The organism is Azospirillum sp. B21, assembly GCF_008364825.1.
Lineage (GTDB): Bacteria > Pseudomonadota > Alphaproteobacteria > Azospirillales > Azospirillaceae > Azospirillum.
Genome location: NZ_VTTO01000021.1, coordinates 57,672 through 106,021, shown reverse-complemented (window position 1 = coordinate 106,021; position 48,350 = coordinate 57,672). Strand labels below are relative to the sequence as shown.

The window sequence follows — 48,350 nt, the reverse complement described above, 5'->3', positions numbered from 1 at the left end:
ACCAGGGCAACGGCATCTCGACCATCGAGAAGAAGGTCGACCTGCAGATCCAGGTGACCAACTCCAACGGCGCCCAGATCACCCGCGACGGCATGAACGAGCAGGGCGACGGCAAGCTGGCCGGCGGCGACCAGGCGTTCGCCTTCGACAGCGGCACCGTTCGCGTGAACGTCGATGCTGCGACGATCCAGCAGGCGGCGACGGCCAACTGCTCGGCCAACATCGTCACCAAGCAGATCTCGGATGCCAACTCGTCGAACGACATCACGGTCCAGCTGAACGAGACGAACACCAACTCGATCACCGTGAACGCCGTGAACCTGACCACAGGCGGCCAGGGACTGAAGCTCGACGAGGCGCAGAACGACTGGACCGACCGCGCGGACATCGACAAGGCGGTTGCCGGCCTGGACAACGCCAAGTCGACGATCCGTTCCGCGTCGCAGTCGCTGTCGACCAACCTGAACATCATCACGACCCGCGAGAACTTCACCAAGGAGTTCAGCGACGTGCTGTCGGAAGGCGCCAGCAAGCTGACGCTGGCCGACCAGAACGAGGAAGGCGCCGGCCTGCTGATGCTGCAGACCCGTCAGCAGCTCGGCACCATCGCCCTCTCGCTGGCCAACCAGTCGCAGCAGTCGATCCTGCGTCTGTTCTAAGGCGTAGAGTTCGGGTAGGGAGTTCGGGTAGGATCACGCCCGGCGGGCGGCGGCATCAGGCCGCCGCCCGTTTCTTTTTTGGGCCCGACCGGGTCGGCAAAGGCCGGACGGCAAGGGTCCGCAAGCCCCGGGTTCCGCACTCATGCCGCTCAAGTTCGTTCTTCGTCCCAATGAGAAGGTCATCATCAACGGCGCCGTCATCGGTGCCGGCGACCGTCCGGGCTCATTCTTTCTCTACAACACCGCGAATTTCCTGAGAGGGCGCGAAGTCCTGAAGGAAGAGCAGATCGACTGCATCGAGAAGAAGCTCTATTTTGTCATCCAGCTCGTCTACATCTTTCCGGAAGATGCGACGCTAAACCTCCAGCGCTTCGCATCGATCCTTGACGAAACGCGCCAGGCACGGCCCGATGCCGCCAAGACGCTGGACGAGATCGAACGCCTCGTAGAAGCCCGCAACTACTACCGGGCGCTGAAACTCTGCCGCAAGATGTTCAAGTCCGGCGACGGCGGAACCGCTGACGGCGGGGCGAGCGACGACGACGATGCACCGGCGAACGATCGGATGCCGTGACCACCGCCGAACTTCTCGACGCCGCATTGCCGCTTCATCGGGCCGGCCGGCTTGCCGAGGCGCTGGCCTTCTATCGCCGGATCCTGGTCGGCGATCCGGCGAACGCCGATGCGTTGCACCTGTCGGCTTTGATCATCCACCAGGCCGGGCTGCCTGCCGCGGCGTTGAAGCGCTTGCGGGCTGCGCTGACGGCGCAGCCCAATTTCCCGGTGGCCTGGAACAGTCTCGGCAATATCCTGGCGGATATGGACCGGTTGAGCGATTCGCTGGACGCCTATGCGCAGGCGATCGGGCAGGACGACCATTATGTCGAAGCCTACAACAATCGCGGATCGGTTCTCCGGCGGCTCGGCCGCCGGGAGGAGGCTGCCGAGGACTATGTCCGCGCCCTGACCCACGGGCCGGACAACATCACGGCCCGCTTCAGTTACGGCATCCTGCAACGGGAACTGGGCCGGATCGCGCCGGCGGCCAATGCATTCTACGCAGTGGTGCAGGCCAACTCATCCTATCCCGATGCATGGCGTCATCTGGCGATCTGCCTGCGCGGGCTGGGCCATCCGGACGCCGAGGATTGCCTGCGGCGCGCGCTTGTCGATGCGCCGGCGGACGAGGAACTGTCGGTCGAACTGGGCGTGATGCTGAATGCCCAGGGGCGCTATGGGGAAGCCCGCGATGTTCTGGCGCCTGCGGCGGAGGCCCATGGCGGCAACGCGCTGCTGCATTTCACGCTCGGCACCGCGTTGCAGGGCTTGGGCCGCCTGCCGGAGGCCGTCGCCCGGCTCCGCCATGCACTGGGGCGCGAGCCGACGATGCAGGGCGCCTGCAACAACCTGGGCGTGGCGCTGCTCGACCTGGGGGATCCCGATGCGGCGGCGCCGGTCCTGCGCCGGGCGATGGCGCTCAGCCCGGACGACGCGATGGTGGTCAACAACCACGGCACCGCGCTGGAGAACCGGTACGACCCCGACGCCGATCCGGAGCCGTCGGCGCGATGGTACCGCCGCGCCCTTCGGCTGCGTCCCGATTATGGGAAGGCCTTGATCAATCTTGCCGGCGTCCACGGCGCCATGCGGCAGGCCGACGCGGCCGAGGACCTCTATCGCCGTGCGGTGGCGGCCGAACCGAGGAATGCAGAGGCCTATGCCAATATGGCCGGCCGGCGGTTGGACCGCGATGATCTGGTCGAGGCAGAGCGGCTGTACCGGCGTGCGCTGGCGATCAACCCCAGGCGACCGGAGACGCTGACCGGTTATGGTCTGGCACTGCAGATGCGCGGCCGTATCGAAGAGGCGGAGTCGGCCCACCGACGGGCGTTGGCGATCGACGCCCGCAGTGCGGATGCCGCCGGCAATCTCGGCATGCTGATCTGGCAGTACCGCCAGGATGCGGATGCCGCCGAACCCTGGATGTCGCTGGCCCTCTCGATCAATCCGGCACTGGGCAGCGCGCATCTGAACCGCGGCCTGCTGCGGCTCGCCGGTGGGGATCTTGCCGGCGGCTGGGATGACTACCGCTGGCGCTTCCGGGCGAAAGGGTATGTGAGCCGGCGGATCGCCGTTCCGCCCTGGCGCGGCGAGGCGCCGGCCGGCCGGCGCCTGCTGGTCTGGCGGGAGCAGGGGGTGGGTGACGAAATCCTGTTCGCTTCCTGCTTTCCGTCGCTCATCGCGCGTGCCGGCCATGTGGTGATCGAGTGCGATCGCCGTCTGGTGCCGCTTTTCGCGCGTTCCTTTCCAACGGCGACGGTGCGGGAGCAGTCGGTCGACGCGGCTGGCCGGGAACTGATCGAGCCGCCGGACGTCGATGCCCATGTGGCGGCTGGCGACCTGCCGGGACTGCTGCGCAACAGCCTGTCCGCCTTCGGACCGCAAGGCCACTGGCTGGTCCCCGACCCGGCGCTGGCGGAACGCTGGCGCGCGCGGCTGGCGGCGCTGGGACCGGGGCTGCGGGTCGGTATCGGCTGGCGCAGTCAGGTGATGACGACCGACCGCAAGGTCTCCTACGTGATGCTGGAGCATTGGGGACCGCTGTTCGCCGTTCCCGGCGTGGTGTTCGTCAACCTGCAATATGGCGACTGCGAAGCCGAGCTTGCGGCGGCCGAGGAGCGGTTCGGCGTGCGCATCCACCGCTGGGACGACCTGAACCTGCGGGACGACTTCGACGGTGCGGCGGCGCTGACGGCGAATTTGGATCTGGTGATCTCGCCGGCCATGTCGGCGGGGGAACTGGCTGGGGCGCTGGGGGTGCCGGTCTGGCGCTTTGGCCACCGCGATTGGACGCAGCTCGGCACCGGCGTCCGTCCCTGGTTCCCGGCCATGCGCCTGTTCCAGCCCAACCCCGGCGAAGGGCTGGAGGCGGCGCTCGGGCGGATCGCCAAGGCTCTGCGCGATTGCGCTTCGCCACAGGACAAGGTTGGTCCGGACGGGGGCGGGCCGTCGGCCGGCGTGGAGGCAGGAGACGGCGAAGCCGCCGACACTGCCCCGGTTCTCGATGGCGACACCGACCATCTGTTGGAGCAGGCGGTCGCCGCCCACCGCGGCGGTGACGCGGCCGGGGCCGCCGCCCTCTATGGGCGTGTGCTCGCCCGCCGACCACGGGACCCGGTGGCCTTGCACCTGTCCGGCCTGCTCGACCACCAGTTGGGTGCATCGGAAAGGGCCGAGCCGCGCATCGCCGCCGCAGTGGCCGCCGTTCCCGGATATGCGACGGCGCATATCAGCCTCGGCAATGTCCGTCTGGCGCTCGGCCGGGCCGCGGAGGCGTCGTCGAGCTTCCGGGCGGCACTCGCCCTCCAGCCGGCCGATGCTGTGGCGTTGACCAATCTCGGCAACGCCCTGGACGGGCAGGGGCGGAGCAGGGACGCTCTGCGGGTGCAGGGTTGGGCGGTCGCCGCCGACCCTGAACTGGCGGAGGCGTATGACAATCTTGGCGCTATGCTGGCCCGGCTCGGCCGCTGGGGCGAAGCGGAGCAGGCGCATGTCCAGGCGTTGCGCCGGGCGCCGCAATTGGTGGCCGGCTGGATCAACCTGTCGGTGGCTCTGCGGCGCCTCGGGCGTGGGGGTGCGGCGGACCGCGCCGGGCGTCTGGCGCTGACGCTGCAGCCGGCTTTGGCCGACGGGCTGGCGAACCGCGGCAGGCTTCTGCGTGAACTGGGGGAGGATGCGGCGGCCGGCCTCTCCTGCGCCCGCGCCCTGGCGGTGGAGCCCGGCCACGCTTCCGCCGCCTTCAACGGCGGGGTGCTGCATCTGGCCGCGGGGCGGCTGGCGCAGGGGTGGGGCGGCTACGACCGCCGCTTCGACACGCGCGATCTCGTGACGGCGGCCCGCCGCCCCGGCGTGCCGGCCTGGGGCGGAGAGGATTTGGCGGGCAAGCGGATCCTGGTCTGGCGCGAGCAGGGCATCGGCGACGAGTTGATGTTCGCGCAGCGCCTGCCGGAGTTGATCGCCCGTGCCGGGCATGTGGTGGTGGAATGCGATCCGCGCTTCGTCCCGCTGTTCGCCCGGTCCTTTCCGCAGACGACGGTCCGTCCCCGTCCGGCATCGTCGAACGAACCCGCCGCGGATGTCGATTGCCATGCTGCGATCGGCTCGTTGTCGCGCCACCTCGGGGGCACGCTGGCCGATTTCGCCGAAGTCGGACCGGTTCTGCGGGCGGATCCGGCGGCGGTGCGGGAATGGCGGCGGCGGCTGGCCGCGCTGGACGACGGCTTGCGGGTCGGCATCGCCTGGCGCAGCGGTCAGCTGGATCCGGACCGCATGCCCGATTACACGCGGATCGAGGATTGGGGGCCGGTGCTGACCCTGCCCGGCCTCGTGGCGATCACCCTGCAATATGGCGACTGCGGGGTGGAACTGGCGGTGGCGGCCAAGGCCTTCGGCCAAGCGCCGCGGCTGCTCCCCGACCTAGACCTGCGCAACGATTTGGACGGTACCGCCGCGCTGATGTCGGCGCTGGATTTGGTGATCGCGCCTGCCACCTCGACAGGCGAACTGGCGGCGGCGCTGGGCGTCCCGGTCTGGCGGCTGGCGCGGGCGGGAGACTGGACGGCATTGGGAACGGCCGTGCGGCCCTGGTTCCCGTCGATGCGGCTGTTCCGGACCCGTCCGGGGCAGCAGGTTGCCGATCTGCTGCCTGCGGTGGCGTCGGAGCTGTCGCGCCTCAAAAACCCGGCTGGCTGAACGGAGCCCCGTAAAAGCCGCCGTTGAAAAGTCGCCATTTAAAAAGCCGGGTGAGGGCAATCGCCTCAACCCGGCTTTCGTAACCCCGTTCAGGGGCGATGCTGTGATTGGGGGGATTAATTTATCGTGCCGGAGCGCGTCAGGCGATCGATCTCTTCCTTGACGTGCAGCTTTTCGAGCTTGAGGCGCTTTACCGCGCTGTCATCCGGCCAGGACCGCTTTTCCTCGTCGAGGATCGCGCGATCAAGGCGCATGTGCTTTTCTTGCAGAGACGAAAGGCGAGCTTCAGTGTGCATGAGTCGCTCTCCATAGGATCAGTCCGTGTCCCGCCGCAATGTGACGGGGCGGTGACATGAGTGTTCACCCATCCGAACCGCAGAACAACCCTAATCTTGCGTTTTATGCGGCCAAACCATGCGAAAAAGTGCCTCAACCGTTCGGGTGTATGACAGTGGGTCGCAGGGGTGGGATCTTGAAATCACTTTGCGCAACACCAACCGGAGGCCATCACACCCTTTGACCCGAAGGGTTATGCCCGCGTTGGTCCAACGCCGTGGCCGACGACACGGCCGGCGATGACGTCCAGTGCGCGCCGGGCATCCGCATGGCCGGGCTGAAGGACCAGCATGCGGCGATACCACCATGCGGCCTCGTCATTGCAGCCCAGCCGGTACAGGATCGCAGCCAGTCGCGCGGCGACCGATGGAACGGTCGGGTCGAGGAGGGCCGACCGGCGCAGCGCCGTCACCGCGTCCTGAGGGCGGCCGAGACCGTCGAGAGAGATTCCCCATTGATGCAGCAGCGCCGCCCCGGCGCCGAGCAGTGCTGCCCGGGCATAGGCGCCTGCCGCCGCCGGGGCGTCCCCGCGATCCCGCTCCGCATGGCCGAGCCCCTCCTGTGCGGCAAGCAGGGCGGGGGAGAGGACCAGGGCATGGCGGAAACGACGAGCCGCCCTGTCGGGGCGCCGCAGCGCGCGCAGGATCTTGGCATGGTTGACCGCAGCCTCCGCATCGGCGGGCTCCAGCACCAGGGTGCGGGCGAGCAGCGCATCGGAGTCTTCCAGCCGGCCGAGTTGGGCAATCAGAAGTCCGTAGCGGTGCAGCGCTTCCGTGCTGGCCGGATCGCTCTCCAGAACATGGCGGTAAAGCGATTCGGCCTGCTCGAAGCCGCCGGTCTGGTGGTGGTCGAAGGCGCGCGCCAGCAGCGTGCCGATGGCGGGCATCAGGCCGGCGCCAGCGCAGTCAGCGTGCGCACCGCCTGCACGGCTGCGGCGGCCAGCCCTTCGCCCGGAGCGGGCTGGATCAGTCGCATCGACGGGTACCAGGGCCGCACGTCGGAGCCCAGCTGCGTCCAGTCGCGGGTGCCCAGCCGCCAGACCGGAACGCCCAGCGCACCGGCCAGTTCGCCCACCGCGGTCGCCGGCGCGATCACCAGGTCCAGATTGGCGATGAGGGCGGAAACCCCTTCGAAATCGTCCTTCAGGTTCAGGTCGTCCCAGCGATGCAGCCGGCGCGTCGCCGTTTCCACCCGTGCCAGTTCGGCAGCGCAGTCGCCATATTGCAGCGTGACGACGCTGACATTGGACAGGTCGAGCAGAGGCAGCCAATCGGCCAGGCCCGTATAAGCGGCGGCGCGCTGTGCCGTGACGATCTGGCTGCGCCAGGCCAGTCCCACCCTCAGGCCGGGCAGGGCGGCGACCCGGTCCCGCCACAGGGCGACGAGTTCCGGATCGGGGCGCAGATAAGCGGTGCGGGGCGGGAAGCGGTCCAGCCGGTCGCGGATCAGGGCGGGCAGGCTGCCGGCCGGCATCTGCAGGTCGCAATCGGGTGGATCCACCGTCTCCCGTCCGGCCGCGTCGGCAGTTATGGCCCGCACCGAGACTCCGGGGAAGGAGCGGGCGAACAGGCCGACCAGCCGCCTGTCGCATTCGACCGTCACCGGCCCGTCCAGTCCCTGCAGCGCGTCGAAGCAAGAGGCGAACAGGATCTCGTCGCCCACCCCCTGTTCCGACCAGACCAGCAGCCGGCGTCCGTGCAAGCTCTCCCCACTCCACACTGGACGGTCGATCCTGCGGGCGCGCTGCAATTGCCGGGCGGAGAAGCGGCGGGCATAGCCTTCCCAGCCGCGGGCGAGGTTGCCGTCGGTCAGGTCGACCAGCCCCAGATTCCAGGCGGCGAGCGCGAAGCCAGGGTCGATCCGCAAGGCGTGTTGCAGATGGTGCCTCGTCTCCTGCTGTCGCCCGGCGTACATCGCCAGGGTGGCAAGGTTGTTGTGCGCATCGGCGGAGTCCGGCTGGAGGGTCAGCGCGCGCCGGTAATGGGCGGTCGCCTCGTCGCTCCGTCCCTCCAACTCGCAGGCATGGCCGAGATTGGCGAAGGCGGGTGGATTCTCCGGCTGGAGCGCGATGGAGCGGCGGTGCAGCCGCATGGCCTCCGCCACCCGTCCGCCTGTCCGATGGCCTTCGGTCTGATGGACAAGCCCCAGATGGGTCAGCGCTTCGGGGAAGGCGGGGTGCAGCGCAAGCGCGCGGGCGAAGGCGCGGGAGGATTCGGCATGCCGCTTTTCGGCTTCGTGGATCAGGCCCAGATGGTTCCAGGCATGGGGGAAGACGGGATCGAGGCGCAACGCCTCGGCGATGAGGCGCAATGCGTCGGAGCTGTGCCCCGATTGGTGCAGAAGAAGCCCCAGCAGATGGAGCGCATCGGCATGGCCGGGGTTGGCGTGCCCGGGATCGGCGGCGAGGGCGGCACGATAGGCGGCCTCCGCCTCCGCCGCATGGCCGGCGCGGTGCAGGGCGACAGCGTGGTTCAGCAGGGTGTCGAAGTCGGCCGGCGGGGGCTGGGCGGCATGCGGTGCGGTTGGGGGGAGCGACTGAGCGGGCTGCGGCAAGGCGCCTTCCGGCAAAGCAGCGCGGAGTGCCTTGGCGATGGCGTGCATCGTCATCTCCAGCCCCTCGCCGGGGTTGGGCTGGAACAGGCGCATGGCCGGGAACCAGGGGCGGACGCCGGTGCCGAGCTGCGTCCAATCGCGGTGGCCAAAGCGCCAGACCGGCACCCCCAGCGCCCCAGCCAGTTCCCCCGCCGACATGGCCGGCGAGATCACCAGATCCAAATTCGCCGTCAGCGCCGCCGCACCGTCGAAGTCGTCCCGCAGGTTCAGGTCGTCCCAGCGGTGGATGCGCACGCCGAACCGCTCCTCGGCCGCCGCAAGCTCGGCTTCGCAGTCGCCATATTGCAGGTTGACGAACACCACGCCGGGAACGGCGAACAGCGGTCCCCAATGCTCCAGCATCACGTAGGAGACCTTGCGGTCGGTCGTCATCACCTGACTGCGCCAGCCGATACCGACCCGCAGCCCCGGTCCCAGCTCCGCCAGCCGTGCGCGCCAGCGCTCCACCAGCGCCGGGTCGGGGACCAGCCAGCGGTCTTGCGGCTCGAAGGCGGACAGGCTGTCGCGCAGCCGGTGCGGCAGGTCGCCGGCCGGGGCCTGGAGGTCGCAATCCGCCGGATCGATGGTCTCCCGCGGACCGGCGCCGAAAGCGTCACCGGTGCAGCTTTCGGCCCGGACGGTGGCCTTGGGGAAGGAACGGCGGAAAAGCGGCACCAGACGCGGATCGCATTCGATGGTGACCGGTCCGCCCGCCCAGGCGATGACGTCGGGATAGCAGGAAGCGAACAGAATCTCGTGCCCCACCCCCTGCTCCCGCCAGATCGTCAGGCGCTTGCCGCGCAACACCTCGCCTTTCCAGCGGGGCGCCGCGATCCGGCGGTCCGGCGTCGCCTCCCCGGCGGCGAAACGCCGCTCGTAGCCCGTCCAGCCGCGTGGCAGATCGCCATGGTGAAGAGCCAGCAGGGACAGGCCGTAGGTGGCGGTGGCAAGGTCGGGCTGCTGCGCCAGCGCGTCCTCGAAACAGGCCGCCGCCTCCGCGTAGCGCCCCTGCGCCTGCAGGGCATTGCCCAGATTGTAGCGCGCCTCGACAAAGTCTGGATGGAGGTCCAGCGCCTGCCGATGGCACAGCTCGGCCTGATCCGGGCGGCCCAGCCGCTTCAAAACGCTGCCCAGATTGTTCAGCGCGGCGCTGTGGCGCGGATTGCGCTTCAGCGCCTGCCGATAAGCGATCTCGGCACTCTCATAGGCGCCCTTCTGCTGCAGGACGGCGCCCAGGTTGTAATGCGCGGTGGCGTCGTCGGGTCTGAGCTGCGTCACCAGCCGGTGCTGCGCGACCGCTTCGTCCAGCCGGCCGATCATGGCCAGCGCATCGCCCAGATTGTTGTGCGCCTCCGCCATGCCGGGCGAAAGCCTGACCGCCCGATCCAGCGCGATGGCGGCGTCGGCATGGCGGCGGGCGGCGGCGCGGCCGTTGCCGAGATTGTACCAAGCCTTGGCATAGTCCGGCTTCAGCGCGAGCGCGAGCGTGTACGCCCGTTCCGCCTCATCATGGCGGCCGAGGGCAGCCAGGGCGTTGCCGAGATTGTGCCGCCGCTGCGCCCCGCCGGGATTGAGCGTCGCCGCGGTGCGGTGGGCCTGGATCGCGTCGGCAGCGCGCCCTGATGCGCACAGCGCGCTGCCCAGATTGTCCCAATAGTCGGCAACGCCTTTGGAGCGCTCCAGCGCCTTGCCGATCAGGGTAACCGCCTCATCCGCCCGGCCGGATTGCAGGGACAGCACGCCCAGCAGGTGCAGCGCGTCGGCATGCTGCGGGTCGGCGGACAGCACCGCGCGGTAGCCGCGCTCCGCCTCGGCAAGGCGCCCGGCCTGATGGTGTGCCACCGCCTGCGCAAGCCTGCTGCTGTCCTTCGCCACGGTTCCGCCCCGTCTTAGATGCCTGCCCCTCAAAGGGAGTGCCATCATCGGTGGATCACGGTAAAGATGCCATTGATATCGACGACGTTTTAAGGCGGGGGAAGACGCAATGGCCGGGTCACGCTTGTCCTTGCGCGGCGGTCTGAGGACGAGTCTGCGGGCGGGCGCACTGCCGGCGGCGGTCCGGCTCAGCCGGCAGGCCGATGCGCTGGCCGCCGCCTGCGATCCGGCGGGGGCGGAGCCGCTCTACGCCCGCGCGCTCGCCGCCGACCCGACGCTGGCCGGAACCCACAACAACCACGGCAATGCCCTGCGCGCGCTGGGTCGGCTCGACGAGGCCGCCGCCGCCTACCGCGCCGCCATCGCGCATGGCCTGGACGAGGGGATGGCCCACTACAATCTCGGCTCCGTCCTGCGGCAGGCCGAACGGCGGACGGAGGCGGAGGACGCGTTCAAGCAGGCATTGGCCCTGCGGCCGGACCACGCGGAGGCGTGGAACAACCGCGGCAACCTGTGGCGCGACCTCGACCGCTTCGGCGAGGCGGCGGCGTGCTACCGGCTGGCGCTGGCGCTGCGGCCGGACTGGGCGGACGCCCACGACAATTTCGGCGCGGTGCTCTACCTGCTGCACGAACAGGGCGGTACGGAGGAAGCGGCGGAGCTTGCCCGGCGCTGGCGGCGCGACCACCCCTGCAACCCGCTGGCCCGCCATATCGGCGCCGCCATCGCCGGCGAGGAGGCCGACCAGCGGGCGCCCGACGACTATGTGCGCCAGACCTTCGATCTGTTCGCGGAGGAGTTCGACCGCAAGCTGGCGGAGCTGGACTACCGCGCGCCCGCCCTGCTGGCCGGGCTGCTGGCGGGCGAGAGGGTGGATGGCAGTCTGGACGTGCTGGATGCCGGCTGCGGCACCGGGCTGTGCGCGGCCTCGCTGCGGCCACTCGCCCGGCGGCTGATCGGTGTCGATCTGTCGGACGGCATGCTGGAGCGCGCCCGTGCCCGCGGCCTCTACGACGAGCTGCACGCGGCGGAGCTGGTCGGCTTTCTTGCCGCTGCGCCGGGAGCCTTCGACCTGGTGATGGCGGCCGACGTGTTCTGCTATTTCGGTGTGCTGGACGAGGCATTCGCGGCGGCCCGCGCGGCGCTGCGCCCCGGCGGCCGGCTGGCCTTCACGGTCGAGGAACTGGCGGCGGATGACGGACGTCCGTACCGCGTCGCCACCCACGGGCGCTATGCCCATGCCGAAGCCTATGTGCGCGGCGCGCTGGCGGGGGCGGGGCTGGAGGTGCTGCGCTGCGACCATGAGCGATTGCGTTTCGAAAGCGGGGAGCCGGTGATGGGGCTGGTGGTTCTGGCCATACGGCCGGCCGTGTAGCGTCGCCGCTCAGATCTTCCGCGACCGGCGGGGAGAGGGTCGCTTGCCGGCCGGCCTGGGCATCGGCGCCGGCTCCGCGGTGGGCATCGTCAGGGCGTCGGCCTCTGCGGCGCGTCCAAGCGACCGCAGCGCCAGGGCCAGCGTGTCGCGTGCGGCGGGATGGGCCGGATCGATGCGTACGGCGTGCCGCAACGGCACCAGGGCGTCGTCGGGGCGGTTGGTGGCGGCCAGTGCGATGCCCAGGTTCAACGCCGCCGACAGGAAATCGGGCACCAGCGCCAGGGCGTTGCGGAAGGCGATCACCGAATCCGCCCGGAGCCCCGCCGCGAACAGGGCGTTGCCCAGCAGGAAGGCGATGTCGACGTCCTGCGGTTCCAGGGATGCCGCGCGGATCAGATCGACCAGGGCCGGCATCACCTGTCCGGTCTCCAGCCGCAGCCGTCCGCGAGCGTGCAGCAGGGCGACCAGCTTCTCCCGTGCCGGATCCAGCGACGGCTCGATCCGCAGGGCGCGTTCCAGCAGGTCCGCCGCGACATCGACGGCGCCGGTATCGCCGCGGCCATGGCGGGCGAAAGCGCGGTCGGTCCAGGCCTCCGCAAAGTCCGGGCGCAGCGCCAGCGCGCGGCGATAGCCGGCCTCCGCCTCGTCCAGCCGGTTCAGGCCGCGCAGCAGGTTCGCCCGGTTCGCGCGGATGTCGGCCGCCTCCGGCCGCAGGGCGATGGCCTTGTCGATCAGGGTCAGGCCGAAGTCGCCATGGCCGATCTGCCCGGCCAGGACACCCAGGTAATGCAGCGCGTCGGGCTGATCCGGCTCGGCGTCGAGGATGCGGGCATACAGCTCCTGTGCTTCGCCGAAGCGGCCGGCGAGGTGCAGGTCGAGCGCGAGTGTCAGGGCTTCGAGGATCGTGGCCATGGGGCAACGCTTTAGGACGCCCGACGGCATGGCCGCAAGTCCGCGCAACGGCAGCCCCGGATTCAGGCAGGAATACTCCCGTATCGAGTATTCCCCTTTCGCCATACGGGTTAGTTTCGCAAACTCAAATAAGAGTAAAGAAAGCCTTTACGGCGTGCCGGTATTACGGTAATTTAATGTCCGATTATCACAGATTCGGGTAAGCCGGTCATGAACGTGGCATCCGCCACATCGACGGCCTCACGGCCGATCGCTTTCATGACGCCCCGCGGCAGCGATGCCGTCGATGGTGGGGCAGGCACCCGGATTCCGGCCACCACCACCGGCAGGAACACCGGTGCGGAGGAGGCGGAACCTCTCGTCAACCGTTTCCCGACCATCGCCTACAGCTACGACACCGATGCCTCGCGTCTGGTGATGCTGTACCGCGATCCGGCGAATGGAAAGACCGTCTCGCAGATCCCGACCGAAGCGGCCTTGAAGCAGTACAAGGAAGCCCAGCAGCAGGAAAAGAACGCGGAACGCGCCGCCCTGCTGAAACTGACGGTTGGCGGGGCTCAAGGCGGCGGATCGCAGGGCGGTGGTCCGGAGAATGGCCGGGCCGACGGTGCCGGGTCGGCGGCCTACGGCCGCAATGCGGCGGCCGGGGCGGCTGCTTCCGGCCCTGGGACCGCCGGCAGCTCGATCGGCAGCGGCAGATGGCTCAGCGGTGCTGCCGGTTCGGCGGGCGGTGTTGATGCTTCCGCCGCGGCGGCGTCTGTGTCACAGTCGGCGACGACCACTGCCGTTTCCACCGGCACATCCGCCGCGCGGGTCAATGTGGTGATCTGAGAGCTTCCTCTCCCAAGGGTTCCGTCATGGGCATGGACATCGCCTCCTCGACCGCCGGTGCGGCAATCGCCTTGAAGCAGGCGCAGGGCCAGATCGATTTCGGCGTCAAGGCGCTGAACCAGAATGCCGAGCAGCAGCAGGCGGCAGTCGCGGCACTCGTGGAGGGCGGGAGCGGCGGCGGCAACGTGACGCCGACGCGCGGGCAGAGCCTGAACATCACCGCCTGAACATCACCGTCTGATCGATACGGTCGGGACAGGCGGATTCCGGTCCTCAAACTTTCGCGTTCAGCAGGGACGTCAGCATCTCGTCCTGTGTCCGGACCACGGCGATGTTGGCGCCATAGGCCCGGTTGGCCGCCATCTGATTGACGCGCTCCTTCGCCAGATCGACGTTCGGTGCGGCGACCATGCCGTCGGCATTGGCGGCGCTGTCGTCCGGCGCGTATTCCTGCAGATAGGCCGGAGTGATCGGTGTGAAGGTCGCCCGCGTGCCCGGGTTGGCATCGGTCTGGGCCACCGCCAGCAGCTGGTAGGCCGCGCGCCGGTCTCCCGCCGTGCCGTTCGACGTCATACCGTCCGCCGCCGGCATGGTGCCGGTGGAGCGGACATTGGCCACATTGGAGGCTGATGCGTCGAGCCGGCGCGTCTGTGCGGTCAAGCCGCTGAGCGCGATGCCGATGCTGCCGACCATGGCGGGCCATCCTCCGTACGACGGGTGTCTTGCGTCACACTACCACATCCACCCTTCAAAACCAGACCGGCAAGTCCGGTATGACAAGTCCGGGGAAAACCGGCTGTTCGGCCGCACAAGTTCCACAAGCGGACTATCTCCCGGCGCAATCGTCCACTGCCGGCAATCCCCGCTGTATCTTTTCATAGGCTTGCGCCATTATCGGGCGAAAGACCGAGGCTCCGGTCCCGATGGAGCCGGTCCAAGAAAATCGGTCCAGCCTCCATGGATCCAGACGTTCGCGAGACGGGAGCCGCCGCCTGCATGTCCAACACCGCCTTTGTCCTGACCGCCGCCGGGCTGACCGACGTCGGGCGTACCCGGTCCCGCAACGAGGACGATTTCCACGTCGATACGAACGGTGAATTCGCGATCGTCTGCGACGGGATGGGCGGCCACGCCGGCGGCGACATCGCCAGCCGCAAGGCGGTGGAGGAGATTTCCGGCTTCCTGAAGGATTCCGCGCCGTCGGAGCCGATCACCGTGGTCGACCGCGACGACATCGACCGGACCCAGACCGACCCGTCGGCGACGGAGCCGGCGGTGGGCCGCGCGCTGTCGGTCGCGCGGTCGGCCGTGCAGAAGGCCAACCGGGCGATCCACGACCTGAATCTCGCCCGCGGCTTCGCCCAGGGGCGGGGCATGGGCACGACGGTCGCCGGCCTCTGGCGGGTTCCGGGCACGGCCCAGATGGTGACCTTCCATGCCGGCGACAGCCGGGTCTACCGCCTGCGCGACGGGGACCTGCGCACGCTGACCCGCGACCACAGCCTGTACCAGATCTGGCTCGACAATGGCGGGCGCGGAACGCCGCCGCAGCGGAACATCATCGTGCGGGCGCTCGGCACCGGCGAGGATGTGGAGCCGGAGGTGGCCGTCCACTCCTTGCTTCCCGACGATGTCGTCATGATCTGTTCCGACGGCTTGAACGGCATGGTCACGGACAGCGCCATCGCCCGCATCCTGACGGAGGAGCGCGACCCGGCCCGCGCCGCCGCCGCCCTGGTCGATGCCGCCAACACGGCCGGCGGCCAGGACAATGTGACGGTGGTGGTCGGGCGCTTCACCGCCAGCGCCTGACGGGCATGCTGAGGGGGGAGATCAGGGGCCGGTGGTGATGAAACGGGCGGCGGCCAGCGGAGCCGGCGCGTCGTCCGGCAAGGTCGCCAGCGCTTCCACCAGCGCGGCCAGATAGTCGGCCGCCGATTCCTGCTCCGGCCGCGGGGTTGGGAACAGGGGCTCCGCCGTGGCGATGGTCAGCAGCAGTTCGGTGCCATAGGGCGGGCCGATGGTCCAGTAACGCCCGCCGTCGTCCCGGTCGCCCAGCCGCCGCGATGCCCCCGCCGCCAACGTCGTGCCGCTGTCCGAAGGGTTGGGCAGCAGATGGATGACGATGCCGTCGACCGTAAAGTAATCGGACTGTATCCGTACCGGCCGCGCCGGGGCCCCGATCTCCAGGATCAGCGGATCGCCCGCATTCAGTTGCGGCCCGCTTCCCTCCGCTGTTGCCGCCTCCGCTGTTGCCAAACTGGCCGTCAGCGGTTCCGCCAATCCCCGGTTGGCGTCCAGCGCCGCGGCGACGCTGGCGAGCGGCCCGCAGAACTGTGCATCGGCGGTGGCGAGGTCGAAGCCATGCTCCCAGCCGCCTGCCGCCGCTTCCACCGCCTCGCGCACCGCGGTCTCCGCCTGTGCCCCCATTGCCGTCCCCGAAACGAGCAGCCGTCCGCCGGCTTCCTCCACCGCCACCAGCGCGCAAGGAATCGCCCGCAACGCCTGGGTCACCGCCGCAACCGGAGGTCGTCGCGGCGCAACCGGCACTTCGGGCGCGGAAGCGGGCTCCGGGGGAGACGAGACCGCTGCAGCCGGCGCAGTGGCTGGAGCGGTTGTCGCGGTCGCGGGCTGTGAGGAAAGGGCCGAGGGCATGGTCGGCATCGGCCGGTTCATCAGCACCGCGCCTGCCGCCAGCCCTCCCGCCAGCGTCATTCCGCCAAGCCACAGCGGCCACCGGCGCGCGCGCTGCGGTGTCGCCTCTGAAGCGGGGAGGGGCGTTCCGGTCAGGGCGGCGACCGCATGCCGAAGCGATGCGGCATCCGGGAAGGCGTCGCCACCGCTCACCCGAACCCGCTCCAGCAGCGACGCCACCGCCGGGTGACCGTTATGGCCGGACAGCAGCCGCTCGATCAACCGGGCGGCGGCGGCAAGATCGTCGCTGCGGCTCGCTTGCGCCGCGGTCAGCGCCGTCCGTCCGAACCCGGTGACCATGGCGGTGCTTCCGCTGTGGCGGATGGTCTCCGCCCCAAGCGCACCATGGACGATTCCGGCCCGGTGCGCGGCATCCAGCGCGCCCAGCACGCGGTCGAGCGTTGCGACGCTGTCGTCCAAACTCAAGGCGCCATCGGCGAGCCGGTCGGCCAGCGTCGGCCCCTCGACCAGCGCGGTGGCGACGAAGGCGGTGCCGGCATGCTCGCCGGAGGCCAGGATCGCGGGAATGGCGGGATGGGACAGTTGGGCGGTGGCGCCGGCGGTGCGGCGGAACCGCTCCAGCGACATGGCATCGGCACACAGCCGCGCCAGCGGGATGGTCCACAGCGCCACCGCCTGCCCATTCGCATCCAGCGCGCGGTGCAGCCGGGCCTCGCCGTCCCGGCCGATCAACTCGCGCAGCCGGAAGCGGCCGAGCCGCCGCTCCGAGTCGGCCGTCCCCATCTTGGCCGCCGCCATCCCGCTGCCGCGCTGCATTCCCGCTCCCTCTTGGTGAGCGCTGGTATAGCCGCAGCGTGGCGGAGCGGCCAAGTCTCCAGGCACCCGGCCGCAAGATCCTGTCCATCTAGCCGACCTGTGCGAAAGGGGAAGGCCTGTGACCACGTTCGGCCGCTAACCTTTCGTTAGCCATGGCGGGGGAAGCTTGGGTGGTGAACCGGCAGCGCTGCGCCGGAATCGCCAACCCCGGCGCGGAGCCTGCTGCCTTGACCAACTCCATCACCCTGTCCCAGTCGTCCGGCCCGAACATCTCCTGGCTGAACGGGGCGGCGCTGTACCAGATCTATCCGCTCAGCTTCCGCGACCGCGGCGGCGACGGCTGGGGCGACCTCGACGGCGTGATCGAGGGGCTGGACCATGTGGCGTCGCTGGGTGTGGACGGGGTGTGGATCAGCCCCTTCTACCCGTCGCCGCGCACCGACTTCGGCTATGACGTCGCCGACCATCGCGCGGTCGATCCCCGCATGGGCAACCTTACCGTCTTCGACCGGTTGATCGAGCGCGCCCATGGGCTGGGGCTGAAGGTGCTGGTCGATCTGGTCTGCGGCCACACCTCCAACGCCCATCCCTGGTTCGTGGACAGCCGGCGGTCGCGTGAGGGCGAGATGGCCGACTGGTATGTCTGGGCCGACGCCAAGCCCGACGGCACCGCGCCCAACAACTGGCTGTCGGTGTTCGGCGGAGCGGCCTGGACCTGGGAACCGCGGCGGCGGCAATATTACCTGCACCATTTCCTGTCCAGCCAGCCGGCGCTGAACCTGCACCACCCCGCGGTGATGGACGCCCTGTGCGAGACGGCGGAATTCTGGATGGAGCGCGGCGTCGACGGCTTCCGCATCGATGCCGTCGATTTCTTCGCCCACGACCCGCAGCTGCGCTCGAACCCCGCCGCTCTCTGGCGCGAGCCACAACCGCCGTTGAAGCCCTTCGCCCTGCAGCAGCATGTCCATGACATGATGCATCCGGCCATCGGCGGCATCCTGGCCCGCCTGCGTGAGACGGTGGAGCGCTATCCCGGCCGGGTCCTGCTGGGCGAATTGTCAAGCCAGCCCGGCGCCAGCCAGCGTATCGCGGCCTACTGCTCGCCGCAGGGGCTTCACGCCGCCTACAGCCTGTCGCTGGCCAAGCAGCCCTTCAGCGCCAAGGGCTTCGCCCAGGCCCTGACCGCGGTGCCGCGGCCGGAGTCGATCTGCTGGAGCCTTTCCAACCACGATGTGGAGCGCGCCGCCAGCCGCTGGCTGCCGGCCGGCGCCGACCCGCAATCCTTCAACGCACTGTTGGCGATGCTGGCGGCGTCACTGCCCGGCACCGTCTGCCTGTACCAGGGCGAGGAACTGGGCCTTCCCAACGCGATGTTGGAACAGCATCAGCTGCGCGATCCCTTCGGGATCACCTACTGGCCCGATTTCCAGGGACGCGACGGCAGCCGCACCCCGATGCCCTGGCGCGCCGACGAGCCCAACGCCGCCTTCACCATCGGCGAACCCTGGCTGCCGGTGCCGGACGCCCATCTGGAGCTGGCGGTCGACCGGCAGGAACGGACCGCCGGCAGCCGGCTGGCGGTGTGGCGTGCCGCGCTCTCCCTGCGCCGTGACCTGGAGGCGCTGCGCTCCGGTGCGGTGGCGGCGGTGGAGGAGCATGGCGACGTGCTGTCCTTCGAGCGCGTCTTCGGGGAGGAGCGTCTGCTCGCGGTCTTCAACATGGCCGACCGCCCGGCCGAATTCGCCCTTCGCGGGCGCGGCGAACCGGAAGCCCTGCCGGTGCCGCGTGCGCCGGGCGCCCTGCCGCCGGAGCCGACGGCCGACGGCCGGACGCTGGTGATGCCGCCGCTGTCGGTCTACCTGGGGCGTCTGCGCCTGCCGTCCTGATCCTGCCGTCCTCACTTGGCCGCATACGCGGTTCGGGGGTGTCGCCGATACCCTCGAAAGGCAGGCATGCACATTTATGCGATGCAGGGCGCCGCTTCGGATGATTTGTTACACTCTCGCCTAAGCCGCTGTAATTCCCTGATTCACCGCGGGTCACGGAAATTGTCAGCAATAGCAATAATCTTGCGGAGTAGCGGGAGTGGAAAGAAGAGCGTTTCTCACCAAGGCCGGTGTCGGTGCCGTTTCGACCGTTGCCGCCTCGACCCTCGCGGCCCCGGCCATCGCGCAGACCCAGCCGACCATCCAGTGGCGTCTGGCGTCGAGCTTCCCGAAGAGCACCGACATCCTGCTCGGCACGTCCGAACTGATCTCCAAGCGCGTGTCGGAAGCGACCGACGGCAAGTTCCAGATCCGCGTGCACGCCGCCGGTGAGATCGTGCCCGGCCTGCAGGTGCTGGACGCCGTGCAGAACGGCACCGTCCAGTGTGGCCACACCTGCGGCTATTACTATGTCGGCAAGGATCCGACCTTTGCCTTCGACACCGCGATTCCCTTCGGTCCGAACGCCCGCCAGCAGAACGCCTGGTACCAGTATGGCGGCGGTCAGGAGGTGATGCGCGCCTTCTTCGCCAAGCATGGCATCGTTCAGTTCCCGGCCGGCAACACCGGTGCCCAGATGGGCGGCTGGTACCGCAAGGAAATCAAGTCGCTTGCCGACTTCAACGGCCTGAAGATCCGCATCGCCGGCATCACCGGCCAGATCATGGCCAAGCTGGGCGCCGCGCCGACCCAGATCGCCGGCAGCGACATCTACCCGGCGCTGGAAAAGGGCACCATCGACGCCGTCGAGTTCGTCGGCCCCTACGACGACGAGAAGCTGGGCTTCGTCCAGGTCGCCAAGTACTACTATTATCCGGGCTGGTGGGAAGGCGGGCCGCAGGTCTCGCTCTACATCAACCAGAAGGAATGGGAGGCGCTGCCCAAGTCCTATCAGGCGATCCTGACCGCCGCCTGCGCCGAGGCGAACAGCGCGATGACCGCCCGTTACGATGCGGAGAACGCCAAGGCGCTGAAGCGTCTGGTCGCCAAGGGCGCGCTGCTGCGTCCCTATCCGCGCGACCTGATGGAGGCCGCCCACAAGATCGCCTTCGAGATGTACGACGACATCGCCAAGACCAATCCGGACTTCAAGACGGTCTACGACAGCTGGAAGCCGTTCCTGGACGAGGTGCAGCTGTGGTTCCGCGTGGCGGAGCTGCCCTACGACAACTTCGTGCAGTCGGCCGGCCGCTCGAAGTGACGGTCCCGCAGGTCTGAAAGGACTGAAGAAAATGGGGGCGGCCGGATCGGCCGCCCCTATTCCGTCAGGCGAGATAGTTCAGCAGCGACAGCTTCTGCGTCTGGCCGGCGACGGCGTAGGTCGCCTGCTGCACGTTCATCGCGCTGCTCAGCCGTGCCGCGACCTCGTTCTGGTCGATCCCCTCGATCTTGGCGATGCGCTCGGTCAGGGTGGCGACGGACTCGTTGTGGGAGGTCTTGATGGTCTCCAGCGTCGCGCCGTCGGACGCGACCTTGGCGTGGATCGACCGGATCTGATCGGTGGCCTGGGTCAGCATCTCGCGCGCCTGGGTGCTGTACTCGGTCCATTTGCCGGGGTTCGCCGCCGCCGTGCGCACCAGCTGCATCGCCTTGACCAGCGTCTGGAACGCCTTGTCGTCGGCGCTGACGCCGTAGGTGACGTTCAGGTTGTCGTCGATGGTCACCTGGGACTTGCGGTACGCCTCGGCGTTCTTGCCCTTGGTCAGATATTCGGCGTCGTAGAAGGGCAGGTCGGGCGGATCGGCATAGGGAACGTTGATCAGGCTGTCCTGCTCCGGCGGCAGGGTTCCGACCGTGATGGTGTTCTCCAGCGACCCGTTCGTCACCTTGGCGGAGGTGGAGAACAGCGACGTGCGGTTGGGGTGATTGGTGGGATCGGCGAAGCCCGTGCTGGTCAGCGCGATACCGGGCCCGTTGCCCACCGCGTCGATGGTCACCGGCGGAGCGGGGTTCAGCGTGGCGAACTGCTGGCGCAGCTTGTCGGCGACCTGTCCGACATTGTTGACGCCGGCGGCGTAATCGGTGTCGCTGACGGTGTAGCTCACCTTGTAGGTCTGGTATGGCGGCAGGTCATGCGGCGCGGTCGGGTTCCGGGTGTAGTAGTTCTGGTTGTAGGGATCGTCCGGATCGCCGACCGCGACCGTGAATTCGAACGTGTCGCCGATGTCGACCGCGGCGCCATTCAGGGTGAAGCGGTCGATCTGCGGCAGGGCGGCCGTCGGCGCCTGGGTGGTGGATGGCGTATCGACGCTGTTCTCCACCGTGGCGGAGTTCACGACGCGCGCCGACAGGTCGAACTTCTGCCCCGGATCGTTGCCGACCAGCGTGATGATTCCGTTGGAGGTCGAAACCGTCATCGGCAGCGCCGGGTTGGCGGCGTTGATCTGGGCGGTCAGGGCCTGGGCGACGAAGGTCAGCGACTTCGGGTTGGCCGCCAGATTCTGATGGCTGAAGGTCTGGCCGTTGATGGTCACCTCGAAATAATCGTCGGTGTTCACCACGGCGCCGTTCAGCGTGATCTTGCTGGTCTGCTTGGTCGCCAGCAGGTCGGTGACCGGTTCCGTGCCATAGCGCGAGCCGGCGAACAGGTAGCGGTCGCCGAAGCGCTGGTTCAGCAGCGCCTGGATGTCGCGCATGGCGCCCTCGGCGCGGTCCTTCACCTGATCGGCCTGCGGGAAGGAGACGTTGAAGCTGCTGCTGGACGCCGCCTTCAGCGTGTCGAAGCTGAGGTTCAGCATGGCGCCCTCGCCCGGGCCGCCGGAGATGTTGAAGTTGTAGCCCTTGCCGTCGTTGGGCGGGGTGGTGCCCAGGTTGATGGCGCGGGTGGTCTTGCCGCCGAGCCCGTCCGTCACCGTCACGTCGAAGGTGCCGTTGCCGCCCTGCTGCGAGGGCACGGCGGTGACCGTGTATTTGGCGCCCACCGTCAATTTCGACTTGGCGGGATCGATCGCCACCTTCATCCCCTCGGGATTGGTGTTGATCGCCGAGGTGACGCTGGCGGGGCCGGGCTGGAAGGGGAAGGTCGTGCTGGAGGTCCAGCTCGACACGATCGATTCCAGGGAGGTCAGAACCTTGTCCGTCGCCTGCACGCGCGGGGCCGCGGTGTTGATGCTCTGGATGTAGTTGTCCTTCTTCGCCATCTCCGCCCGCAGGTCCAGAAGCTTCTGCACCTCCGGCCCATAGGCGTTGAGATCGACCGACTTCTTGCCCGTGGTCAGCTGTTCGGACAGCCGGTTGATGTCGTTCTGGCCGCCGGACAGGTTCCGGACAAGGCTCAGATATTTCGAGTAGCTGCTGACTCCCGTTATCGAGCTCATCGGACCACCGCCTCCAGCGCATCAAACATTGCATTGGCCACTTGCATGACCCGTGCCGAAGCCTGGTAGGAGGTCTGGAGCTGCTGCAGCTGGGCGATTTCCTCGTCGATGTTGACGCCGGTCTGGGACTGGTAGCGCTCGGACAGCAGCTGCATCGACGCCTTGTTGGACTCGCTGGCGGTGTTGGCGGTCTTGGCCGCGGCCATCCAGGTGCCGGTGATGGCGCTGCCCATGGCGCTGTAGCTGGTGTCCTTCAACTGCAGGCCATCGGCGCTGAAGTTGCGGCCGGACGCATTGATGGCCGTGACCATGTCGTCGATGGCGGCCCGCTTGATCTTCGCGGTGTTGTCCACGAGCTTGGCGTTCACGGCGATGGTGAAACGGTCGTTCCCGGTGAAGAACTGGTTGATCTGCTCGCCGTCGGCGGCCGGGGCGGATTCGTCGTAGGCGTCGGCGAAGCTGGTCGGCTCACCGGGCCGGGTCGGGCCGGTGAAGGCCTTGGCGAATTCGTCCAGCTGGGAGCGCAGCTTGCGGACGATTTCCGCCGCCGGGTCGCCGCTGGCCGGCGTCGGCGGCTCGGTCGTCGAGCCGTCCTTGCGCATCTGGATCAGCGAGCCCAGCTTGCCGGCGGTCAGGTGGTTGTTGATCGAGGTGACTTGATTGCCGACCTGTAGGTTGATGTTGCCGCCGTCATAGGAAAGATTTGCCGGCTGGGCATCGACCAGCGCCAGACCCGACGGGGTGAAGATCGCCAGACGGCCGTCCGGCCGCTCCACGGTGCGCACGGGCATGTAGGTGCTCAGCTCGCGGATCAGGCCGTCGCGCTTGTCGGCGACGGCGTTGGCGGCCGACCCCTGGCCCAGCAGCGACACCGTGTCGTTGTTGATCGTGTTGATCTGCTTCAGCAGGTCGTTGACCGTTTCGACCGACTTGGTGATGTCCGTCTTCATGTCGCGGTCGAGCTGTTCCACGCCTTCGGAGACGCGGCGGATCTCGCGCGAGAAGTTGTCGGCGGCCTGGACCAGCTGGTACTGCGCGGTCTCGTCCTCCGGCGAGGTGGCGAGCGTCTTCACCGCGGCCTGGAACTTGTCGGCATAGTCGTTCAGCAGAGGCGTGCCGTTGGTCGTCCGCAGCAGGTCGCCCAGCTGCTGCATGTAGGTCGCCGTCGCCTGCGATCCGCCGTCGCGCGCGGTCAGGTCCATCACCTGCGCCATCAGGGCCTTGTCGACTTCCCGGCGATAGGTCGTGCTGATGACCTGGCCGCTGGCGTCCACCGACTGTTGGGCGGTATGGCGCGTGCGGGTGGGATCGTTGGCCTGCGCGATGTTGTCCGAAACCAGCTTGACGCTGGACTGGACCGTGCGCAGCCCGGCCGTGGCGCTGTTCAAGGCTGCGAAGAGGGACATGGCAGGGGACCTTTCGCGGATCGGGAGGATCGGGGCGTGGCCGGGATGGCCGCCGCCCCCCTCTGGCGATCAGGGAAACGGGCGATGGGATGCACGTTCGGGAAATCAGGAGGTCAGGGCCGCGGCTTAACGCTTCAGACCCAGCACTTCCTGCAGCATTTCGTCGGAGGTGGTGACGATCTTCGCGTTGGCGGAATAGCTCCGCTGGGTGACGATCATCTTGGTGAACTCGTCGGCGATGTCGACGTTGGAGCTTTCCACGCTGTTCGCCACCACCGCACCGGCGCCGTTCGTCTCCGGATCGTTGAAGTTCGGCTTGCCGGCCTCCTCGCTCTCGACGAAGACGCCGCCGGATTCGCGCTGCAGGGCGTTCGGGTTGTTGAAGGTGATGATCGGCACCTTGGCGACCATCTTCGACCGCCCGTTGTCATAGTTGACCATCACGGTGCCGTTGTCGCCGAAGACCACGTCCTTGAACTGTCCGCGCGGTGCGCCGTTCTGAACCAGCTGGGTGACGTTGATCTCCTCGCCGGCATATTGGGTCAGGCCGCCGGGCTTCTGGTACTTGCCGAGGTTCAGCGTGACCTGCTGCGGGCCGAAGCCGTAGTCGACCGTGAAGGTCACGGTGGCGTCGGCACCGGCGGACTGGTTGGCGGAGCTGACCGACGTGCCGGTGCCGACCAGGGCGGTGGAGATGTTGGTCAGCGTGCCGACCGTCTCCGGCGTCTTGCCGAAGGTCAGGCCGATATGGGCCGGCGTCTGGCCGGCGACGGCGCTCTGGTCGAGGGTGAACTGGGCGGGGGTCGCGTCTGTCCAGGCTCCGGTGGCGGTTGCGTCACTGGTGACCGTCAGTGCGGCTCCTGTCTGGGTCACGGTCCCGCCAGCGGCTGTGATCAATTCGCCGAGCCGCGTCATGACTTTGGTCGGTGTGTTGTAAAGACCGATATTTGCATTATCCAAGGCAAGCGAGAAGGTGCGGGAAGTGCCGCCGATATCAGTCGTAATTGAGTAGGTGTCGCCAACGTCGACCGTCGATCCGCCCAACGTGATAGTGCCTGCGCCGTTGTCAGTCATCGTGTTGGCATAGGCCGGGCTGGCTGCAGTCTTGGCGGTGACGGTGATGACGCCGCCCTGCGCGCTGGCGGTCACCGGCAGCGAGGTATTGGCGTTGATCTTGTTCGCCAGCGCCGCGGTGATGTCCTCCATCGTCATTTCTTCGCCGGTGGTGCTGTAGGTCACCGCCGTACCGTTGATGCTCAGCGTGTACTGCGTGCCGATGTCGCCCGGCGTGCCGGTCAGGGTCACCGTGCGGCTCTGGCGCACGCCGGCCACGCTGGCGACCGATGGCAGCGAGCTCATCGTGTTGACGGCTGGCGCGGAGTTAAGAGGTACGTCAGCGGTGGAGTTGACAGGGTCGCCAGCGGTGTTCGCCTGGATCGACAGGATGTTGCCTGCGGCCGAGGCCGTGTAGGTGGAGCCAAACTGCTGATTGATCTTGCCGGCCAACTGAGAGACGACGTCGCTCACCGTCGAATAGCTCTGATAGGTCGCGGCCGTCACCGTGTAGCTGACCGGCTGGCCGTTCACCCTGATGGTGAAGGAGTCGCCGACCTCGACCTGGGTCTGCGGGAACTGGTACTTGTCGATTTCGCCGGCACTGCCGGTCGCCGCCGTCGAGGTCTGGGTAACGATCGTGTTGTCGGTTCGGGTGCCGGACTGCACCTCCGTGTTCAGCTTGAACGGCGTGCCGGCATCGCGGGCGGTCACGCGGATCGTCTGGCCGGACGAGGTGGCGAGCACCGATGCCGCCGGGGACGCGGAGTTGATCTGGTTGGCCAGTGCGCCGGCCAGCCCCGAATAGGTGCGGATCGAGCCGATATTGTCGGCCGTGATCTTCAGGCTGTAGTTGGTGCCGTTGACCTTGACAGAATAGACGTCGCCGATGCGCAGGTTGTCCTGCCCATTGGTGTTGTTGCCGGAGATCGTGATGACGTTCACCTGTGCGACCGCCGTCTGGCCGGCGATGTTCTGGCCGAAGGACACGGTGGCGGGGTTGCCGGTGAAGGTGCCGTCGACGGGCTTGGTGTTGGAGCCCGGCGCGTCCAGGACCATGCGCCAGCTGCTGTCCGCCTGCTGCCGCCACTTGAAGTTCACGGTGCGCGGATTGCCCTGGCTGTCGAAGATCTGGATGCTGCTGTCGGGGACCTTTTCACCGGGCTTCGGGGTCGCCGGCAGGTTGGCGGCCAGGTCGATGGTGCTGGTCGCCACCGGCTTGTCGATCAGGCTGTTCACCTGGATCGGCGCCACCTGATCCTTGTGCAGGACGCCCGTCACCGGATCGACCAGCCAGCCGTTCAGGGCGTAGCCGGCGCTGTTGACCAGATAGCGGCTCTTGTCCAGTTCGAAGTCGCCGGCGCGGGTGTAGAAGGCGGCCGACGACGACACCGTACCCGTCTGCGTCTGCACCAGCGTGCTGGATCCCTGGGTCGCCACCTTGGTGACGCTGAAGAAGCCCTGGCCCTGAATGGCGATGTTGGTCGGGCTCTGCACCTGGGTCAGGGCGCCCTGGATGTTGTTCATGAAGACCGGCTGCGCCGTGACCCCGCCCGGCTCGTGCAGGCGCTGGCTGGACTGCAGGACCATCGTCTCGAACGCTGAATCGACCCGCTTGTAGCCGATGGTCGAGCTGTTCGCGATGTTGTCCGAGATATGTCCGAGCGCCTTCGACTGGGCATTCAGGCCGAGAACGGCGGTTGTCATCGAACCGAAGATGCTCATGGCCGGGGTCTCCGAAAGAATAGGGCAAAGGTCTTCTGCGCCCTACCTAGCAAGCGGAGTGCCAACTGCGATGGTCTCGTCAACTCATTGAAATAACTAATTTTCCTGCGCGGGCGGTGCGGCGGCGCCCGAATTTGCCGGGAGGTGGGAAAGTTTCGCCTAGTGCCGGCGGGGGCGGGCGGGCAGAAAGCTCCCGCCGAAGTCGCCGCCCGCCGTCATCGTTCAGTCCTTATCGTCCTGCTGCCCTGGCGGCGCGCAGGGCCTGGGCCTTCAGCACGGCGGCGGCGGTGCCGACCACCGTGGTCCAGTCGCCGGGCCGCGGCTGGCGGAACAGCCGGAGCGACGGGTACCAGGGGCTGTCGGCGCGGTCGAGCAGCCAGCGCCAGTCCGGCACATGGGGAAGAAGGAGCCAGGACGGCACGCCCATCGCCCCGGCCAGATGGACCATGGCGGTGTCGACCGTGATCAGCAGGTCGATGTTGGCGAGGATGGCGGCGGTGTCGGCGAAGTCGCGCACCCGCTCCACCGCGTCCCGCACCCCCTCGCCGGGCAGTCGCGGCAGGTCGGCGCGGGCGTCGCCCGTCTGCAGGCTGACGAACCGCACCCCCGGCACCGCCAGCAGCGGACGCAGTGCCGCGACCGGGATCGAGCGGTTGCGGTCGTTGCGGTGGCGCGGGTTGCCGGCCCAGACCAGTCCGACGCGCAGGCCCGCCGTGCCACTACGATCGCCGTCGTCGTTCCTGTCCCCGTCCTGCTCCGCCAGCCGGTTGCGCCAGCGGGAAACGTCGGCGGGATCCGGGGCTAGATAGGGGACGCTGGCGGGGATGGTCGCCAGATCGGTGCCGAAGGCGTAGGGCAGGCTCATCAGCGGGCAGTGGAGGTCGTGCGGCGGCGGCTCCTCCCCCCGCACCAAGACCTGGACCGACTGGCCGAAGGCCCGGTTGAACAGGCGGAAGAGCAGCAGGTGCGTCTCCAGGATCACCCGTCCGCCTTCGCGTGCGGCGATCTGTGCGACCAGCGGAGCGTAGCGGACGAACTGCATGGCGTCGCCGAACCCCTGGTCCATGTGCAGCAGGATGGTGGCGGCACCCGGCGGCCGTCCGTCCCAGGGCGGGGTGGCAAAGCGGCGCCAGCGATGCTCGAACCCCTCCCAGCCGGCGCGCAGGTCGCCGCGCACCAGCCGTCCCACCGCACGGGCGAGATGGGCGTCGGAACGGGCCGGGTTGCGGGCCAGCACGGCATCGAAACAGGAGTCCGCCTCGTCGAAACGGCGAAGGTCGCGCAGGACGGTGCCGAGGTTGAGCAGAGTCTCCGCATGGCCGGGCCGCAGCCGGGCCGCCCGATCGAGCCAGTGCCGGGACTCCGCATAGCGGGCCAGCGCATGCAGCGACGCGCCCTGCGCCTCCAGTGCGTCACCATTGGCCGGGTCGAGCGCCAGGGCGCGCCGGAGTGCCCGCTCCGCCTGCTCCGGCAATTCGGCCGCGCGCAGGGCAGCCCCCAGATGCCCCCAGGGAGAGGCCGCCGCCGGACGGACGTGGATGGCCCGGCCGATCGACCGGATGGCGGCGGCGAGGTTGCCGGTCTGCGCCGACAGCACGCCGGAGAGGTGCAGCGCGTCGGGCTGCGCCGGCTCCGCCGCAAGGATGCGGGCGTAGCCGGCGGCCGCCGCATCGGCGTGACCGGCCATGTGGTGGTTGACGGCGGCGTTGAGAGCGTCCACGAGTGTCGTCATGGCTTCTTCTCTACACCGGCGCGCCGGTCAGGGCGAGGGGCGACGTCACTGCCGAACTGGGGCCGCAGCCTCAAAACAGGAGCCGCATACGGTAATGGACGACCGTCTTCCGACGCATCTCTGGGTTTCGGCCCATATCCGCGCCGCCGATGCCCAGGGGGTGGCGATGACCGTGGTCCGCAAGGGCGACCCCAGCCGCGGAACGGTGATCCTGAAGCTGAACCGGCTCGACCGCAGCTTCACGGTGCTGGTTCAGACCCGCGAGGGCGATGGCGACCGCCTGTTCTGGGCGCGCGGCACCGGCCCGGATCCGGTACCGGAGGCCGATGCCGACGCCTACATTGCCCGCCAGACCCGCTACGACCCCGACGTCTGGGTGGTGGAGGTCGAGGACCGCCAGGGCCGCCACTGGTTCGAAGGGCCGGTGCGCTGACCGTTCGTCGGCCTGGGGGCCGACCTCAGGCGGCGTCGATGACCCGGGGGAATCGCAGGGTGAAGCGGGTGCCCTGGCCCGGGTGGCTCTCCACCCCGATGGTGCCGTGCAGACGGCCGGTCACCAGATTGTAGACGATGTGCAGCCCAAGCCCGCTGCCGCCGCTGCCGCGGCGGGTGGTGAAGAAGGGATCGAAGATCTTCGGCAGAACCTCCGGCGCGATGCCGTTGCCGTCGTCGGCCACCGACAGCTCCACCATGTCGCCGTCGCAAGGGCGGGCGGATATCGCGATGCGGCCGGGCTGTTCCGGGTCCAGCGCATGGATCAGCGCGTTCATGATCAGGTTGGTCAGGATCTGCGACAGCGCGCCCGGATAGCCGTCCAATTCCAGGTCGACCGGGCAGTCGACGGAAATGGTCAGGGCCGACCGCGCCTTGTAGGTCGGATGCAGGCTGCGCATTAGCTCGTCGATATAGTCGCGCAGCAGGAAGGCGCGGCGTTCGTCGCTGGACTGGTCGACGGCGACCAGCTTGAAGCTCTGCACCAGATTGGCGGCGCGGGTGCTGTTGGACAGGATCAGGTTCGCCATTTCCATGCCGTCGCTGAGGAAGCGCTGGAAGTCGGACTTCTTCAGCGCGCTGGCGGCATGGCGGTCCGACAGCTCCCCGATCAGCGCCTGCAACTGGGAGGCGCCGGTGATGGTGATGCCGATGGGGGTGTTGACCTCATGCGCCACGCCGGCGACCAGCTGGCCCAGCGAGGCCATCTTTTCCGCCTGGATCAGGCTGGCCTGTGTCGCCTTCAGTTCGCAGAGCGCGCGTTCGGCGGCGTCGCGCGACTGGCGCAGCGCATTCTCCGCCTCCACCTCGCGGGTGACGTCGACCACCACCGCCTGGATCGCCGGACCGTCCATCCAGTCGACCCGCCGCCCGGTCAGCTCCACCCACAGGCTGCCGCCGTCGGGACGGCAGGCGCGGATGCGGCGGCGTGGCGTGGACCCGCCGTCCAGCAGCCGGTCGTAATTGTCGATCAGCCCGTTGCGTTCCTCCACCGGCACCAGCGCCAGCAGGGACGGCAGGGCCATCACCTCGGCCACCGTCAGCCCCAGCATGGCGGCGAAGCTGTCGTTGGCATAGAGCGGGTGGAAGTCGCGGTGGATGATGATGCCCTGGATCGATCCCTCGACCAGATCGCGGAACCGCCGCTCGTTGTCGGCCAGCGCCCGCTGGCGCCGGTCGATCTCGTCGATGAAATAGCGGATGGAGGCGCCGATGTCGGTGATCTCGTCGTCGCCATCCACCGGAACCGGAACCTTCGTCGCCGGGCTGGCCGGTACCGATCCGTCGGTCCGCGGCCGGCCAGCATCCGCGTGGCCCGCCGACAGCCGGGCCAGCACCGCCCGGTTCATCGCCACCAGCCGCGAGGACAGGAAATGCCGAAAGATGAAGTAGACGCAGACCGCCAGGATGATCGATGCACCGGCCAGCATCATCACCGTGCGCGACCGCTCGGCGATCAGTTCGGCCAAGGCGTCGGTGCGTTGTGCCGACTGGTCGCGAATGGAATCGTACAATGTGCGGGTGGACCGTTCGACCGTCTCCACCAGCACACGGGCCTGACCGGTCAGGGCCTGGGCGCGGTTGCGCGCCTGCAGCCGGTCGATGGCGCTGTGGAATACCCCGCCCGGCGCGACCAGCAGCGAGAACAGCTCCTCCTGCACGGTCGACATCATCTGTCCGGTCGTGTCCGGCGCATCGGCGGACAGACGCGCCAGATCAGCCAGCGTGCGTTCGGCCGCCCGCGCCTCGCCCTTCAGGCGGCTGAGATGGTCCAGCTGCGTGGCGCCCGCCGCCCGCGCCATCAGCGCGCCGATGCGGACGGCCCAGGCGCCGGTGTCGGGCATGCTCTCGATGGAGGCGGCTAGCCGGCTCAACCCCCGCGCCGCTTCGGCCTGACGGTCGCCATAGTCGATCTGGCGCGTGACCTCGGCGTTCAGGTCGGCAACGGTGGCGGCCAGAATCAGCAGGGTGGAGCGGGTCTGTTCCAGCAGGCGGACATTGCCGTCGCGCTCGCCGTCCTCAGTGCCGCTCTCCTTCATCAGCCCGCGCATGCGGGCGACGAGGAGTTGCATCGAATCCAGTTCCGTCACCAGCCCGTCATAGATGGAGCGGCGCTGCGGGGTCGAGGTGGCGGCGGCGAGCTGAGGCAGCTGCGCCACCAGCTTCTGCAGGGAACCATGCAGATCGGCGCTGGCGATGACCTCCGGCAGGGTGGTGGTCGACAGCGCCGTCACCTCCGCCCGAAACAGGCGGAAGGAGGACATCGACACGCCGCCGATCAGCACCACCAGCAGGGCCATCACCGACAGCCCAAGCGTGATGCGCACGGCGATGCCGAAGCGGCGCGGCCGGTTCGGCGGCGGGAACTGTGGCGCCGGCCGCACCTGCGGCTGGGTTCCGGGTTGGATCAATGCGCCGGGCCGCGGTGGGCTCTCGGCGATCGAGGAAGCCATGCCGTCCATCATCGCCTCACCGTCATCCGGCCGTCCAGCCGCGGAACGAATTCCCCGTCGCGGGTGATCTGGCTGATCAACTGGGTGGAGACGAAATCCGTGTTGCGGTCCTCCACCAGCCGCGGCGCCCCGGCCAGCATGCCATAGCCGTCGCCGCCGGCCGCGAGGAAGCTGCTGGTCGCCAGCCGGTAATGGGTGGAGAGGCCGACCGGCTTGCCGCCGACCGACAGGCTGCGCAGCCTCTGGCCGGGCGGGCGGCTCAGGTCGATCTCGGCGCGGGCGTTGGACAGGTGCGGGAAGCGGCCCTGAAGCTGCTCCACCGCCGAAACGCCGCTTTCCACCGCGTCCCACAGCTGCTGCCCGGTGACGTCCAGCACCACGCCGACATCGTGATAGGGAAGCTCGGCATAGATGTCGCGGCGGGTCAGCAGGGCGCCGGCCGGATAGCTGCGGTCGCCGCGGATGCCGCCGCCGTTGATCAGCGCCACATCGGCGTCCAGCGCCGCGCGCAGCATGTCGACGACTGCGTTGGCGAAGGCATTCTCGCCGGTGCGCACCGCTTCCTTGCGGGTGTCGATCGGCCCGGTGAGACGTCCCACCTCCATCCTCAGCATGGTGTCCAGCCGCGCCGCATAGGCCTTGGCCTGGATGTCGACGGCGGGGTCGGGCGCCACGGCGGCGGTGTCGATCAGGCGGGGGGAGGGGGCCCAGGTCACCCGCGTCTTGCCGTCCGCCTGCGCCGTCCGCTCCACCGTCAGGTCGAGCGCCAGCACCCATCCCGCCTGCGGACCCACGGTGGCGGACAGAAACCGGCCGTCATAGTCGACGGCGAAGGGGCGGCTGCGGTCCTGGTACAGCACGATGTCGGCGGGGCGGGCGGCCAGGATGCTGCGGTGGGTGTCGCCGGCATAGCCGGTCATCGCCACCACCAGATCCACCCCCTCGGCCCGCAGCGCCGCGGCCTTGGCGGCCAGTGCGGCGACGGGATCGCGGAATTCCGTGCGCTGGGTCCGGGTGGTCTCCCGAGTCAGCACGGGAGTTGCGGCCAGAACGCCGATGCGCAGGGGTCCGGCGGTCAGCACCACCGCCTCTTCCAGTCCGTCCGGCGTGCGGCCGGTCGAGCGGTCGACGGTGTTGGTGGTCACGATCGGGAACCCGGCCTCGAAGGCGCGGGCGCTCAGCTGGTCGTCGCCATGGTGGAATTCGCGATTCAGCGCGGCCATCGCATCGATGGTCATGCCGTTCAGCAGGTCGATGATGTGCGCGCCCTGATCGTAGAAGGCCAGCACCGACGGCGCCAGCGTCTGGCCGCCATGCAGGGCCAGCACATGACGGTGGGAGCTCCGTTCCTGCCGGATCGCTCCAGCCAGACGGGCCATGCCGCCGCGTCCGCCGGTCTCCTCCAGATCGGTGGTGCCCTGGGCGTAAAGGATGGTCAGCTTGGCCGTGGCGCTTTCCGCGGCCGGCGGTGTCGCCGCGGGATTAGCCTGCTGGGCGCGCGACGGCGTGGCGCCGAACGCAAGGCACAGGGAAAGACCCAGCGCGAGCGGGGCAATCAGGGATGACAATGTCCTGCCGGGCCGGGACCGAAACCCGCCGGCAGCGCCGCTTCCAAAACCGATGTTGTCCATAGCCCGGCGTCACCATTGGCCCCCCGTGCCGGATTATGCGCAATTCGGTGCCGCTGTAGAAGCAAAGCCGCGTTACGGGACTGTCATATAGATGACACGCGGGAAGGAAGTGTCCGTTTTACCCACTCATACACTCCGAGAGTCCTTAGAATTCCAATCAACTTCATGCGCAATGGTGCCGGGACTGCGGCAAAACGTGGCGCCAGCCCGGCCCGCCGCGTCTTGGCGAGTGCCGCCCGGCGCGCATAGGCGACGCGGTGCAGGGTGACGTGCCCGGCATCGCTGTCGAAACAGGCGAAGCAGGCGCGTTGGTCCGTCCCGCGTGGCTCCCCCACCGTGCCGGGGTTCAGCAGATAGACCGCATCGGGTTGCAGCGTCGCACCGCCGTCCAGCGGGATCGACCGCACCGAGCCGTCGCGCCACTCCCACAGCCCGGCGCGGTGCGTATGGCCGAAGGCGCAGACCCGCGCTCCGGATGAGTGGCCGGCGAGCGCCTGAAGGCTCAAGGCGCGCTTGGCGTCGTCGTCCAACCGCACCAACTCCTTCCCCTCGTCCGGGTGCAGGGCGCCGTGGACGGCGATCAGCGCGCCATCGACCACGGTGGTCAGCGGCAGGCCGGACAGGAAGGCGCGGCTCTCCTCGTCCAGCCTTCGCCGGGTCCAGTCGACGGCGCGCGCCGCCGGACCGCTGAACCCTTCGGTCCCGATGGCGCCGGTCACCGCCCGGTCATGGTTGCCGGCGATGCAGACCGCCCCCGCCTGCCGCAGCAGGGCGATGCAGGCGGAGGCATCGGTGTTGTAGCCGACGATGTCACCCAGGCAGACGATGCGCTCCACCCCCTCAGCCCCTATGGCGTCCAGCGTCGCCTGCAGGGCTTCCAGATTGGCGTGGATGTCGGAGATCAGGGCGATCTTCATGAGTCTCGGTCACGACTTGGCGAGGCGGGGCAGGCGGGTGGCGCCGGAGAAGCGGGCGAACAGCCGGTCCAGCTTCGGGCGCAGGAAGGGCATCGGGTCGTCGGGGGTGATCGCCTTCGCCTCGCACCGCGCGACCCAGGCGAGCCAGTGTGCCGTCGGAACGCCGCTGTCGCGCGCCGCCAGCCGGTCCTTGCTGATGTGGCACCAGCAGGCGCCGGGCCGCGCCTTGGCCGGGGCAGGGCGGGGGCGGCCGGTCAGGTCGGCATGGACGATGGCCGGCAGGTTCACCCCGGCGACGGCGCCCAGATGGTGCCACAGGTTGAAGCGCGGGTTGATCTCCAGCAGGTGCAGGCGGCCCTGCGGATCGCGCTTGAAATCGAACTTGGCAACGCCGGTAAGACCGATGCGGGTCGCGATCTCCCGTCCCAGCGCGGCAACGTCGGCCCCCTCGCCGTCGATGTCGGTGATGGTCAGCGCGGTGCTGTGGCCGAAATCGACCGGGTAGGTCCTGATCTTGCGCCCGGTGAACTCGCCTACCACGGCGCCGTCGGCATCGATATAGACATGGTGGCTTTCGATCCGCGTTTCCGGTCCGGGGATCAGTTCCTGCGCCAGCAGGTCGATTCCGACCGGGATCAGCCGCAGCCAGAGCGCGCGCAGTTCCTCCGGCCCCTCCAGCCGGATCGCCTTGCCGAGCCCCTCGATCTCGTCCCAGGGCGGCCGGCGGGTCAGCGGCTTGACGATGACGGGATAGCGCAGGTCCAGCTCGGGCGCCTCGCTGCCCGGCAGAGGGCGCAGCCGCCGGGTGCGCGGAACCGGCAGATCCAACCGTTCCGCAAGCGCCTGGAAACGGCTCTTGTCGACCAGCGTCTCCACCAGATCGCCGTCGGCGAGTGCGAAGCGGAAGACCGCGGCCAGCCGGTCGCGATGCCGCGACACCATCAACAGCTGGGCATCCTCCTCCATATAGAGCACCGGCTTGTCGGGCTGGGCTGCGCCGAAACGCAGCAGCCGATCCACCAGAGCCTCGTCACAGCCGCCCTCCCATGGGATCGGCCGTTCGGTGAAGCGGGAATGGGCGGTGGCGCCGCCGGGCGGCCCGACCACGGCGCAGCGGACGCCCGCCAGCCCCAGCGGGCGCACCAGATCCATGTCGCCCAGCACGCAGGCCAGTGCCCCGGTCTTCCTCTTGGTCATTCGCACGCCTCCCCCCTCAGATGCTTTTTGCCGGCGCGGTCCAGCCGCGCAGCGACCGTTTGGCCGTATCGATCATCAGCCCGCGCGCCCGTCGGCAATACGCCTCCACCCGCCGGCTGACCCGGTCGGGACCGAGCGTCAGCCAGTTCATCGGCTGTTCGGCATTGGACAGCAGCGGCTTGTGTCCAGCCGGGGTCGACATGAAGTCATAGCAATCCTCGCCGCGGGCCAGCGTGTCCTCGACCGCCAGCACATGGCTGAGCAATCCGGGCTTCAGCCGGTTGTCCGCCTCGAATGCGAAGCCGCCCTGGTAATTCAGGACCCGGTTGCGGTGGACGAAGTTGTAGAGGTAACCGACGGGCTGGCCTCCGGCGCTGACCCGGCACAGGCGTACCGCACCGCTCGGCACGCCCTGGGTGATCAGCTGCTCGTGAAAGGGGCGGAAGGCGGGATTGGCGAAGGCTCCGGCCTGCCCGCGGGCCTTCCAGCCGGCCTGATGCAGCACCTCCAGCGCCGCGAAATCCTCAAGCGCCTCCTCGACGGTGGTGGCGACGCGGTAATCCAGCCCGCCGCGGGCACGGTAGAGCCGTTCGCTGCGGTTGACCGCCGCCCGCGTGTTGCGGCCAAGCCCCGCGCGGAAATCGCCGCCCGCTGCCCTGACCGGCGCCAAATCCACCCATTGCGCGGAATCGGCGATGCGCAGCTGCAGAGAGTGGCCCGTCCGCGCCGCAACGCGCCGGGCAGCTCGCTCCGCCGCCGGGGTCAGGCCGCCCAGCACCAACTCGTCGTTGGCGGACAGCCGGGCGCCCAGCCAGTGCAGGGCGGCGTCCGTCACCTCGTCGGCAAAGCGGCGGTCGGCAAGGATGCCGTTGTATTCCATGAACAGCCGGTCATAGCCGCGGTCGCCCGTTTCGTGGAGCATCCAGCACCGGCCGGGCAGCAGGCCGAGACGCCGCCGCTTGCGCGGGCAGAGCACGGCCAGCCCGACCAACTCGCCCTCCCGCCGGGCAAGCAGCAGCCCGGCCTCGATCCCGGCCGGCATCTGCGCCAGCCAGGGGCCGATCCACGACCAGGACAGAAAGAAGGAAGAGTCGGCGCGCGCCTCCAAATCCGCCCAGACCTGCGCCAGCTTGGGCAGGGGAGGCAGCGGATGCAGGGCGATGTCGATGGTGCCGGGGGCAGCGGTATGGGGAGTGGATTGGGTTGCCGTGCCGGTCGCCGTATCGCTGGCGATGCCGTCGGAGTCGGTGCGGGGCCAGATGCTCATCGGCGCGGCGTCTCCGGAAGATATTCCCTACCGAAAACAACACGCTCGTCCTGCAAACGGTCCTGTCTACACCGGGGGCACCCGAAATCTTGTGCGGCGCGAAAGGATGCCACAAAAGATTGCGCACCTATACGGAAACGCCGGCCCGGCGGATGGAACCGGGCCGGCGGTAGGGCGGATCAGCGCTTGACCGTGTCGGCGGACTGGCCGAACAGGATCTTCTTGCTCTCGTCGTTCACCGTGGGCGTGCGGTTGGGGTTGACCGCCTGCCCCTTCTCATAGGCGCGCACCACCGCCGGCCGCTCTTTGATCGCGTTGAACCAGCGCTTCAGGTTGGGGAAGTTGTTCAGATCCTGCTGCTGGCGTTCATGCGGCACGATCCAGGGATAGCTGGCCATGTCGGCGATGGACAGCTCCGCCCCGCCCAGGAACTCGTTGGTGGCAAGCCGCTTGTCCATCACGCCGTAGAGGCGCCCGGTTTCCTTGACGTAGCGTTCCATAGCGTAGGGGATGCGTTCCGGCGCGTATTGGACGAAATGGTGGTTCTGGCCGGCCATCGGGCCCAGGCCGCCCACCTGCCAGAACAGCCATTCCAGCACCGTCTTGCGGCCACGCAGGTCGGTGGGCAGGAACTTGCCGGTCTTCTCGGCCAGATAGATCAGGATGGCGCCGGATTCGAAGACGGTGATCGGCTCGCCGCCGTCGGCCGGGGCGTTGTCGATGATCGCCGGCATGCGGTTGTTGGGCGAGAAGGCCAGGAATTCCGGCTTGAACTGGTCGCCGGTGGAGATGTTCACCGGCTCGAACCGGTAGTCCAGCCCGGCTTCCTCCAGAAAGATCGTGATCTTGTGGCCGTTCGGCGTCGGCCAGAAATAAAGGTCGATCATCCCAAACCCTCCAGTGATTTGCGGAAAAGGTTAACCGCTTCGTTCCGGCTGGCAAGCCCGCTCCGACGCGGAGCAGCCCTTCGGTCCAACCAAGTTATTTCGTATAACGAAATACAATTTCATTTTGTTGACAGTCCTCGCTGCTTCTGTCAGCTTGGCCAACGAACAGACGAGGCGGCGCCCCCTCAATCCTTGGTTTCCCTTGAAATCATTCTCCCCGGACGGAGAGCACGCATGGCCTTGGACAAGGACGTTTTGGATCAACTGCTGGACACGCTGGGGCGCTTCGTCCGCGAAAAGCTGGTCCCGCTGGAGCATAAGGTGGCGGAGGACGACGCCATCCCGGCCGAGGTGATCGCCGCGATGCGCGAGATGGGCCTGTTCGGCCTGTCGATCCCGGAGGAATATGGCGGGCTTGGCTTGTCGATGGCTGACGAGGTGCAGGTTGCCTTCCAGTTGGGCCAGACCTCGCCGGCCTTCCGTTCGCTGATCGGCACCAACAACGGCATCGGTTCCCAGGGCATCGTCATCGACGGGACGGAGGAGCAGAAGCGCACCTATCTGCCGCGTCTGGCCGCGGGCGAGATCGTCGGCGCCTTCGCCTTGACCGAGCCGGAATCGGGATCGGACGCCGGCAGCTTGCGCACCACCGCGCGGCGCGACGGCGACCATTTCATCCTGAACGGCACCAAGCGCTACATCACCAACGCGCCGCAGGCCGGCCTCTTCACCGTCTTCGCCCGCACCGATCTGGACAGCCGCGACGCCCGCGGCGTGTCGGCCTTCCTGGTGGAAGCCGGGACGCCCGGCCTGTCGCTCGGCCCCATCGACAAGAAGATGGGGCAGAAGGGCGCCCACACCTGCGACGTGATCTTCGAGGACTGCCGCGTTCCGGCCAGCGCCATCCTGGGCGAGCGGGAAGGGCAGGGCTTCAAGACGGCGATGAAGGTGCTGGACCGCGGCCGGCTGCACATCGGCGCCGTCTGCGTCGGGCTGGCGGAGCGGCTGATCCGCGACAGCCTGTCCTACGCGATGGAACGCAAGCAGTTCGGCCAGCCGATCGCCGAATTCCAGCTGATCCAGGCGATGCTGGCCGACAGCCGGGCGGAGGCCTATGCCGCCCGCTGCATGGTGCTGGAGACGGCGCGGCGCCGCGACGCCGGACAGAACGTCAACACCGACGCCGCCTGCTGCAAGCTGTTCTCGACGGAAATGGTGGGGCGCGTCGCCGACCGGGCGGTGCAGATCCATGGCGGGGCCGGCTACATCGCCGATTACGGGGTCGAGCGCTTCTACCGCGACGTCCGCCTGTTCCGCATCTATGAGGGCACCACCCAGATCCAGCAACTCGTCATCGCCCGCAACATGATCCGGGAGGCGGCATGACTGTGGGGCGGCCGGTTCCCGATTTCGCTCGCATGGTGGCGGCTCTGCCGCCGCGCATCAGCCACGCCGCACTCGCCTGGGCGGAGCGTACGCCGGACGCCCCCGCCCTGTTCGACGGGGTGCAGGAGTGGAGCTATCGCCGGCTCAAGGAGGCGGTCGGGTGCGCCGCCGCTCATCTCCGGCGGCTGGGTGTGGTCGGCGGCGACCGGGTGATGATCGTCTGCGAGAACGGCCTCGCCGCCGTCACGCTGATCCTGGCGGCGAGCGAGCGCGATGCCTGGCCCGTCATCGTCAATGCCCGCCTGTCCGACCGTGAGATCGACAGCATCCGTGATCATTGCCGGCCGCGCCGGATCTTCTATACCGATACGGTATCCCCCGACGCCGCCGCCCATGCCGCCCGCCATGGTGCGGAACCTCTCGGCGACGCGGATCTGCCGCCGATGGCTGTCGGGCCGCTGCTGGACGCCGATCCGGAGCCGGTCCATGCCGGCAACCAGCGGCAGGTCGGCGCGCTGATCTACACCTCCGGCACCACCGGAAAGCCCAAGGGCGTGATGCTGTCGCACCGCGGCCTGCTGTTCGTCGCCTCGGTGTCGGGATGGATGCGCGGGCTGGGTCCCAGCGACCGCACCTATGGCGTGCTGCCGGTCAGCCATGTCTTCGGCCTGGCTTCCACCTGCCTCGGCACGCTCTATGCCGGCGGTTGCCTGCATACGGTCCCCCGCTTCGCGCCGGCAGCGGTGTGGCAGGCGTTGGAACAGGATGGCGTGACCGTGTTCCAGGGTGTTCCAGCCATGTACGCCAAGCTGGTGGAGCATGCGACCGTCACCGGACGCACGCCCAACGCGCCGGCCCTGCGCTACCTGTCCTCGGGCGGCTCGGTGCTGGACCTCGAGCTCAAGCTGGCGGTGGAGCGGGTGTTCGGCCTGCCGCTGCACAACGGCTACGGCCTGACCGAATGCTCGCCGACGGTGACGCAGACCCGGCTGGACACGCCGCGCGGCGACACCTCCATCGGCCCGGCCCTGCCGCTGGTGGAGATGCGCTTCGTCGACCACGTCACCGGCCGCGACGTGGCTGACGGCGAGCCGGGGGAGCTGTGGGTCCGCGCGCCCAACGTGATGCTCGGCTACTACCGCGAGCCGGCGCTGACCGCCGAGGTCATCACCGACGACGGCTGGCTGAAGACCGGCGACGTGGCCCGGCTGGAGCCGGACGGCTGCGTCACGGTGGTCGGGCGCATCCGCGAGATCGTCATCCGCTCCGGCTTCAACGTCTATCCGGAAGAGGTGGAAGGCGTTCTGACCAGCCACCCGGCGGTGACGCTGGCCGCCGTGGTCGGCCATGCCGTCGCCGGCAACGAGGAGGTGGTGGCCTTCGTCCAGTTCGTCCCCGGCCGCAGTGCCAGCGAGGACGAGTTGAAGGCCTGGGCCGCCGAACGGCTGGCCCCCTACAAGCGCCCGTCGCGCATCGTCGCCATGGACGCCCTGCCGGCCAGCCCGACCGGCAAGCTGCTGAAAAGCGGCCTCAGGGCCTTGGCCGCCGAGGTGATGGCCGCCTGACGTCAACAAACAAAATCCTGTGGGAGGAAACAAGACCATGAAGCGGACACTTGCCCATCTCGTCACAGTCTCGGCCCTGGCCCTCTCGGTGGCGCTCGGTGCCGGGGCGGCGCAGGCCAAGGAATTCCTGCTGGGCTCCGAACTGCCGCTGACCGGCAGCCTCGCCCGCGTCGGCCAGGGCATGCATGAAGGCATCTCCGTCGCCGTCGAGATGGCGAACAGGAGCTATGCCGGCAAGCACAGCTTCAAGGTCCAGACCATCGACGACGAGACCTCCCCGGCCAAGGGCGTGGCGGCGGTGGAGAAGCTGGCCGGCGACGGGGTGGTGGCGATCACCGGCGGCTACGGTTCCAACATCATCGGCCCGGCGTCGGAAGCGGCGCAGAAGGCCGGGCTGGTCTACATCACGTCGGGTGGCGTGTCGCCGGAACTGACCCAGCGCGGCTATCCCACCTTCTTCCGGATCAACAACACCGACGGCTATGCGCTGGCCATGATCGGCCTGCTGCAGGATATGGGCGCCAAGAAGGTCTCCATCGTCTACCTGAACAAGGACGCCACCAGCAGCCTCGCCCGCCAAGTCAACACCGCGCTGACCGCCAAGGGCGTCACGGTGGGCATGCACGAGTTCGACGCCTCCACCAGCGACTTCAAGCCGCTGATGAACAAGGTGAAGCTGCAGGACCGCCCCGACACCATCGCCATGGTCGGCTACGAGAACGACTATGTCGGCATCCTGCGGGCGTCCAAGGTGCTGAAGCCGCAGGTCAAGGCGGTGGTCGGCGTCTGGTCGCTCGCCACCGCGCAGATGGCCAAGGAATTCCCTGACCTGATGGAGAATGTCTACGGCACCTCCATGCTGCCCTATCCGGTGGAATTCACCCAGCCGGAGGCGGTGGAGTTCGCCGCGACCTACAAGAAACTGTTCAACAAGGACCCCGACTATCTGGGCCAGTTCGGCTATGTCCAGACCCGCCTGCTGATCGACGCCGTGGTCCGCGCCGACGAGGCCGGGACGCTGGGCAAGGGCGGCCTGCCGGACGAGCTGCGCAAGACCGACGCCAATACCCTGATCGGCCGCGTCACCTTCGACAAGAACGGCGACAACCTGAACTTCACCCACCGCATGGGCCAGCACCAGGGCGGCAAGGTGGTCCTGGTCTGGCCGCAGGACGCCGCCAACGGAAAGATGAACTTCCCGGCTGTGCCGTGGTGAGTGGATGGGGGTGGGAAGGTTAGCCCCCACCCTGACCCTCCCCCGCTGGGCGGGGGAGGGAAAATCGCCCTCCCTTGCGAAGCGGGGGAGGGAGGGGACCCGCGGCGGCAGCCGTGGGGAGGGTGGGGGCAAGTGCGACCACCTTTGCAAACCCCGCCACCCCCAACAGGGCGCAATCCATGCTTGAACTGACGCTCCAGGCACTGTTCTCAGGCCTGCTCGCCGGCGGCTATTACGCGACCGTGGCGGTCGGGTTGGCGCTGGTGTTCGGGACCATGCGGGTCATCAACCTCGCCCATGGCGAGCTGGTGCTGCTTGCCGCCTATGTCGCCTACGCCGCTGAATCCAATTATGGCGTCTCTCCGGTGCTGGCGATCCCGGTGGCGCTGGTGATCGTCGCGGCGGCATCGGCGCTTGTCTATGCGCTGCTCAGCCGCATCGATCAGGATCGCGAGATCAATTCCCTCATTCTCACCTTCGGGCTGGGGATCATCCTGACCAACACCATCCTGTCGATCTGGGCGGCCGACATCCGGTCGACCTCCGATCCCTGGTTCCAGGATTCGATGGTGGTCGCCGATACGCTGTTCGCGATGAACGCGGAGGTCGCGGCCTTCGTCGGCGGGCTGGTGCTTATGGCCGGGGTCTGGTGGTGGCTGAACCATTCCTGGCAGGGACGCGCGGTGCGGGCGCTGTCGTCGAACCGGGCGGCGGCGACGCTGATGGGCGTCAATCCGCGCAAGATCGAGATCCTGTCCTTCATGATCGCGGCCCTGCTCGCCACCTTCGCCGGCTTCGCCATCTACACCGGCAAGACCGTCTTCCCGGCCTTGGGCCATGTGCTGACGGTCAAGGCCTTCATCATCACCGTGCTGGCCGGGATGGGCTCGATCCCCGGCGTGCTGATCGGCGCCGTCATGATCGGCGTCATCGAATCGCTGACGGTCACCTATCTGTCGGCCTCGCTGCAGGAGTTGGCGGGAATGATCCTGTTCCTGGTCGTGCTGTTCGTCTCGCCTTCGGGCCTGTTCGGCGGGGGGAGGGCGCTGGCGCGATGAGCAATTCCCTGATGAACCGCATTCTTCTGGCCGTGGCGCTCGCCGTCGCCTATGTCGGCGTGCCTCTGGTCTTCGGCGGCAACGCCTATGTGCTGGGGCTGATCGTAGCGGCGCTGACCATCGCCGGGGTGGCGGTGGCCTGGGCGCTGCTGGGCAATCTCGGCGGCATGGTCAGCTTCGGGCACGCTGCATTCTTCGGGGTGGGGTCCTACACCTCGGCCGTGCTGGCGATGAAGCTGGGGGTGCCGGTCTTCGCGGCCATGCTGCTGGGCGGGCTGGGGGCGGCGGTGTCGTCCATCGCCATGCTGCCGGCGCTGCGGCTGCGCGGCCCATACTTCGCGCTCGCCATCCTCGCCTATGCCCACATCTTCCAGATCCTGGCGACGGAGATGACCCCCATCACCGGCGGAGCCGGCGGGCTGCTGTCGATCCCGCGCTTTCCCACCGTGCTGGGCTTCGATTTCGGCGACAAGACCGGCGGCTACCTGATCGTGCTGACCATCGTGGTGCTGGCGGCGCTGGCTTATGACGCCATCCGGCGCAGCACCTGGGGCCTTGCCCTGAAGGCGATGCACGATACGGAGGTCGCAACCCGCGTGGTCGGCGTGCCCAGCACGCATCTGAAGGCGGCGATGCTGGTGCTGTCGGCCTTCATCACCGGGGTGGTCGGGGCCTTCAATGCCCATTTCATCAGCTTCCTCGACCCCGACTACGCCTTCTCCAGCGGCTGGACCGTGCTGCCCATCGCTGCGGCGATCTTCGGCGGCTACCGCACGGTGTGGGGGCCGGTGGTGGGGGCGCTGGCGATCTATCTGGTCGACCAGCTGCTGTTCAAGCCGATCCTGCCGCACGGCCATCAGATGATCCTGGGCGTGCTGCTCTGCGCCATGATCCTGTTCAGCCCCGGCGGCCTGATGCCGGCGCTCAGCCGCCGCCCGGTGAAGGAGAACCGCCATGCTCACGCTTAAAGGCGTCCAGGTCAATTTCGGCGGCGTCCAGGCGCTGAAAAGCGCCAGCTTCTCCGTCGCGGAGGGCGAGAGCATCGGACTGGTCGGCCCGAACGGCGCCGGCAAGACCACGCTGTTCAACGTCATCTCCGGCGTGGTTCGGCCGACCGCCGGGCGGCTCGATTTCCGCGGCACCTCGCTGCTGAAGCTGCCGGAATGGAAGCGGGCGCGGCTCGGCATCGGCCGCAGCTTCCAGATCCCGCGCCCCTTCGGCCATTGCACGGTGCGGGAGAACCTTCTGGTCGCCCAGCGCTTCGGCGCCGGCAAGAGGGATTTGAGGCGGATCGACGAGATCCTCGACATCCTGAACCTGCGCGACAAGGCCGACCGGGACGCCACCACCGAACTGGCGCTGACCGAGCACAAGGCGCTGGAGGTCGGCAAGGCGCTGGCGACCGAGCCCAGCCTGCTCCTGCTGGACGAGGTGCTTGCCGGCTTGGAGACCAGCGGCAAGCGCGCCTTCATGGAACGGCTGGCGGCGGTGCGCGACCGCTACCGCCTCGCCATGGTCATCATCGAGCATGACATCGCCACCATCGCGGCGTTGTGCCCGCGGGTGCTGGTGCTGAATTTCGGCCAGATCATCGCCGACGGCTCCCCCGACGCGGTGTTCCGCGACCCGGAGGTGATCCGCAGCTATACCGGCGAAACCACGCTTGCGGAGGCGTCATGACCAACGCGCTCGACATCCTGACGCTTCGGGCCGGCTATGGCGCGATCAACGTGCTGTGGGACGTCTCGCTGTCGGTGGAGACCGGCAAGACCACGGTGATCGTCGGCCCCAACGGCGCCGGCAAGACCACGCTGCTGCGCGCCATCATGGGGCTTGTGCCCGCCACCTCCGGCGACGTCCGCGTCGACGGGCAGAGCCGCAAGGCGGTGAAGACCTGGGACCGGGTGGCCGACGGTCTGGTGATGATCCCCGAAGGCAGGATGATCTTCCCCGACATGACGGTGGAGGACAACCTGATGATGGGTGCCTTCCCGCCCGGCTGCCGCAGGGATTGGAAGCGCAACAAGGCGATGGTCATGGACATGTTCCCCAGATTGGCGGAACGGCGCGGCCAGATCGCCGGCACCCTGTCGGGCGGCGAGGCGCAGATGCTCGCCATCGGCCGCGGCCTGATGGAACAGCCGCGGGTCTGCCTGATCGACGAGCCGTCGCTGGGCCTCGCCCCCGTGGTGGTGGACGAGATCTTCCGCATCCTCGCCCGCCTGCGGGCGGAAGGGCTGACCATCCTGCTGGTGGAGCAGAACACCAGCCGCGCCCTGAAAATCGCCGATCACGTCTATCTGATGCAGTCCGGCAAGGTCGTGCTGTCGGAACGCGGCGACCGGGTGGACCTGGACCGCCTGCACGCGCTTTACTTCGCGCACGAAACAGCTGCGTGATGGGACAGGGTATGGACGATCTGCTGAATGGGGAACCGGAATCGGGATTCCAGCGCCTGCTGGGCTACGCCTTGAGTCGCTGGGAGGAGGGGGAGGCGGAGCTGACGATGGCCATCGACGAGCGCCACCTGAACCGGGCCGGGGTGGTGCATGGCGGGGTTCTGGTGACGCTTTTGGACACGGTTTCCGGATTCTCGGCAACATACTGTCCCTTCGCCGGCCGGGTGCGGCGGGTGGTGACGCTGTCGCTGTCGACGAGCTTCCTGGGACAGGCGCGCACCGGTACGCTGGTCGCCACCGGCCGGCTGCGCGGCGGCGGGCGCAAGATCATCGGGGTGGCGGCGGAGATCCGCCACGGCGACACCGGCGCCCTGATCGCCACGTCGGAAGGCATGTTCAAATACCGGCCGGGCAGCGAGAACCGGGAGGGAACCGAGATATGAGCGGACAACTGACCGTCGTGCGCCAGGGCCGCGTGATGGTGCTGACCATGGACGACGCTGCCACCAGGAACGCGCTGGGGCCGGAAATGATGGCCGCCGCCCGCGACGCCCTGGTCCAGGCCGCCGAGGATCCGGGGGTGGGGGCCATCGTCCTGACCGGGGCCAACGGCACCTTCTGTTCCGGCGGCAACCTGGGCCGGCTGCTCGGCAACGCCAAGGCCGACCCGGAGGTGACCCGCGGCAGCCTGGAGCGCTTTCATGGCTGGACCCGCGCCATGCGCGCCTGCCCCAAGCCGGTGATCGCCGCGGTGGAGGGGGCAGCCGCCGGGGCGGGATTCTCGGTGGCATTGGGGTGCGACCTGATCGTCGCGGCGGAGGATGCGGTGTTCACCCTGGCCTATGTGAAGGTCGGGCTGAACCCGGACGGCGGTGCCTCCGCCTTCCTCGCCCGCGCCGCGACGCCGCAGCTGGCGGCCGAGATCATGTTCGAGGGCGGCAAGATCGGCGCGGCGCGGCTGGCCCAGCTCGCCATCGTCAACCGGGTGGTGGCGCCCGGCACCGCGCTCGCCGAGGCGATGGCCTGGGCGGAGCGGCTGGCCGATGGTCCGACGCTGGCCATCGGCCGGGCCAAGCGGCTGATCGAGAGCGGCTTCGGCGCTCCCGACGAGCAGCTCGACCGCGAGGCCGCCTTCTTCGTCGAGGCCCTGCATGGGGCGGAGGCGGCGGAGGGCATCACCGCCTTCTTCGAAAAGCGGGCGCCCAATTACCCCCGCGGCTGACCCGGCTGTCAGGCCAGCAACGACAGGGTAGGATCGGGTGGGGTGGGGGCTGCGTTTTCCAGGGAGCGGGCGACGTCGGACGGCGCGCCCGGCACCCGCAGCGGCTCCGCCCGCCCGGTGAAATGCAGCTCCGTCCCGCCATCGGCGGTGGCCCGCAGATAGGCGACGGCGATGGGGTTCACCAGAACGGTATCCCCCGATATCTCGGTCAACTCAACGAATGCCATGGTTTCGTTCCTCTCACGCGTAAGTGTAAAACAGGCGACAATGGTGTATGTTTCCAAACCGGACGTTCAGTGGGGCTGCATGACCGGAAGGGGGTACCCCTTCGACCTCTTGAACGGAACGGAACCGCGACAAACATGGGCGGTTCAGTGGATCGAAGCCGAACAGGCTTCGAAAACCGGACGGGGCGGGCTATAAGCCCGCTCGGTTAGATCAAGGGAGCATGCCGTCTTGAAGTTGCTTGTCGTCGAGGACGATCCGCTGATCGGTCCGGCCGTGAAGGCCGTTCTGGAGAATGCGGGCTATACCGTGGTCGGACCGCTGCGTGATGCCGCCAAGGCCGCGCGGGTCGGTGCCCGCGAATGTCCCGACCTGGCGCTGGTCGACGTCAATCTCGCCGGTGGGGAGAACGGCCTCGTACTGGCCCGGCGGCTGTGGCAGGAGAACGGCATTCCGTCGCTGCTGATGACCGGTTTCGATCACCATGCGGCGGAAGCCCGCAGCTTCGCCATGGGCCTGCTGCGCAAGCCGGTGATGCCGGACGCGCTGGTCCAGGCCATCGGTGCCGCCGGGGAGATCCTGGGCGGGCTGCGCCCGTCGTCCAAGCCGGACGCGCTGGAGATCTTCCACGGCTCCGCCGCGTTCGCTGCCGGCCTTCCCAAGGCGCGCTCGGCCTGACCGGCACACGGACCGCCAATCCGATCGAAAGACGCCCGCCCTTCCGGCGGGCGTCTTTGTGTTCGGCGCCCGCCGGTGTGGCATTGATGGGCCATTCGAGGACCGGAGCGAAATCGGCGCGATCATTCGGCTCCATCGCTGTTGTTGGCGTGGAATACGGAATTCGATGTTCCCCAAACCATGGCTGCCCGGCCGCCTGACCGGCGTCGACGGGCAGCACAGCGAAAGGAATCGTCATGAAGAGCCTTATGATCGGCGCCGCCACCGCCCTGGCCCTGATGGCCGCCCCGGCCCTCGCCGCCGACAGCGGTTCAATCTCCGGCAGCCCGGCCGCCAACAGCGCCGGTTCGACCACCAACTCCAACCAGACCAACCCGCCCTGCACCTCCAACAATCAGTTGGGCTGCGGCAGCATGGGCGGCGTGGACAGCAACAGCGGCGCCACCAGCGGCTCCAGTGGGTCGACGACGGGCAGCGGCTCGATGGGCAGCGGGTCGATGACCGGCTCCGGTTCCTCCAGCTCGACCAACGGCACGGGCGGCAACAGCCTGGGCAACAGCGGCTCGATGGGCACGGGCTCCGACGGTCCGGTCGGCACGCAGCAGCCGTCCGGTTCGATGGGCGGGTCTTCGGGCACCGGCAGCACGACCCGCTGATCCTGAGGATCGGATGAATGGGAAGGGCGCGCGGGTTAACCGCGCGCCCTTTTGTTTTGTTCTGGATGTCGATGGTCGGAGGAATTCCCTCTCCCCCGGGGGGAGAGGGAGGGTTCACCCCTCGCGCGACAGCAATGCCACCGGCAGATCTCCGAACAGCGTCGCGACGGAAACCGCGTCGCCGCCCTCCACCTCCGCCCCGGTCAGGCGATTGCGCCAGCGAGTGCCGCGCGGCAGCGGGATGGCGGTGTTGCCCCAGTCGGGGCTTTCGCCCAGCTGGCCGACCAGACGCGGGACCGCCACCACCACCGTGTCGTCGCCGGCACGGCGGGCATAGGCGACCACATGGTCGGCCCGGTCGCCGGTCGCCTCCAGCGGAAGATACTCGCCGGCACTGAAGACTTCCGGCTTCTCCGCCCGCACCGCCAGGGCCTGCCGGGTCACCGCCAGCTTCACCGCGCCGTCGGTCCAGCGCTCCAGCAGGCCGGCGACGGCGCCGCGCTCCACCACGTCCTCCACCTCCTCCAGCAGCCTGCGGCGGGCATCGTAATCCACCGGCAGCCGGTTGTCGGGATCGACGAGGCTCAGGTTCCACAGCTCGCAGCCCTGGTAGATGTCGGGCACGCCGGGGCTGGTCAGCTTCAGCAGGGTCTGTGACAGCCCGTTGACCATGCCGATGCGTGCCAGTGTCGCCTGGAAGGGAAGGAAGGCCTCCAGGAAGGCGTTGCGGCGGGTGACGTCCAACGCATCGTGGATGAAGCTGACGACCGCGCCTTCATAGGCCTCGTTGGGTGCGGCCCAGGTCGAATGGACCTTGGCCTCGCGCATCGATTTGGTCATGGCGCCGACGATGCGTTCGGCGAAGGCGGTCATCGCCGACTGTTCGATCTGCTCGACCGAGGCACCGGTCAGCTCCGCTGGCCAGGCGCCGAGCAGCAGCTGGTAGAACAGGTACTCGTCATTGCGGTCGGGCGGGGCGGTGCCCTCCACGTCGCCGCGGCGGGCACGAAGCAGGCGGCTCCAGGTCTGGACCTGCCGCTCCCACTCCTCCGGCATCTCCGACAGGGCGTAGAGGCG

39 protein-coding genes (1 of these 39 only partly in view) are annotated in these 48,350 nt (G+C 68.5%); 21 read left to right on the top strand and 18 right to left on the bottom strand.

Going from position 1 to position 48,350, the window contains the following annotated elements; all coding sequences use genetic code 11:
• The 3 genes from FZ983_RS29630 to FZ983_RS29620 form a co-directional block, all read left to right on the top strand.
• A partial coding sequence (locus FZ983_RS29630; protein WP_282187070.1) for a flagellin occupies positions 1–659 on the top strand: 659 nt, incomplete at its 5' end.
• 142 nt (positions 660–801) lie between these two features.
• Positions 802–1,233: a flagellar biosynthesis repressor FlbT gene (locus FZ983_RS29625; protein WP_149228150.1), complete on the top strand. Its 432-nt coding sequence runs from the start codon at positions 802–804 to the stop codon at positions 1,231–1,233.
• Positions 1,230–5,411 carry a tetratricopeptide repeat protein gene (locus FZ983_RS29620; RefSeq protein ID WP_149228149.1) on the top strand — a complete coding sequence of 1,394 codons (4,182 nt, stop codon included), beginning with the start codon at positions 1,230–1,232 and terminating at the stop codon, positions 5,409–5,411. Before FZ983_RS29625 ends, FZ983_RS29620 begins: the two co-directional genes overlap by 4 nt.
• 116 nt (positions 5,412–5,527) lie before the next feature.
• Here FZ983_RS29620 and FZ983_RS29615 read toward each other — a convergent pair whose 3' ends face one another.
• From FZ983_RS29615 to FZ983_RS29605, 3 genes are all read right to left on the bottom strand, one after another.
• Positions 5,528–5,707, bottom strand: a complete 180-nt coding sequence (locus FZ983_RS29615; protein WP_044551486.1) for a YdcH family protein — start codon at positions 5,705–5,707, stop codon at positions 5,528–5,530.
• Between the two features lie 233 nt (positions 5,708–5,940).
• A complete protein-coding gene (locus FZ983_RS29610) occupies positions 5,941–6,633 on the bottom strand; it encodes a tetratricopeptide repeat protein (protein WP_149228148.1) in 693 nt (230 codons plus the stop codon).
• Complete coding sequence (locus FZ983_RS29605; RefSeq protein ID WP_149228147.1) at positions 6,633–10,214, bottom strand: tetratricopeptide repeat protein; 3,582 nt, start codon at positions 10,212–10,214, stop codon at positions 6,633–6,635. Before FZ983_RS29605 ends, FZ983_RS29610 begins: the two co-directional genes overlap by 1 nt.
• Positions 10,215–10,323: 109 nt before the next feature.
• Between FZ983_RS29605 and FZ983_RS29600 the strand changes: the two genes are divergently transcribed.
• A complete protein-coding gene (locus tag FZ983_RS29600) occupies positions 10,324–11,589 on the top strand; it encodes a tetratricopeptide repeat protein (protein ID WP_149228146.1) in 1,266 nt (421 codons plus the stop codon).
• A 9-nt stretch (positions 11,590–11,598) separates the two neighbouring features.
• Here FZ983_RS29600 and FZ983_RS29595 read toward each other — a convergent pair whose 3' ends face one another.
• Positions 11,599–12,501: a tetratricopeptide repeat protein gene (locus FZ983_RS29595; protein WP_149228145.1), complete on the bottom strand. Its 903-nt coding sequence runs from the start codon at positions 12,499–12,501 to the stop codon at positions 11,599–11,601.
• Positions 12,502–12,759: 258 nt separating this feature from the next.
• On the opposite strand from FZ983_RS29595, the gene FZ983_RS29590 reads away from it, so the two are divergent.
• The gene (locus FZ983_RS29590) at positions 12,760–13,332 is read left to right on the top strand and encodes a hypothetical protein (RefSeq protein WP_149228144.1); all 573 of its coding nucleotides are present in this window, start codon (positions 12,760–12,762) and stop codon (positions 13,330–13,332) included.
• Positions 13,333–13,358: 26 nt separating this feature from the next.
• Positions 13,359–13,559: a hypothetical protein gene (locus FZ983_RS29585; RefSeq protein WP_149228143.1), complete on the top strand. Its 201-nt coding sequence runs from the start codon at positions 13,359–13,361 to the stop codon at positions 13,557–13,559.
• Positions 13,560–13,605: 46 nt separating this feature from the next.
• On the opposite strand, the gene FZ983_RS29580 is transcribed toward FZ983_RS29585, so the two are convergent.
• Positions 13,606–14,025: a flagellar basal body rod C-terminal domain-containing protein gene (locus FZ983_RS29580; RefSeq protein ID WP_149228142.1), complete on the bottom strand. Its 420-nt coding sequence runs from the start codon at positions 14,023–14,025 to the stop codon at positions 13,606–13,608.
• 264 nt (positions 14,026–14,289) lie between these two features.
• On the opposite strand from FZ983_RS29580, the gene FZ983_RS29575 reads away from it, so the two are divergent.
• Positions 14,290–15,144 (top strand): protein phosphatase 2C domain-containing protein, encoded by an 855-nt coding sequence (locus tag FZ983_RS29575; RefSeq protein WP_247884035.1) that lies wholly within the window; start codon positions 14,290–14,292, stop codon positions 15,142–15,144.
• Positions 15,145–15,165: 21 nt separating this feature from the next.
• Here FZ983_RS29575 and FZ983_RS29570 read toward each other — a convergent pair whose 3' ends face one another.
• Positions 15,166–16,803, bottom strand: coding sequence for a serine/threonine protein kinase (locus tag FZ983_RS29570; protein ID WP_149228141.1), 1,638 nt, complete (start codon positions 16,801–16,803; stop codon positions 15,166–15,168).
• 227 nt (positions 16,804–17,030) lie between these two features.
• Between FZ983_RS29570 and FZ983_RS29565 the strand changes: the two genes are divergently transcribed.
• A complete protein-coding gene (locus FZ983_RS29565) occupies positions 17,031–18,692 on the top strand; it encodes an alpha-amylase family glycosyl hydrolase (protein WP_247884034.1) in 1,662 nt (553 codons plus the stop codon).
• Positions 18,693–18,891: 199 nt separating this feature from the next.
• The gene (locus tag FZ983_RS29560) at positions 18,892–19,992 is read left to right on the top strand and encodes a TRAP transporter substrate-binding protein (RefSeq protein ID WP_149228139.1); all 1,101 of its coding nucleotides are present in this window, start codon (positions 18,892–18,894) and stop codon (positions 19,990–19,992) included.
• Between the two features lie 64 nt (positions 19,993–20,056).
• Here FZ983_RS29560 and FZ983_RS29555 read toward each other — a convergent pair whose 3' ends face one another.
• From FZ983_RS29555 to FZ983_RS29540, 4 genes are all read right to left on the bottom strand, one after another.
• A complete protein-coding gene (locus tag FZ983_RS29555; RefSeq protein WP_149228138.1) occupies positions 20,057–22,108 on the bottom strand; it encodes a hypothetical protein in 2,052 nt (683 codons plus the stop codon).
• Positions 22,105–23,514 carry a flagellar hook-associated protein FlgK gene (gene flgK, locus FZ983_RS29550; RefSeq protein ID WP_149228137.1) on the bottom strand — a complete coding sequence of 470 codons (1,410 nt, stop codon included), beginning with the start codon at positions 23,512–23,514 and terminating at the stop codon, positions 22,105–22,107. The genes FZ983_RS29555 and flgK overlap by 4 nt, the downstream gene beginning before the upstream one ends.
• Before the next feature lie 126 nt (positions 23,515–23,640).
• On the bottom strand, positions 23,641–26,292 hold the full coding sequence (locus FZ983_RS29545) for a flagellar hook-basal body complex protein (protein WP_149228136.1): 2,652 nt from the start codon (positions 26,290–26,292) through the stop codon (positions 23,641–23,643).
• Positions 26,293–26,521: 229 nt separating this feature from the next.
• A complete protein-coding gene (locus FZ983_RS29540; protein WP_149228135.1) occupies positions 26,522–28,024 on the bottom strand; it encodes a tetratricopeptide repeat protein in 1,503 nt (500 codons plus the stop codon).
• 94 nt (positions 28,025–28,118) lie between these two features.
• On the opposite strand from FZ983_RS29540, the gene FZ983_RS29535 reads away from it, so the two are divergent.
• Positions 28,119–28,457 (top strand): DUF1491 family protein, encoded by a 339-nt coding sequence (locus FZ983_RS29535; RefSeq protein WP_149228134.1) that lies wholly within the window; start codon positions 28,119–28,121, stop codon positions 28,455–28,457.
• 25 nt (positions 28,458–28,482) lie between these two features.
• Here FZ983_RS29535 and FZ983_RS29530 read toward each other — a convergent pair whose 3' ends face one another.
• From FZ983_RS29530 to FZ983_RS29505, 6 genes are all read right to left on the bottom strand, one after another.
• Positions 28,483–30,969, bottom strand: a complete 2,487-nt coding sequence (locus FZ983_RS29530; RefSeq protein ID WP_247884033.1) for a PAS domain-containing sensor histidine kinase — start codon at positions 30,967–30,969, stop codon at positions 28,483–28,485.
• An 8-nt stretch (positions 30,970–30,977) separates the two neighbouring features.
• Positions 30,978–32,537: a 5'-nucleotidase C-terminal domain-containing protein gene (locus FZ983_RS29525; RefSeq protein WP_247884032.1), complete on the bottom strand. Its 1,560-nt coding sequence runs from the start codon at positions 32,535–32,537 to the stop codon at positions 30,978–30,980.
• A gap of 146 nt (positions 32,538–32,683) precedes the next feature.
• Positions 32,684–33,517, bottom strand: coding sequence for a metallophosphoesterase family protein (locus tag FZ983_RS29520; RefSeq protein ID WP_149228132.1), 834 nt, complete (start codon positions 33,515–33,517; stop codon positions 32,684–32,686).
• A 9-nt stretch (positions 33,518–33,526) separates the two neighbouring features.
• Positions 33,527–34,714, bottom strand: a complete 1,188-nt coding sequence (locus tag FZ983_RS29515; protein ID WP_149228131.1) for an ATP-grasp domain-containing protein — start codon at positions 34,712–34,714, stop codon at positions 33,527–33,529.
• 16 nt (positions 34,715–34,730) lie between these two features.
• Entirely contained in the window at positions 34,731–35,981 is a 1,251-nt protein-coding gene (locus FZ983_RS29510) for a GNAT family N-acetyltransferase (protein WP_149228130.1), read from the bottom strand.
• A gap of 179 nt (positions 35,982–36,160) precedes the next feature.
• A complete protein-coding gene (locus FZ983_RS29505; RefSeq protein WP_149228129.1) occupies positions 36,161–36,868 on the bottom strand; it encodes a glutathione binding-like protein in 708 nt (235 codons plus the stop codon).
• A 234-nt stretch (positions 36,869–37,102) separates the two neighbouring features.
• Between FZ983_RS29505 and FZ983_RS29500 the strand changes: the two genes are divergently transcribed.
• The 9 genes from FZ983_RS29500 (at position 37,103) to FZ983_RS29460 (ending at position 45,714) form a co-directional block, all read left to right on the top strand.
• Positions 37,103–38,254, top strand: a complete 1,152-nt coding sequence (locus FZ983_RS29500; RefSeq protein ID WP_149228128.1) for an acyl-CoA dehydrogenase family protein — start codon at positions 37,103–37,105, stop codon at positions 38,252–38,254.
• Positions 38,251–39,819: an AMP-binding protein gene (locus FZ983_RS29495; protein ID WP_149228127.1), complete on the top strand. Its 1,569-nt coding sequence runs from the start codon at positions 38,251–38,253 to the stop codon at positions 39,817–39,819. The genes FZ983_RS29500 and FZ983_RS29495 overlap by 4 nt, the downstream gene beginning before the upstream one ends.
• A 37-nt stretch (positions 39,820–39,856) precedes the next feature.
• Positions 39,857–41,035, top strand: coding sequence for an ABC transporter substrate-binding protein (locus FZ983_RS29490; RefSeq protein WP_149228126.1), 1,179 nt, complete (start codon positions 39,857–39,859; stop codon positions 41,033–41,035).
• A gap of 179 nt (positions 41,036–41,214) precedes the next feature.
• Complete coding sequence (locus FZ983_RS29485) at positions 41,215–42,093, top strand: branched-chain amino acid ABC transporter permease (protein WP_149228125.1); 879 nt, start codon at positions 41,215–41,217, stop codon at positions 42,091–42,093.
• Complete coding sequence (locus tag FZ983_RS29480) at positions 42,090–43,061, top strand: branched-chain amino acid ABC transporter permease (protein ID WP_149228124.1); 972 nt, start codon at positions 42,090–42,092, stop codon at positions 43,059–43,061. The genes FZ983_RS29485 and FZ983_RS29480 overlap by 4 nt, the downstream gene beginning before the upstream one ends.
• Complete coding sequence (locus FZ983_RS29475) at positions 43,048–43,773, top strand: ATP-binding cassette domain-containing protein (protein ID WP_149228123.1); 726 nt, start codon at positions 43,048–43,050, stop codon at positions 43,771–43,773. Before FZ983_RS29480 ends, FZ983_RS29475 begins: the two co-directional genes overlap by 14 nt.
• Positions 43,770–44,492 (top strand): ABC transporter ATP-binding protein, encoded by a 723-nt coding sequence (locus FZ983_RS29470; protein WP_149228122.1) that lies wholly within the window; start codon positions 43,770–43,772, stop codon positions 44,490–44,492. Before FZ983_RS29475 ends, FZ983_RS29470 begins: the two co-directional genes overlap by 4 nt.
• Complete coding sequence (locus FZ983_RS29465) at positions 44,492–44,935, top strand: PaaI family thioesterase (protein WP_149228154.1); 444 nt, start codon at positions 44,492–44,494, stop codon at positions 44,933–44,935. Before FZ983_RS29470 ends, FZ983_RS29465 begins: the two co-directional genes overlap by 1 nt.
• The gene (locus tag FZ983_RS29460) at positions 44,932–45,714 is read left to right on the top strand and encodes an enoyl-CoA hydratase family protein (RefSeq protein WP_149228121.1); all 783 of its coding nucleotides are present in this window, start codon (positions 44,932–44,934) and stop codon (positions 45,712–45,714) included. Before FZ983_RS29465 ends, FZ983_RS29460 begins: the two co-directional genes overlap by 4 nt.
• Positions 45,715–45,722: 8 nt before the next feature.
• Here the strand turns inward: FZ983_RS29460 and FZ983_RS29455 are convergent, their stop codons facing one another.
• Complete coding sequence (locus FZ983_RS29455) at positions 45,723–45,941, bottom strand: hypothetical protein (protein WP_149228120.1); 219 nt, start codon at positions 45,939–45,941, stop codon at positions 45,723–45,725.
• 229 nt (positions 45,942–46,170) lie between these two features.
• Between FZ983_RS29455 and FZ983_RS29450 the strand changes: the two genes are divergently transcribed.
• Both FZ983_RS29450 and FZ983_RS29445 read left to right on the top strand, forming a co-directional pair.
• Entirely contained in the window at positions 46,171–46,617 is a 447-nt protein-coding gene (locus FZ983_RS29450) for a response regulator (RefSeq protein WP_149228118.1), read from the top strand.
• 236 nt (positions 46,618–46,853) lie between these two features.
• A complete protein-coding gene (locus FZ983_RS29445) occupies positions 46,854–47,273 on the top strand; it encodes a hypothetical protein (RefSeq protein ID WP_149228116.1) in 420 nt (139 codons plus the stop codon).
• 114 nt (positions 47,274–47,387) lie between these two features.
• Here the strand turns inward: FZ983_RS29445 and treY are convergent, their stop codons facing one another.
• On the bottom strand, positions 47,388–48,350 hold the 3' portion of the coding sequence (treY, locus tag FZ983_RS29440) for a malto-oligosyltrehalose synthase (RefSeq protein WP_149228114.1). The gene runs 1,818 nt beyond the window's last position; the window shows 963 of its 2,781 coding nt (coding positions 1,819–2,781); its start codon lies beyond the right edge, outside the window; the stop codon is at positions 47,388–47,390.

Coding starts and splice junctions, on each gene's coding strand:
- FZ983_RS29625 (WP_149228150.1), top strand. CDS start 802: ATGCCGCTCAAGTTCGTTCTTCGTCCCAATGAGAAGGTCATCATCAAC.
- FZ983_RS29615 (WP_044551486.1), bottom strand. CDS start 5,707: ATGCACACTGAAGCTCGCCTTTCGTCTCTGCAAGAAAAGCACATGCGC.
- FZ983_RS29610 (WP_149228148.1), bottom strand. CDS start 6,633: ATGCCCGCCATCGGCACGCTGCTGGCGCGCGCCTTCGACCACCACCAG.
- FZ983_RS29600 (WP_149228146.1), top strand. CDS start 10,324: ATGGCCGGGTCACGCTTGTCCTTGCGCGGCGGTCTGAGGACGAGTCTG.
- FZ983_RS29595 (WP_149228145.1), bottom strand. CDS start 12,501: ATGGCCACGATCCTCGAAGCCCTGACACTCGCGCTCGACCTGCACCTC.
- FZ983_RS29590 (WP_149228144.1), top strand. CDS start 12,760: ATGACGCCCCGCGGCAGCGATGCCGTCGATGGTGGGGCAGGCACCCGG.
- FZ983_RS29585 (WP_149228143.1), top strand. CDS start 13,359: ATGGGCATGGACATCGCCTCCTCGACCGCCGGTGCGGCAATCGCCTTG.
- FZ983_RS29580 (WP_149228142.1), bottom strand. CDS start 14,025: ATGGTCGGCAGCATCGGCATCGCGCTCAGCGGCTTGACCGCACAGACG.
- FZ983_RS29575 (WP_247884035.1), top strand. CDS start 14,290: ATGGATCCAGACGTTCGCGAGACGGGAGCCGCCGCCTGCATGTCCAAC.
- FZ983_RS29570 (WP_149228141.1), bottom strand. CDS start 16,803: ATGCAGCGCGGCAGCGGGATGGCGGCGGCCAAGATGGGGACGGCCGAC.
- FZ983_RS29555 (WP_149228138.1), bottom strand. CDS start 22,108: ATGAGCTCGATAACGGGAGTCAGCAGCTACTCGAAATATCTGAGCCTT.
- flgK (WP_149228137.1), bottom strand. CDS start 23,514: ATGTCCCTCTTCGCAGCCTTGAACAGCGCCACGGCCGGGCTGCGCACG.
- FZ983_RS29545 (WP_149228136.1), bottom strand. CDS start 26,292: ATGAGCATCTTCGGTTCGATGACAACCGCCGTTCTCGGCCTGAATGCC.
- FZ983_RS29540 (WP_149228135.1), bottom strand. CDS start 28,024: ATGACGACACTCGTGGACGCTCTCAACGCCGCCGTCAACCACCACATG.
- FZ983_RS29535 (WP_149228134.1), top strand. CDS start 28,119: ATGGACGACCGTCTTCCGACGCATCTCTGGGTTTCGGCCCATATCCGC.
- FZ983_RS29530 (WP_247884033.1), bottom strand. CDS start 30,969: ATGGCTTCCTCGATCGCCGAGAGCCCACCGCGGCCCGGCGCATTGATC.
- FZ983_RS29520 (WP_149228132.1), bottom strand. CDS start 33,517: ATGAAGATCGCCCTGATCTCCGACATCCACGCCAATCTGGAAGCCCTG.
- FZ983_RS29515 (WP_149228131.1), bottom strand. CDS start 34,714: ATGACCAAGAGGAAGACCGGGGCACTGGCCTGCGTGCTGGGCGACATG.
- FZ983_RS29510 (WP_149228130.1), bottom strand. CDS start 35,981: ATGAGCATCTGGCCCCGCACCGACTCCGACGGCATCGCCAGCGATACG.
- FZ983_RS29505 (WP_149228129.1), bottom strand. CDS start 36,868: ATGATCGACCTTTATTTCTGGCCGACGCCGAACGGCCACAAGATCACG.
- FZ983_RS29500 (WP_149228128.1), top strand. CDS start 37,103: ATGGCCTTGGACAAGGACGTTTTGGATCAACTGCTGGACACGCTGGGG.
- FZ983_RS29495 (WP_149228127.1), top strand. CDS start 38,251: ATGACTGTGGGGCGGCCGGTTCCCGATTTCGCTCGCATGGTGGCGGCT.
- FZ983_RS29490 (WP_149228126.1), top strand. CDS start 39,857: ATGAAGCGGACACTTGCCCATCTCGTCACAGTCTCGGCCCTGGCCCTC.
- FZ983_RS29485 (WP_149228125.1), top strand. CDS start 41,215: ATGCTTGAACTGACGCTCCAGGCACTGTTCTCAGGCCTGCTCGCCGGC.
- FZ983_RS29480 (WP_149228124.1), top strand. CDS start 42,090: ATGAGCAATTCCCTGATGAACCGCATTCTTCTGGCCGTGGCGCTCGCC.
- FZ983_RS29475 (WP_149228123.1), top strand. CDS start 43,048: ATGCTCACGCTTAAAGGCGTCCAGGTCAATTTCGGCGGCGTCCAGGCG.
- FZ983_RS29470 (WP_149228122.1), top strand. CDS start 43,770: ATGACCAACGCGCTCGACATCCTGACGCTTCGGGCCGGCTATGGCGCG.
- FZ983_RS29465 (WP_149228154.1), top strand. CDS start 44,492: ATGGGACAGGGTATGGACGATCTGCTGAATGGGGAACCGGAATCGGGA.
- FZ983_RS29460 (WP_149228121.1), top strand. CDS start 44,932: ATGAGCGGACAACTGACCGTCGTGCGCCAGGGCCGCGTGATGGTGCTG.
- FZ983_RS29455 (WP_149228120.1), bottom strand. CDS start 45,941: ATGGCATTCGTTGAGTTGACCGAGATATCGGGGGATACCGTTCTGGTG.
- FZ983_RS29445 (WP_149228116.1), top strand. CDS start 46,854: ATGAAGAGCCTTATGATCGGCGCCGCCACCGCCCTGGCCCTGATGGCC.